This is a genomic window from Pedobacter sp. PF22-3 (assembly GCF_026239555.1).
GTDB lineage: Bacteria > Bacteroidota > Bacteroidia > Sphingobacteriales > Sphingobacteriaceae > Pedobacter.
In genome coordinates this window covers 230,687-288,357 of sequence record NZ_JAPIVP010000004.1, presented here as the reverse complement: position 1 = coordinate 288,357, position 57,671 = coordinate 230,687, and the positions used below count along the sequence as shown (strand labels likewise).

55 protein-coding genes (2 of these 55 running past the window's edge) are annotated in these 57,671 nt (G+C 37.8%); 25 read left to right on the top strand and 30 right to left on the bottom strand.

The window, feature by feature from the left end:
• Positions 1–1,511 carry the 3' portion of a DNA topoisomerase (ATP-hydrolyzing) subunit B gene (gene gyrB, locus OQX63_RS07840; RefSeq protein WP_265850344.1) on the top strand. 448 nt of this gene lie to the left of the window's left edge, so 1,511 of the gene's 1,959 nt are visible here — the last part of the coding sequence; its start codon lies beyond the left edge, outside the window; the stop codon is at positions 1,509–1,511.
• Between the two features lie 586 nt (positions 1,512–2,097).
• Here gyrB and OQX63_RS07835 read toward each other — a convergent pair.
• The 11 genes from OQX63_RS07835 to mdh all read right to left on the bottom strand — a co-directional run bounded on the left by OQX63_RS07835 (position 2,098) and on the right by mdh (position 12,082).
• Complete coding sequence (locus OQX63_RS07835) at positions 2,098–3,024, bottom strand: bestrophin family protein (protein WP_265850343.1); 927 nt, start codon at positions 3,022–3,024, stop codon at positions 2,098–2,100.
• Between the two features lie 24 nt (positions 3,025–3,048).
• Entirely contained in the window at positions 3,049–3,546 is a 498-nt protein-coding gene (locus OQX63_RS07830; RefSeq protein ID WP_265850342.1) for a hypothetical protein, read from the bottom strand.
• Between the two features lie 432 nt (positions 3,547–3,978).
• Complete coding sequence (locus OQX63_RS07825; protein ID WP_265850341.1) at positions 3,979–5,331, bottom strand: HAMP domain-containing sensor histidine kinase; 1,353 nt, start codon at positions 5,329–5,331, stop codon at positions 3,979–3,981.
• Positions 5,332–6,009 carry a response regulator transcription factor gene (locus tag OQX63_RS07820; protein WP_265850340.1) on the bottom strand — a complete coding sequence of 226 codons (678 nt, stop codon included), beginning with the start codon at positions 6,007–6,009 and terminating at the stop codon, positions 5,332–5,334. It lies immediately after the preceding gene.
• 324 nt (positions 6,010–6,333) lie between these two features.
• Positions 6,334–6,867, bottom strand: coding sequence for an SRPBCC family protein (locus OQX63_RS07815; RefSeq protein ID WP_265850339.1), 534 nt, complete (start codon positions 6,865–6,867; stop codon positions 6,334–6,336).
• A 62-nt stretch (positions 6,868–6,929) separates the two neighbouring features.
• Positions 6,930–7,325, bottom strand: a complete 396-nt coding sequence (locus OQX63_RS07810) for a group III truncated hemoglobin (RefSeq protein ID WP_265850338.1) — start codon at positions 7,323–7,325, stop codon at positions 6,930–6,932.
• Entirely contained in the window at positions 7,306–7,749 is a 444-nt protein-coding gene (locus OQX63_RS07805; protein ID WP_265850337.1) for a hypothetical protein, read from the bottom strand. The genes OQX63_RS07810 and OQX63_RS07805 overlap by 20 nt, the downstream gene beginning before the upstream one ends.
• Before the next feature lie 63 nt (positions 7,750–7,812).
• Positions 7,813–8,238, bottom strand: a complete 426-nt coding sequence (locus OQX63_RS07800; protein WP_265850336.1) for an aspartyl protease family protein — start codon at positions 8,236–8,238, stop codon at positions 7,813–7,815.
• 58 nt (positions 8,239–8,296) lie between these two features.
• The gene (locus OQX63_RS07795) at positions 8,297–10,102 is read right to left on the bottom strand and encodes a S41 family peptidase (RefSeq protein ID WP_265850335.1); all 1,806 of its coding nucleotides are present in this window, start codon (positions 10,100–10,102) and stop codon (positions 8,297–8,299) included.
• Between the two features lie 72 nt (positions 10,103–10,174).
• A complete protein-coding gene (locus OQX63_RS07790; RefSeq protein WP_265850334.1) occupies positions 10,175–10,981 on the bottom strand; it encodes an AraC family transcriptional regulator in 807 nt (268 codons plus the stop codon).
• A gap of 162 nt (positions 10,982–11,143) precedes the next feature.
• The gene (gene mdh / locus OQX63_RS07785) at positions 11,144–12,082 is read right to left on the bottom strand and encodes a malate dehydrogenase (RefSeq protein ID WP_265850333.1); all 939 of its coding nucleotides are present in this window, start codon (positions 12,080–12,082) and stop codon (positions 11,144–11,146) included.
• 146 nt (positions 12,083–12,228) lie between these two features.
• On the opposite strand from mdh, the gene OQX63_RS07780 reads away from it, so the two are divergent.
• The 9 genes from OQX63_RS07780 to OQX63_RS07740 all read left to right on the top strand — a co-directional run bounded on the left by OQX63_RS07780 (position 12,229) and on the right by OQX63_RS07740 (position 25,549).
• Positions 12,229–12,681 carry a lipocalin family protein gene (locus OQX63_RS07780; RefSeq protein WP_265850332.1) on the top strand — a complete coding sequence of 151 codons (453 nt, stop codon included), beginning with the start codon at positions 12,229–12,231 and terminating at the stop codon, positions 12,679–12,681.
• 818 nt (positions 12,682–13,499) lie between these two features.
• Positions 13,500–17,933, top strand: a complete 4,434-nt coding sequence (gene dnaE, locus OQX63_RS07775; protein ID WP_265850331.1) for a DNA polymerase III subunit alpha — start codon at positions 13,500–13,502, stop codon at positions 17,931–17,933.
• A 157-nt stretch (positions 17,934–18,090) separates the two neighbouring features.
• Positions 18,091–18,411, top strand: coding sequence for a thioredoxin (gene trxA / locus OQX63_RS07770; RefSeq protein ID WP_039482143.1), 321 nt, complete (start codon positions 18,091–18,093; stop codon positions 18,409–18,411).
• Positions 18,412–18,543: 132 nt separating this feature from the next.
• Positions 18,544–19,761 carry a PQQ-dependent sugar dehydrogenase gene (locus tag OQX63_RS07765; RefSeq protein WP_265850330.1) on the top strand — a complete coding sequence of 406 codons (1,218 nt, stop codon included), beginning with the start codon at positions 18,544–18,546 and terminating at the stop codon, positions 19,759–19,761.
• A 458-nt stretch (positions 19,762–20,219) separates the two neighbouring features.
• Positions 20,220–20,750 carry a hypothetical protein gene (locus OQX63_RS07760; protein ID WP_265850329.1) on the top strand — a complete coding sequence of 177 codons (531 nt, stop codon included), beginning with the start codon at positions 20,220–20,222 and terminating at the stop codon, positions 20,748–20,750.
• A gap of 441 nt (positions 20,751–21,191) precedes the next feature.
• Entirely contained in the window at positions 21,192–22,109 is a 918-nt protein-coding gene (locus OQX63_RS07755) for a DUF58 domain-containing protein (RefSeq protein WP_265850328.1), read from the top strand.
• Between the two features lie 65 nt (positions 22,110–22,174).
• Positions 22,175–22,636 carry a redoxin domain-containing protein gene (locus OQX63_RS07750; RefSeq protein ID WP_265850327.1) on the top strand — a complete coding sequence of 154 codons (462 nt, stop codon included), beginning with the start codon at positions 22,175–22,177 and terminating at the stop codon, positions 22,634–22,636.
• Between the two features lie 4 nt (positions 22,637–22,640).
• The gene (locus OQX63_RS07745) at positions 22,641–23,159 is read left to right on the top strand and encodes a DsbA family protein (RefSeq protein ID WP_265850326.1); all 519 of its coding nucleotides are present in this window, start codon (positions 22,641–22,643) and stop codon (positions 23,157–23,159) included.
• A gap of 653 nt (positions 23,160–23,812) precedes the next feature.
• The gene (locus tag OQX63_RS07740) at positions 23,813–25,549 is read left to right on the top strand and encodes a thiamine pyrophosphate-dependent enzyme (RefSeq protein WP_265850325.1); all 1,737 of its coding nucleotides are present in this window, start codon (positions 23,813–23,815) and stop codon (positions 25,547–25,549) included.
• A 406-nt stretch (positions 25,550–25,955) separates the two neighbouring features.
• On the opposite strand, the gene OQX63_RS07735 is transcribed toward OQX63_RS07740, so the two are convergent.
• The 3 genes from OQX63_RS07735 to OQX63_RS07725 form a co-directional block, all read right to left on the bottom strand.
• Positions 25,956–26,426: a hypothetical protein gene (locus OQX63_RS07735; RefSeq protein ID WP_265850324.1), complete on the bottom strand. Its 471-nt coding sequence runs from the start codon at positions 26,424–26,426 to the stop codon at positions 25,956–25,958.
• A 219-nt stretch (positions 26,427–26,645) separates the two neighbouring features.
• Positions 26,646–27,776 carry a 4-hydroxyphenylpyruvate dioxygenase gene (gene hppD, locus OQX63_RS07730; RefSeq protein ID WP_265850323.1) on the bottom strand — a complete coding sequence of 377 codons (1,131 nt, stop codon included), beginning with the start codon at positions 27,774–27,776 and terminating at the stop codon, positions 26,646–26,648.
• A gap of 151 nt (positions 27,777–27,927) precedes the next feature.
• Complete coding sequence (locus OQX63_RS07725; RefSeq protein WP_265850322.1) at positions 27,928–29,094, bottom strand: homogentisate 1,2-dioxygenase; 1,167 nt, start codon at positions 29,092–29,094, stop codon at positions 27,928–27,930.
• 356 nt (positions 29,095–29,450) lie between these two features.
• Here OQX63_RS07725 and OQX63_RS07720 point away from each other — a divergent pair, with 356 nt between their 5' ends.
• From OQX63_RS07720 to OQX63_RS07710, 3 genes are all read left to right on the top strand, one after another.
• Positions 29,451–30,446, top strand: a complete 996-nt coding sequence (locus OQX63_RS07720; protein ID WP_265850321.1) for a fumarylacetoacetate hydrolase family protein — start codon at positions 29,451–29,453, stop codon at positions 30,444–30,446.
• 333 nt (positions 30,447–30,779) lie between these two features.
• Positions 30,780–31,667, top strand: coding sequence for a flavin reductase family protein (locus tag OQX63_RS07715; RefSeq protein WP_265850320.1), 888 nt, complete (start codon positions 30,780–30,782; stop codon positions 31,665–31,667).
• Between the two features lie 23 nt (positions 31,668–31,690).
• Complete coding sequence (locus OQX63_RS07710) at positions 31,691–32,296, top strand: YdeI/OmpD-associated family protein (RefSeq protein WP_265850319.1); 606 nt, start codon at positions 31,691–31,693, stop codon at positions 32,294–32,296.
• Here the strand turns inward: OQX63_RS07710 and OQX63_RS07705 are convergent, their stop codons facing one another.
• The 12 genes from OQX63_RS07705 to OQX63_RS07650 all read right to left on the bottom strand — a co-directional run bounded on the left by OQX63_RS07705 (position 32,297) and on the right by OQX63_RS07650 (position 42,887).
• The gene (locus OQX63_RS07705; protein ID WP_265850318.1) at positions 32,297–32,842 is read right to left on the bottom strand and encodes a C40 family peptidase; all 546 of its coding nucleotides are present in this window, start codon (positions 32,840–32,842) and stop codon (positions 32,297–32,299) included.
• Between the two features lie 117 nt (positions 32,843–32,959).
• Positions 32,960–33,322, bottom strand: a complete 363-nt coding sequence (locus OQX63_RS07700) for a DUF4870 domain-containing protein (protein ID WP_265850317.1) — start codon at positions 33,320–33,322, stop codon at positions 32,960–32,962.
• 51 nt (positions 33,323–33,373) lie between these two features.
• Complete coding sequence (locus OQX63_RS07695; protein ID WP_265850316.1) at positions 33,374–34,075, bottom strand: SDR family oxidoreductase; 702 nt, start codon at positions 34,073–34,075, stop codon at positions 33,374–33,376.
• A gap of 423 nt (positions 34,076–34,498) precedes the next feature.
• The gene (locus tag OQX63_RS07690) at positions 34,499–34,672 is read right to left on the bottom strand and encodes a hypothetical protein (protein ID WP_265850315.1); all 174 of its coding nucleotides are present in this window, start codon (positions 34,670–34,672) and stop codon (positions 34,499–34,501) included.
• A 31-nt stretch (positions 34,673–34,703) separates the two neighbouring features.
• Positions 34,704–36,485, bottom strand: a complete 1,782-nt coding sequence (locus tag OQX63_RS07685; protein ID WP_265850314.1) for an aromatic amino acid hydroxylase — start codon at positions 36,483–36,485, stop codon at positions 34,704–34,706.
• Between the two features lie 530 nt (positions 36,486–37,015).
• Positions 37,016–37,525 (bottom strand): GtrA family protein, encoded by a 510-nt coding sequence (locus tag OQX63_RS07680; protein WP_265850313.1) that lies wholly within the window; start codon positions 37,523–37,525, stop codon positions 37,016–37,018.
• Positions 37,526–37,608: 83 nt separating this feature from the next.
• Positions 37,609–38,298 carry a CAP domain-containing protein gene (locus OQX63_RS07675; protein WP_265850312.1) on the bottom strand — a complete coding sequence of 230 codons (690 nt, stop codon included), beginning with the start codon at positions 38,296–38,298 and terminating at the stop codon, positions 37,609–37,611.
• Positions 38,299–38,489: 191 nt separating this feature from the next.
• Positions 38,490–39,254, bottom strand: a complete 765-nt coding sequence (locus OQX63_RS07670; RefSeq protein ID WP_265850311.1) for an SDR family NAD(P)-dependent oxidoreductase — start codon at positions 39,252–39,254, stop codon at positions 38,490–38,492.
• Between the two features lie 217 nt (positions 39,255–39,471).
• Positions 39,472–39,747 carry a hypothetical protein gene (locus OQX63_RS07665; protein ID WP_265850310.1) on the bottom strand — a complete coding sequence of 92 codons (276 nt, stop codon included), beginning with the start codon at positions 39,745–39,747 and terminating at the stop codon, positions 39,472–39,474.
• A gap of 132 nt (positions 39,748–39,879) precedes the next feature.
• On the bottom strand, positions 39,880–40,362 hold the full coding sequence (locus tag OQX63_RS07660) for a DUF6252 family protein (RefSeq protein WP_265850309.1): 483 nt from the start codon (positions 40,360–40,362) through the stop codon (positions 39,880–39,882).
• Positions 40,363–40,409: 47 nt separating this feature from the next.
• Entirely contained in the window at positions 40,410–41,093 is a 684-nt protein-coding gene (locus OQX63_RS07655; RefSeq protein ID WP_265850308.1) for a 2'-5' RNA ligase family protein, read from the bottom strand.
• 150 nt (positions 41,094–41,243) lie between these two features.
• A complete protein-coding gene (locus tag OQX63_RS07650) occupies positions 41,244–42,887 on the bottom strand; it encodes a glycine--tRNA ligase (RefSeq protein WP_265850307.1) in 1,644 nt (547 codons plus the stop codon).
• A 424-nt stretch (positions 42,888–43,311) separates the two neighbouring features.
• On the opposite strand from OQX63_RS07650, the gene OQX63_RS07645 reads away from it, so the two are divergent.
• From OQX63_RS07645 to OQX63_RS07595, 11 genes are all read left to right on the top strand, one after another.
• Positions 43,312–44,232: a glycerophosphodiester phosphodiesterase family protein gene (locus OQX63_RS07645; protein ID WP_265850306.1), complete on the top strand. Its 921-nt coding sequence runs from the start codon at positions 43,312–43,314 to the stop codon at positions 44,230–44,232.
• An 82-nt stretch (positions 44,233–44,314) separates the two neighbouring features.
• On the top strand, positions 44,315–45,022 hold the full coding sequence (locus tag OQX63_RS07640; protein ID WP_265850305.1) for an ATP-binding cassette domain-containing protein: 708 nt from the start codon (positions 44,315–44,317) through the stop codon (positions 45,020–45,022).
• Positions 45,023–45,026: 4 nt separating this feature from the next.
• Positions 45,027–45,569, top strand: coding sequence for a hypothetical protein (locus tag OQX63_RS07635; protein ID WP_265850304.1), 543 nt, complete (start codon positions 45,027–45,029; stop codon positions 45,567–45,569).
• A gap of 227 nt (positions 45,570–45,796) precedes the next feature.
• Positions 45,797–46,327 carry a hypothetical protein gene (locus OQX63_RS07630; protein WP_265850303.1) on the top strand — a complete coding sequence of 177 codons (531 nt, stop codon included), beginning with the start codon at positions 45,797–45,799 and terminating at the stop codon, positions 46,325–46,327.
• Between the two features lie 189 nt (positions 46,328–46,516).
• On the top strand, positions 46,517–47,173 hold the full coding sequence (locus OQX63_RS07625; protein WP_265850302.1) for a porin family protein: 657 nt from the start codon (positions 46,517–46,519) through the stop codon (positions 47,171–47,173).
• Between the two features lie 175 nt (positions 47,174–47,348).
• Entirely contained in the window at positions 47,349–48,074 is a 726-nt protein-coding gene (gene gldF / locus OQX63_RS07620; protein WP_265850301.1) for a gliding motility-associated ABC transporter permease subunit GldF, read from the top strand.
• A 41-nt stretch (positions 48,075–48,115) separates the two neighbouring features.
• Positions 48,116–49,759, top strand: a complete 1,644-nt coding sequence (gene gldG / locus OQX63_RS07615) for a gliding motility-associated ABC transporter substrate-binding protein GldG (RefSeq protein ID WP_265850300.1) — start codon at positions 48,116–48,118, stop codon at positions 49,757–49,759.
• A 33-nt stretch (positions 49,760–49,792) separates the two neighbouring features.
• Complete coding sequence (gene dnaN, locus OQX63_RS07610; RefSeq protein WP_086545224.1) at positions 49,793–50,917, top strand: DNA polymerase III subunit beta; 1,125 nt, start codon at positions 49,793–49,795, stop codon at positions 50,915–50,917.
• 93 nt (positions 50,918–51,010) lie between these two features.
• The gene (locus OQX63_RS07605; protein WP_265850299.1) at positions 51,011–51,688 is read left to right on the top strand and encodes a DUF4397 domain-containing protein; all 678 of its coding nucleotides are present in this window, start codon (positions 51,011–51,013) and stop codon (positions 51,686–51,688) included.
• Between the two features lie 58 nt (positions 51,689–51,746).
• Positions 51,747–52,448: a DUF4397 domain-containing protein gene (locus OQX63_RS07600; protein ID WP_265850298.1), complete on the top strand. Its 702-nt coding sequence runs from the start codon at positions 51,747–51,749 to the stop codon at positions 52,446–52,448.
• A 65-nt stretch (positions 52,449–52,513) separates the two neighbouring features.
• Entirely contained in the window at positions 52,514–53,200 is a 687-nt protein-coding gene (locus OQX63_RS07595) for a DedA family protein (RefSeq protein WP_265850297.1), read from the top strand.
• Here the strand turns inward: OQX63_RS07595 and OQX63_RS07590 are convergent, their stop codons facing one another.
• The 3 genes from OQX63_RS07590 to OQX63_RS07580 all read right to left on the bottom strand — a co-directional run bounded on the left by OQX63_RS07590 (position 53,201) and on the right by OQX63_RS07580 (position 56,164).
• Positions 53,201–54,157: a zinc dependent phospholipase C family protein gene (locus tag OQX63_RS07590; RefSeq protein WP_265850296.1), complete on the bottom strand. Its 957-nt coding sequence runs from the start codon at positions 54,155–54,157 to the stop codon at positions 53,201–53,203.
• Between the two features lie 38 nt (positions 54,158–54,195).
• Positions 54,196–55,317 carry a suppressor of fused domain protein gene (locus tag OQX63_RS07585; RefSeq protein WP_265850295.1) on the bottom strand — a complete coding sequence of 374 codons (1,122 nt, stop codon included), beginning with the start codon at positions 55,315–55,317 and terminating at the stop codon, positions 54,196–54,198.
• 487 nt (positions 55,318–55,804) lie between these two features.
• Positions 55,805–56,164, bottom strand: coding sequence for an endonuclease domain-containing protein (locus tag OQX63_RS07580; RefSeq protein WP_265850294.1), 360 nt, complete (start codon positions 56,162–56,164; stop codon positions 55,805–55,807).
• 329 nt (positions 56,165–56,493) lie between these two features.
• Between OQX63_RS07580 and OQX63_RS07575 the strand changes: the two genes are divergently transcribed.
• Positions 56,494–56,937, top strand: a complete 444-nt coding sequence (locus tag OQX63_RS07575) for a DUF4395 domain-containing protein (protein WP_265850293.1) — start codon at positions 56,494–56,496, stop codon at positions 56,935–56,937.
• Here OQX63_RS07575 and OQX63_RS07570 read toward each other — a convergent pair whose 3' ends face one another.
• On the bottom strand, positions 56,938–57,671 hold the 3' portion of the coding sequence (locus tag OQX63_RS07570) for an Atu2307/SP_0267 family LLM class monooxygenase (protein WP_265850292.1). Its footprint extends 298 nt past the window's final position; only the last 734 of its 1,032 coding nucleotides appear in the window; the start codon falls outside the window, past its right edge; it ends in the stop codon at positions 56,938–56,940.

The following is a 57,671-nucleotide window of genomic DNA, read 5'->3' as shown; positions in this document are numbered from 1 at the left end:
ATAAAATTGGCGTTCCACAGTATGATGTTAAAGAGGTTGGAACTACTGATAAACGTGGTACGATTGTAACGTTCACTCCGGATGCTACCATTTTTACCCAAACTACCGAATACAAATACGATACTTTAGCTGGCCGTTTGCGTGAGTTATCTTTCTTAAATAAAGGAATTAAATTAACCCTAACTGATGAGCGTGAGAAACTGGAGGATGGTACTTTCTTTTCAGAAACATTCCATTCTGAAGGTGGTTTAAAAGAGTTTGTCGCTTTTTTAGATGATACCCGTACTTCGATTTTGGCTGAGCCAATTTACATTGAAGGGATTAAAAATGGTGTTCCGGTTGAGCTGGCTTTCCAGTATAATGACAGTTATGCAGAAAATGTTCACTCTTATGTAAATAATATCAATACCCACGAGGGCGGTACACACATTGCTGGTTTCCGCAGGGGTTTAACCCGTACTTTAAAAAACTATGCCGATAAGGAAGGTTTATTGAAGAACGTAAAAATGGAAATTACTGGTGATGACTTTAGGGAAGGTTTAACCGCAGTAGTTTCGGTAAAAGTACAGGAACCTCAATTTGAAGGGCAAACCAAAACCAAACTGGGTAACAGTGAGGTAATGGGATCTGTTGATATTGCAGTAGGAGAGGCTTTAGGTAATTACTTAGAAGAGAATCCGAAGGAAGCTAAGATGATTATCAATAAAGTAATCTTAGCAGCTACAGCCCGTGCAGCGGCTCGTAAAGCCCGCGAAATGGTACAGCGTAAGAGTGTAATGGGCGGTTCGGGTTTACCTGGTAAACTTGCTGATTGCTCTGATAGTGATCCTGAAAGATGTGAGATTTACCTGGTAGAGGGTGACTCGGCAGGTGGTACTGCTAAACAAGGTCGAGATCGTAATATTCAAGCAATTTTACCCCTAAAAGGTAAGATTTTGAACGTAGAAAAGGCGATGGAGCACAAAATTTACGAGAATGATGAGATCAAAAACATGTTTACTGCTATTGGGGTAAGTATTGGTACGCCAGAGGATAACAAAGCATTAAACATGACCAAACTGCGTTACCACAAGATTGTAATCATGACGGATGCGGATATCGACGGTTCGCACATTACTACGTTGATCTTAACTTTCTTCTACCGTTACATGCGGGCATTAATCGAAGCAGGTTATGTTTATATTGCTTCGCCGCCACTTTATCAGGTTAAAAAAGGTAAAGAATTTGAATATTGCTGGAATGATGTTCAACGCGATGCTGCTGTACAACGTTTAAAAGGTGCAGGTAAAGAAGACAGTGTGCATATTCAACGTTATAAAGGTTTGGGTGAGATGAATGCAGAACAATTGTGGGAAACTACTTTAAATCCTGCAACACGTACTTTATTACAGGCTACTATCGAAAGTGCAGCAGAATGTGATCATACTTTCTCGATGTTAATGGGCGATGAAGTTGCTCCGCGTAGAGAATTTATTGAGCGTAATGCAAAATATGCTAAAATTGATGCTTAAGCATTAGATTCTTTAAGAGAAATTTAATATACGAACCCTCTTCAAGTTAAACTTGGGGAGGGTTTTTTGTTCCTGGCGGCGTCAGTTGTATCTAACTGATGTTAGAGGCGATAGAGGTTTAAGATTTTACATTTTGAACTGCATGGAATTTTTCATATTATCTAATAACCTGAGTTCGATTAATAATGTGCTTTAATTCGGGTCATTTGCGCTTTGCATGAACGGTCGTTACCCTGAACTTGTTTCAGGGTCTTTATAACAAGTCGGTTTAACAGGGAAAGATGCTGACCACGTAGTAGCTACAAGACAATTAAAAATACTACTTCCACTTGTAAAATAAATCCGATACCTATCGGATCATCATGACGAAACGGCTAGCCAATTCGTACTAATAAAGTACATTAAATTTTAAACATTAATCGAACTCAGGTTAATCGTACGTCAGATGGTAACAAAAAAAGCCATTCACGTTTGAATGGCTTTATATTATACACTATGGCAAATGGTCACACTTTATCCAAAGAGCAAGCCATTGCGCTTAACTAACCATCTCAGTAAAGAGACTTATCTTTAGGCTTTGTGGCGGTTACAAAATGTAATACGATCCCACTTGGGCCAATTCGGTTTGAGGCTTGTCCTCGTAAATTTTATTATCGTCTAACATCTGGCAAAGATCGCGTTCAATAGTTCTGCAGATGGTTGTAGTTGGGGTATCTGTAGGCTTATTCTCAAAAGGATCCTGAAGATGAACCGCCATTTTCTCTACCAGTAAAAAGAATGCTGCTATAGCAACCACCAACGGAATTTCCATGTAACCGAAGTATTCGATCAACCCAAAAGGCAACAATACAATGAATAAATGGATAGACATGTTGATATACTTGCTATAGGTTACCGGGAAAACGGTATTTTTAATTCTTTCCGATCCGCCCATATGGTTACATAAGCCCGTTATCGTTTTGTCTATTTCTATCTGTTGGTATTTATTGATCCAACCTTCCAGTAATGCCTTTTTTAAATCCATAGCGTGTAATTCCAATATGGTTGCCGTTACATTCTTACGTTTCTTGATGAACTCGAATTCTTCTGCTGAAAGGTATTCTTCCAAGCCTTTTCGTGGATTAAAACCCCGCAATGCCTGACTCAAGGCATAACACCAGGCAATTTGCCTTTTAATAAATCTGGCCTTAAATGCCTCAATTTCGTCTAATCCATATGGGTTTTCTACGAAGGATAAGATCTGGCGCGACACAGTTCTCGAATCGTTAACGATGGCACCCCACAGAATCCTTGCTTCCCACCATCTATCATAGGCCTGGTTAGAGCGAAATGCCAATAGAAGGGAAATGATTGTTCCTAATAAGGCGGGTACTGCAACTGGAATAGAAATACGGGTAACGTGAAAGTTCTCGTACAATATCACAATACCTATAGAGTAACCAATAACAAACAGGAGTTCTTTTTTGATCTTTCCGAATATATAAGTGAGCGGAATATTATTTCGTAATAGCATAATATGAAATTTAAAAGGTGGTAATTAAGAATTTGCTTCTTGCAGCTGCGTTTCGTGTATTTTTGTGTCGATTAAATTTTCATTGGTATGAATGGTCAGGGTGTTTAGCAAAATCACTTCACAACCTGCGCGTTCTGTCAATATTTTAGGATCGATACTATATTTGTTGATAGGAGTAAAGTTATATCCCTTTAGGTAAGCAATACATTCTACATCAAAAGCTTCAATAAAATTTTTAAAAGCCGCTACTGTACTTCCATAAAAATATTCAATCCCAATGGCATTGATCTGTGTAGGATACTTTTCCTTGGCTTGATTGATTTGCTGGTAAAATTCGTCGCTAACATTTTCGTAATCACGGCTGCGGCGACTCAACATTAACATGTCAGTTATGGAATCAGATAATTTAAAGGCATGTACAAAAATGATATTTAATATTTCATTTTTCTGATGTTGAACAAGCGCATCAATAATTTTAATACTTTCTAATTTAAAGTCCGTTGGAATTAATACTGTTTTCATCTCTATATCTTGTTTAAATGAATGAAATATTATTTATACAAGTTTAGCCTGATGTTATTATAGTGAAATAAGAGCGAGATTAGAATGAGATTAGAATGTACTCCTTTTTGGAATTTTTTTTTGGTTGACTATTTAAATCGGTTAATTGTTGTTGGCAATGTTAAATTGTTTTATTGGTGGGAGGTCTAAATACTTTTCTTTTAACAAGCTGTCATACTGAATGCAATGAGCATCTTTTTTAACGGGACGCTAAGGGGATTATCTAAATTAGATCCTGAAGCAAGTTCAGGAGGACGTTGCGCAGGAATTACTGTTGACGATTAATTCCATGGATTAATCAACCAATGACGAAGACCAATGAACCAATTTAAAGTTTGCCATTAGCGGTTTGTATTTGCCGATGAACTAATGGCTAATGAACCAATGATCAAATTAAAGTTTCGTAGGTAACAAAACTTTAATTTCTGTTCCAACTCCTTCTTGCGATTTAATGGCAATACTACCCCTGTGCAAACGGATAATATTTAAGGATAGTGGTAAACCAACCCCATATCCTTTAAAGTCATTAGTATTCGATGCCCTGTAGAAAGGCTCAAATATGTGCTGGATATCGGTTTGTGGGATGCCAATACCTCTATCGGTTACTGAGATAGATAGCATATTGGCATTACTTTCTATACTAATGCTTACCAAATTTTCATTAGAATATTTGCAGGCATTGTTTACAATGTTACTAATGGCCAGTTTAATTAGATTTTTATTTACCCGAAGTGAAAGTAGTTCATCATCATCTGGAAGTTTACTGAAATCGATCTCTATTTTACTGTTGGGATGTACCTGGTTTACCGAATCTTTAATTTCCCATAACAATTCGTCCATCCGCACTTCTTCCCAAGGTTGATTTTTCCCATTGAAACCCGATTGCGCCAAACCCAATAAACTGGTTAAGATATGTTCTAATCTTTCTGCTTCATCTTTAATCTTTGATAATGCTTTTTCCTGTTTGGCCGTATCTGCTATGTCTTTCATGGCCAGCTCAACCTCCCCGCTAATAATGGTTAAAGGTGTTCTCAGTTCATGTGAGGCATTGCTGATAAAATTATTCTGCGTCTCGAAAGCCGTTTCCAAGCGGTTGAGCATGTTGTTAAAGGTTTGGGCCAATTGCGACATTTCATCATTTCCTTTTTTAACATCTAACCTTAAGTGTAAATTTTCGGCTTTTATTCTTTTTACACTTTTAATGATATTTCGAAGTGGCATTAACATGTAATTGGAAAATTTCCACCCCACCACAAATGACAATATTACAGAAAGAAAAAAGCCTATAACCAAAATTCTTTGCAGGTCTTTTAACTCGCGGAAGCCAACAGGATCGTTTGCAGAAACGATGACAATGTATCCTGCATTTGAATTTTTAAAGAATTTGCCGGCATAAAAGTGATTCTCTGTACGATAGCGGGCTACGTAACCGGCACGTATCCGATTAAAGAAACTTTCGGGTAATTCACGGTCTAATTTATTGGTTGGTTTGCCTGCTTCAATGATGTATTCTTTTTCAGATGGGAGGCGCTCCAGGTATCTGTTGCGCATTTTCGCATAAACCATATTGTTATCATCTTCGTAAAGTTTAATCTGAGCAGCAATATTAACCCTTGCTTCTAAACGTTTATAAAAATCTTCGAAGGCGAATTCGTTAGAGAAATACCAAACAAAACCACTTAATAAGGAGATAATAACTGCCGATAAAATGGCAAAGAGTAAAGTGATTTTCTTGGCTATCTCCATTTATTTTTCCTTCAATATATAACCTAAGCCTACTGCAGTATGGATAAGCTTTTGATCGGCATTTTTATCTATTTTTTTGCGAAGATAGTTAACGTAAACATCAACCACATTGGTGCCCAGGTTAAAATCAATGTCCCAAACGTTTTCTAAAATGTCTATCCGCGATAAAATTTTAGATTTGTTTTTGGCCATGTATTCCAGTAGCCGATACTCTGTTGCCGTAAGTACGATTTCCTGTTGATTTCGTTTTACGGTTTTTGCACTTAAATTAATTTGCAGGTCGCCTATAGAAATAATCTGATCTTGAGAAACTGCCCCATGATATCGCCTCAGGAGCATTCTGATCCTTGCAAAAAGTTCAGCAAATTTAAACGGCTTTATTAAATAATCATCTGCGCCATTATCCAACCCGTTTACCACATTTTCGGTGGTGCCCAAAGCCGTAAGCATAATAATAGGCGTATTTGGCTTTTGTTCCTTAATGATTTTGCAGAGTTCCAATCCGTTTATTCCAGGTAGCATGATATCAAGAATAATCAGGTCGAACTGATTTTCTAATGCCATCTGTTTTCCGATTAAACCATCAGGAGAAATACTTACGGTAAATCCCTCATCTGCTAAACCTCTCGAAATTACAGATACAACACTTGGTTCATCTTCTACAAGTAATAAATTCATTTGCTGGCAAGTAATCTAAAAAGTAGGAAATTACAAAATATTAATTGATGCTTAGACGACTTTTAATAGTTTTTTAACCCAAAGCCGACATAATTGTTTGATGAGTTTCATTGAAATAACAAAAAGCCTCTCTTTGAGAGTTTAGGAATATTATTATTCTTTTTTTAACCCAAAGATAAGAGAGTGAAGATACAGAGTGCGCAAAGTTTTTACAATACGGACGTTCATCTGAACCGAAGCATAACGGAGAGATCTATCAAAGCAGATTTAGCTTTGCTGAGCTTCAAAAATACGCCGTGTTTTCTGTACTTCCGTGGCAAATTTCTAATTCCCTTTCTCTGATTTTTCTTTCAAGGATTTTAATCCGTCTTCAAAATCTTTGCCAATCATTTTATCCATAAATAAGCCAAACCACTTATTGATTATTCCTTTGCTTTCTCCGCTCATGGTCCAGGTTACTTTATTTCCGTTTCCGGCTTTTTCTATGTCGAAACGGGTATCTGCTATACTTTCCATAGGTTTGATGAACTTTAGCTCCATATCAACCATCTTATTTACCTCTACCTTATTGATCAGCATTTGTCCGGTACCACTTTTTTCTCCATTCCATTGGTACAAGTGACCAGGCTGAGCAACAGTACCGGTAATGGTTATTTTGGCCTTTGGATCCATTTTAGACCAGGCATTCCACTTGTAGAATTCATGATAATCGGCAATGTTTTTATAAATGGTACTGTCTGGGCCAAGAATGGTTATAGTCCGATTTACGGAGTAGCTTTTTGGCAGAAAAAAACTACCTGCAATAATGATTACTACGAGTGCGGCAATAATGCTTAAAAAGATTTTGAGAAATTTCATACATAAATTTAGTTGGTTAACTAAATTTATAAAGAAAGCAATTGAATTCAAAGCAATTAAAATTAAACAATTTTAATCTTCGATGAGGGAGAATTGATTTTAAAATGCATTAAATCGGCAATAGATTGAGCTTTTTGTTTAATGAGTGTTGCATTTGGGCCTGTAAACAAATCGTCAACGTTTTGAAAAAAGAGATTTTTCCATATCTCAAATTGTTCGTGCTGTAATGGCGTTTGTTCGTTAAGCGCAAAATGGGTAAGCATGGGGTTCCCCTTATAAATGGCTTTCCCGAAAAGAATACTTTCCCAAAAATCATACATTTTGGGTAGGTGGTGGGTCCAATCTATCTTGGCAACATCGGTAAAAATGGGTCCAATCTGAGGGTTAAGTGCAACATTTTTGTAAAAAGTATCCACTAAAACGATTATATCTGTTCTATTATGAATGTCTTTTTTCATGATACAGTGATTTTAAATTTAAGAAACCTAATGCAATCAATAACAGGAATTTTATGGTATCGATAATGATATACAATATATGATGATAACTTTTGGCCGGAGCATGACCAGCCAAAACCAGATTTGCCCTTTCATCTAGTAAAGGCAATAACAAAAAAGTATCTGCCATTAACAAGATGGTCACCGAGAAAAGTAAAACACTGCATATGTTTTTTAAAGGTGCCGGTAAGGAGCAGGCTAAAATGATAAGCAGCAGTACAATCTCTATTTTATTAAGTGCCTGAAAAACCAATTGGCCTATACCTAAGCCCAGTGGGATGGTAATTCCCGGTGCCTGGAATTTTAATGGGGCTTCCAAAAAACTAATCCCGGCCAGAAGGCCAGCCCAAAAAATAATACAGAAAATTCCAATTAACTTTTTCATGGATTGCAAATATCAGCTAAAGTGATAATTCAAAAATGACTAGTATCACAAAATGATGATTTTTTACCTGTAAAGCCGCAGTTGAAGTTTATTATAATCTATAATTGCTTTGTATTGCATTAAAATATCGCCACCAATAATGCCCATAATGGGTGGGTGACCAAACTGTTGGTAGGTGTCGGTAACCGATTGCAGATCAAAAGCTACTGTTTCATAATTATTGATTTTTAAGGCGCCGATTTTTAGTTGAGGAATAGTAGCCTGGATAGTAGTTGTCGTGGTAAAAAGGGTAGCGGCATTAATTTCGTCAGATACCTGGAGCGTTCCTGATACATGTTTTTCGATCAATGACTTATCGAAAACACTCCGCGATGCGCCTGTATCTAATACGGCAAAATATTTTTCCTTAAAAACAACAACTTCCACCAAAAGGTGGAAGCCATCGTCTTGTAAATTTATTAATTTTAAAGGGACGGAAATGGCTTTCATAACAAATGTTTAGAAGCCTAAATTAGGCTAATTAGCCGAAAACGATGTCAGGAGTTCGTTATTTGTTTTTGATCTGTTTTTTTACAAATTCCATTTCTGCATCATAGCCCCTAAAATATTCTTCAATTGTCGGCTGTATTTCGTGATCAGGCATTACACCGTGACCAAAAGGAATACCATTTTGTTTTTCTTCAACAACAAATTTAATTAATGGGATCCGGCCTGTTAATTTAGAATTCGGAAGGGTATAATTGATAAAGAAGCCGCTGGTATTGCCATAATAGCCACCACCTGTTTCTTCGCCGATAAAACGGGCGCTGGTATAGTTTTTAGCTAAAGCGGCAAATTCAGAGCCTCCTGAAAAAGATAAACCACTGATGAGGATATACAAATCGCCTTTAAAATGGTTGGTTTGAGGCGTATCGCTTTTATATTTTCCAGGGAGATCGAGATAGCGGCCATCGTTGCTACGGTAAAATTCAGCTTTTAAATCTTTTTCAAAATCATCGCGCGATTCTTTTTCCCGATAGGCTGTATAATCCAAAAACGAATAAGTAAAGGATGGAATTTCGGCATATTTATATTTTGGATATTCTTTGTCGACCAGGTACGACATCAGGTGGTCTTCCATGGCTTGCGCACCGCCCTCATTTTTCCTGATATCAATAATCAGATGTTTTATTTTACGATCGGCAATGTTCTGAAAACTCTTTGCTAAAAATTCTTTAAAACCTTTTCTGCCACCTGTGTAACTGTTGGTAGAAAAGGTATTAACGGTTAGTGTTGCTGTGCTGTTCAGCGTGTCTATCTTTAATGCAGCAGGTTCTTTATAATTGTAATTTGGGATAGATTTTATTTCTTTTGATACGAATTTTTCGTATTGCTTAAAACTTAAAGCTGGTATACCCTTATAGTTAATCTTTTCACTGGTTTTTGGGTTAATCAATTCAATATCAAAAAAATTGGGCTGTTGTTCGAAAAAACGCAGGTAATATTTGGAGAAGGCCGTTTCTATCCAGCGGTATTTGCTTGTGGTATTGTAACCATCAGCTGGTTCTATGGTTAGAAACTGTTGCATGATGGTTTCAATGCTATTTCCGTTAATTTTGGAAATCATCATTCCTTTGGTTTTATAATTATCCAGATCATTCAGGATATAAACCCTTTTGTCTAGAATCTTTACTAAAAAAGGAAAGTACCTGCCGTTTTGCCTGATGTAGTTATTCGTTTCCTCAGCAGGCTGGATCGCGCTATGTCCTTCTTTGGTATAAGTAACCACAGGAGTAACGAGTTGATAAAAATCCAAAGCAGTCATCTTATCCCTTATCTTGCTTTTTTGCACGTTGCAGAGACTGTCGAATTGGGTATAGGTATTGTACCACAGGCCAACATGTGTTTCAATAAAAGCATTTTTCAGGGTATTAAAATCTTGCTCGAGGGCTTTGTAACTTAACTGTGTTAACTTTTTGGGCGGACTTTGCACTAAAACGGAATAATTGCCTTCCTTTGCATTGGTTGTTTCTGCTAAAGGTTTAACCGTGAGAGTAAAATTAGCAGTGCTATCGGGCGAGAAAACGATTTTTTCGCTTCCGAACCTTCCATTTGGCGAATCTACATCCTGTATAGTTTTTCCGTTATAATCTTTCAAACGGATGGTAACATCAATCCCTTTTTGTTCAACAGTTATCGAATAATAAAAGTCTTTCTTTAGCAGGAAGCTGAATGAGGTTTCTTCACCCTGTTTTAATGTTAAATCGGCTGTTACTTTGTCTACTTTAAGCGGAATCTGGTTTTTGCCAACCTGCGCATTTGCGGAAAGACTAAAAAATAAAAAAACAAGGATGGCGATGCTATCTTTTTTCATTTGTGTTTGATTGTGATAGCAAAAATAAAGCTTAAATGCCTGACGCTGTTGTACGATATTGCAATTGCTGGTTTAAGCCTTTTTATACTCGGAAGGTGTTACACCGGTAAAGCGTTTGAAGTGCCTTGATAGGTGTGCCACATCATAAAAGCCCGTTTCGATGGCGACATCCATCAAATCTGTTTCTTTAGTGATGAGTTTTTTGCATTTTTCTATCCGCTGTAGCAGGATGTAATTGTTGGGGGTTAAACCTGTTTCGTGTTTAAATAAGCGCAGGAATTTATATTTATCCAATCCAAAACGTTTTGCGGTATCTGTTAGAGAAAATTTTTCCATCAGGTTTTCGCTGATAAAACTTTGAAACAGCGCTGTTTTTTTATACTCGAAATGCAAGTTTATAGCATAACGCGCAACCAGTTTCTCTAAAACGCTAAGCAGTTCCTTTTCGAAGTTAACTTCCGGATTGTTAAAATGGTTGGATAAGTAATAAAAACTGCTGAAAATGTCATGATCGTAGATGATCTTATCTTCAAAAAAAACATCACGGCCCTTGTTTAAGGTTTTGAGTACATCGGGCGAAACGTAGAAAGTGAAGAAAGAATTGCCCAGTTTATTATCGCAGGGAGTTGCATGCACTTCGTGGGGATTGGTGATCGACAGTGTACCAATAGGTGCTTGTAAAAATTTATCGTTAAGTTTTGTGTAGAAAGTCTGATTTAAAATCAGTGCAATATTAAAGGTATCGTGTGTGTGGAAAGGGAAATCGATGGTGTGCTTTTTGGCGTTTAACAATTCCAGACCATCTAAAATGGGTATTTTATGGTAGGTGCTGATGTTGTGGGTATCAGCCAATATATTATCTACACCTTTGATATTCAATTTTAAATTGTTTAAAATGAAGGAGCTTAACATAGAATCGTCATCTCGATCCGATAGCTATCGGATGAAACGTAATGGAATGGAGAGATCTATCTAGACGGATTTCTCTAGTTAGATTTCCCGACTTCGTTGCACTCCGCTCGAAAAGACGATTTAATAATTTTAAACCAGTTTCATTTCGGCCAGTACGCTGTTCATATTTCTTACCGCATCAGCGCTTTTCTTAAATGCTGCTTGTTCATCTTCATTTAATTTAAAATCGATGATTTTTTCCCAACCATTACGGCCTATAATTACTGGTACACCTAAACAGATATCTTCCTGTCCGTATTCTCCTTCAAGCGAAACACAGCAGGTAAACAGTTTTTTCTCATCGCGTAAAATGGCTTCAACCAAGGCCGCACCTGCAGCACCTGGTGCATACCAGGCTGATGTCCCGATTAAACCTGTTAAGGTAGCACCACCAACCATGGTATCTGAAGCAACCTGATCAAGCGTAGCCTGATCTAACAAATTGCTTACTGGTAAACTTTGGTAAGTGGCTAAACGGGTTAGTGGAATCATGGTGGTATCGCCATGGCCACCAATTACAAATCCTTGTAAATCATTCGGGTTACAATTTAATGCCTGTGATAAATAGAATTTGAAACGTGAGCTGTCTAAAGTTCCACCCATACCAATAATGCGGTTTTTAGGTAAGCCCAACGATTTTAAAGCCAGGTAGGTCATCGTATCCATCGGATTACTGATCACGATGAAAATGGCTTCTGGAGAGAATTTTAAAATATTTTCGGCAACACCTTTAACAATACCTGCATTAATGCCAATTAGTTCTTCGCGGGTCATTCCAGGCTTACGTGGGAGTCCGGATGTGATCACCACTACATCTGATCCAGCAGTTTTACTATAATCGTTCGTTACCCCTTCAATTTTGGTATCGAAGCCTAAAAGGGTTGCAGTTTGCATCATGTCAATTGCCTTACCTTCGGCAAAACCTTCTTTAATATCCAATAATACAAGTTCGTTCGCCAATTCTTTGCGGGCAATATGATCTGCACAAGTGGCACCAACTGCGCCTGCGCCAACAACCGTTACTTTCATATATTTATATTTTAGTGGTTCGCTTTCGTTAAATACCTATCGAAGGTAGAAATAAATATAAGGTTTAAAAATGCATTTCAAAACTTTATAATTTAATATGGGTTTACTTAGTAAGTAATAAACAGCAATTTTTGTTCTAATAAATTATGGAAAACAAACCCATTTCAAATATCGATTATAAAGCCTTTGAGGGTAAATGGTATTCCCTATATTCTATCCCAACTTTAATGGATAAACATTGGAAGCAAACTACAGAGACTTATACTTTGGTGGACGATGATCATTTTGATGTATATACCACCTACCATAAGGATGGGAAACCCGAAGAAAAATCGATCACCTCGAAACTGTTTTTTGACGAAGAGAAAGCTGATGGCGATATGAAGGCCCAGTTTTTATGGCCTTTTAAAATAGGTTATTGGATTATAGAGCTGGCTGATGATTATAGTTATGTAGTGGTTGGGCATCCCGATGAAAAATACCTCTTTATCATGGCTCGTGAACCTAGAATGGAAGCCGATTTATTGGTGCATATCATAGAAAGGTGCAGGCAGAAAGGATACGAGGTGAGTGAGTTGGTGAGTCAGGAGCACTTTTAAACAGTTTTCAGTTGGCGGTTTTCAGTGTCGCATTAATAAAATGTTTTTCATTCTGGGCGCAGCGAAAGAATCTTATCATTGTTTTAAGTTCTAAAGATTTATCAATTCGGTATGGAAAGCAATTGCAGCAGCATTTAGGTTAATTCAGTCCCGCCCCCGCTTCTGCCGATTGAAAAAATCGGCATCCCGTTACGGTGGGGTTTAGGTTGCGCCGACTGGGCTACTTCCATCGTAAATAAACCTAAGGTAAAGGATACGAAGTTAATGAGTTGGTGAGCCAGGAGTATTTTAAACAGTTTTCAGTTTTCAGTTTTCAGTTGCGCATTATTAAAATGTTTGTCATTCTGAGCACAGCGAAGAATCTTATCATGATCTAAGTTCTAAAGATTTATCAAATCCGTATGGAAAGCAGTTGCCGCAGTATTTAGGTTAATTCAGTCCCGCCCCCGCTTCTGCTGATTGAAAAAATCAGCATCCCGCTACGGTGGGGTTTAGGTTGCGCTGACTGTGCTACTATCTGTTGTAAATAAACCCGATAGGAGCGGACATCCCGATTTTCATCGGGATAAAGCGCATAGCGGGACTAAAGACCGCTATGAAAAACCTAACCACTCATTTCCAAAAAATAAAAGGATCAAAAAAGCTCAAAATGATAATGAGTTCGGTACTAATGATTTGAAAAGTCCTATCAGATTTTAAGACCCGATGGGTTTGTCAACCGTATTTTGTTGATAAAATCCTGACAACTTCAACCCTCAAATTCCCTATTTTTGAAGAACCGTTATTATTTTACATCGGTTAATTCTTTGCCGCACAATATGTACTTAATTTTTGATACTGAAACCACGGGTTTGCCCCGCAATTACAATGCACCCATTACCGATACGGATAACTGGCCACGTTGTATACAGATTGCCTGGCAGCTGCACGATGAGATGGGGAGATTGGTTGAACATCAGGATTATCTGGTTAAACCAGAGGGATTTAATATACCTTACGATGCCGAACGCATCCATGGAATCTCAACCGAACTGGCTGTAGAACAAGGTATCGGTTTCGACGAAATGTTGGTCAAGTTTAACGAAGTTTTAAACAAAGCCAAATTTATTGTAGGGCAAAATGTTGGTTTCGATGTGAACATTATGGGCTGCGAGTTTCACCGTTTCGGTGTAGCCAACCGCCTGGCCGAAATGCCTGTTTTAGATACCTGTACCGAAGTTACGGCACAACTTTTACAATTGCCTGGAGGTAGAGGTGGTAAATTTAAATTGCCAACCTTAACCGAATTGCATTCCTATTTATTTGGTGAACCATTTAATGAAGCCCACAATGCTACTGCCGATGTGGAGGCAACTACGCGTTGTTTTCTGGAGCTGATCAAGAGAGAGGTTTTCAAAAAAGAAGAACTGCTTGTTGATGTAGAATATTTCCCTCGTTTTAGGGAGGTAAATCCTGGCCTAATTGAAGGCATTGGATTAAAACACGTCAATTTAAAGGCTGCATCCGATGAAATCCGAAAACGCCAGCAGAAAACTGAAGGCAGCGGAATTTCTAAACAAACACTGGCAGATAATAAACAAGAGCTTGCTGCGGCAACTTTTGTGCATTTGCATAATCATACGCAGTTTTCGGTACTACAGAGTACCATTAGCATTCCTGATCTGGTAAAAGCCGCTGCCGCACAGAAAATGCCCGCGGTAGCCATGACCGATCATGCCAACATGATGGGTGCTTTCCATTTTGTTAACAACGTACTTAATCATAATAAAGCTGCCGAAGCCAAAAACGCTGCGGCAATAGAAGCTGGCGAACGCCCTACCGAAGTGGTCATGACACCCATAGTAGGGGTAGAGTTTTTCGTATGTGCAAACCATTTAGACCGTACGGCAAAAGACAACGGCTACCAGATGGTATTGCTGGCTAAAAACAAAAAGGGCTATCATAACCTCGCCAAAATGTCGTCGATAGCTTATACCAAGGGTTTTTATTATGTACCTCGTATCGATAGGCAGATTATTGAGCAATACAAGGAAGATATCATTGTTTTATCAGGTAACCTGGGCGGTGAGATTTCCAGTAAGATCTTAAACATGGGCGAAAGCCAGGCAGAAGAAGCATTGATCTGGTGGAAGGAAATGTTTGGCGACGATTTCTATTTAGAGGTGATGCGCCATAAACAGGAAGATGAAGACCGTGTAAACGAAACATTAATTGCTTTTGCCCGTAAACATGCCGTTAAACTGGTGGCAACCAACAATACTTATTATGTAAATAATAAAGATGCGAACGCGCACGATATTTTACTCTGTGTAAAAGATGGCGAAAAGCAAGCCACACCAATAGGCCGCGGCCGTGGTTATCGTTATGGTTTACCTAACCAGGAATACTATTTCAAATCGGCTGATGAAATGAAGGCACTTTTTGCTGATCTGCCGGAAGCGATTTTAAATATTCAGGAAATCCTTGATAAAATTGAAATTTATAAACTTGCCCGCGAAGTACTCTTACCAAAATTCGATATTCCTGAAGAATTTTTGGTTGCCGAAGATGAAGCCGATGGTGGAAAACGTGGGGAGAATAAGTTTTTAAGACATTTAACGTACGAAGGTGCGAAACGCCGTTATGGAACCTTAACCGATGATATTACCGAACGTTTGGATTTCGAGCTGGCAACGATAGAAAAAACGGGTTATCCGGGTTATTTCCTGATTGTACAGGATTTTATTGCCGAGGCTCGTAACCTTGATGTATCGGTAGGGCCGGGCAGGGGTTCAGCTGCAGGTTCAGCAGTAGCTTATTGCCTCGGGATTACCAATATCGACCCGATTAAATACGACCTCCTTTTTGAGCGTTTCCTAAATCCCGACCGTGTATCCATGCCCGATATCGATATCGACTTTGATGATGAGGGGCGTGGCCGTGTAATGGATTATGTAATTAATAAGTATGGTGCCAACCAGGTAGCGCAGATTATTACTTATGGTACCATGGCCGCCAAATCGTCTATCCGCGATACGGCGCGCGTATTAGATTTGCCGCTGTTTGAGGCCGATAAAATTGCCAAGCTGATTCCGAATATGAAGCTGGCCAAAATCTTTAACCTCGACGAAAAAAGTTTAAAAGATGCTTTACGGCCCGATGAATATGAGAAAGTTGTAGAACTGAAAAACCTGGGCAGTCAGAAAGATTTAAGTGCCGAAACCATTCAGCAGGCACAGATTTTAGAAGGATCGCTGCGGAATACGGGTATTCATGCCTGCGGCGTGATTATTACACCGAGCGATATTACCAATTTCGTTCCTGTATCTGTAGCTAAAGATTCTGATTTATATGTTACCCAGTTTGATAACTCGGTTGTAGAAAGCGCCGGTTTATTAAAAATGGACTTCCTGGGGTTAAAAACCTTAACCCTGATTAAGGATACGGTGAAACTGGTTAAGAAAAGGCACGGCATCGACCTCAATCCCGATAATTTCCCGATTGATGATGTATTAACCTATGAGCTTTTCCAGCGTGGTGAAACTATCGGTATTTTCCAGTATGAGAGTCCGGGTATGCAGAAATACATGAAAGAGCTTAAACCAACGGTTTTCGACGATTTAATTGCCATGAATGCCTTATACCGCCCTGGACCAATGGAGTATATTCCAAGTTTCGTTCGTCGTAAAAATGGCGAGGAAGAAATTAAGTACGATCTGGATGCCTGCGAGGAATATTTAAAGGAAACATACGGAATTACGGTTTACCAGGAACAGGTAATGCTTTTATCGCAAAAGCTGGCTGGCTTTACCAAAGGTGAGGCCGACGTTCTGCGTAAGGCCATGGGTAAGAAACAGAAAGACGTTTTGGATAAAATGAAACCAAAGTTTGTGAAACAAGCTTCGGAAAAGGGGCATGATGCGACCGTTTTAGAGAAAATCTGGAAGGATTGGGAAGCATTTGCATCCTATGCCTTCAATAAATCACACTCTACCTGTTATGCATGGATTGCTTATCAAACGGCTTATTTGAAAGCACATTATCCGGCCGAATATATGGCTGCGGTACTATCCAATAACATGAGTGATATTAAGCAGGTGGCGTTCTTTATGGAAGAGTGTCGCCAGATGAGTGTTACCGTATTAGGCCCGGATGTAAACGAATCTGATCTTAAATTCTCGGTAAATGCCAAAGGCGAAGTCCGCTTCGGGATGTCTGCAGTAAAAGGTGTAGGTGAGAAGGCGGTAGAGAGTATTATCGAAGAACGCTCAGCCAATGGACCTTATGCCAGTGTGTACGATTTTGCCAAGCGTTCCAATACGCGTATTGTAAATAAAAAAGCTTACGAGAGTTTTGTGTACAGTGGTGCTTTCGATGCATTTGGTGGACACAGGGCACAGTATTTTTATATTGGTCCAAATGATAAAATGAATGGCATTGAAAAAATTATTAAATATGCCAATGATTTTCAGAATAATGAAAGCACGTCGCAGGCTTCGCTCTTTGGCGGCTCAAAAGCCGATTTGATTTTAGAGCCGAGTTTACCTGTTTCACCAGAGTGGGCCTTAATGGACAGGTTGAAATATGAAAAAGATGCGATCGGGATTTTCCTTTCCGGTCACCCTTTGGATAACTATAAACTCGAACTTGATAAATTTTGTACCAATAGTGTCCGGCAGCTCAGTATCATCAACAAAGTGCGTATGGGCGATAGCAATGAAGAGGTTTTGGCCGAATTCGAAAAACTGAAAAACCGCGAGCTTTGTGTAGGTGGCCTGGTGGTAACGGCATCGCAACGGATTACGAAAACAGGTAAACCTTTCGGAACATTTGTTTTTGAAGATTACGACGATGCCTGCGAAATGGCTTTGTTTGGTGAAGATTTTTTAAAGTTTAAATCATTTTTAACTGAAGGATATTTCTTGCAGATTAGGGGAAGGGTAGGCGAACGTTTCGGAAAAGCTGGCGATTGGGAATTTAAAATCACAGCAATTAACCTCATGTCTGAACTGCGTGATAAATTAGCGAAAAGTTTAACTATTCAGGTACCTATAGAGCGGGTTAACGATCAGTTAATGAGAGAAATTGAGGCCATATTAGCAGACAATAAGGCAAATTCCGAGCAGCAAAACTGCCAACTTAATTTTGCGGTTTTTGATAGCGAAAAACAGATTATGCTTGATTTGCCTTCGAAGAATTTAAAAATAAACCCCAACAACAAGTTCTTAGAACAATTAATGGGAATGAATGTTGTAAACTATAAATTGAATTAGCGTTCTGCGTTTGGCGCCAAGCGTTTTCGAATGATCTTTACGCTTAACGCTAGCCACTAAGCGCTCAGCACATTTACCAAAATAATGTCAAATTGGCATTACAGAATTGGTGGCATTACAATTGAATACATATATTTGAACATAAAAAAAATTAATTATGGCATTAGAAATCACAGATGCAAACTTCGAGGAGCTTGTATTAAAATCAGATAAACCCGTATTAGTAGATTTTTGGGCAGAATGGTGTGGCCCTTGTCGCATGGTTGGTCCAGTTGTAGAAGAGATCGCTAAAGAATATGATGGTAAAGCGGTAGTTGGAAAAGTAAACGTTGATAACAACCCTCAAATTTCAATGCAGTTTGGTATCCGTAATATTCCTGCCCTATTATACTTTAAAGGTGGCGAAGTGGTTGACAAACAAGTTGGCGCTGTTCCAAAATCGGTATTAGCAGAAAAATTAAACAAGCAATTGGCTTAAATAAAGGTTGAAGGTAAAAGCAAAATCTTCAAAACTTCACTAATAATATTACAAAAACCCAAGTTCATTTAATGGATTTGGGTTTTTTATTGCGAGCATAATTTTGTTTCTTTAATCAAAAAACTAACCATCATGTCTATTCAATTATTTAATAATAAAACTTTAGGGATTTTATTGGGAGGCCTCGCCCTAAACTGTGCAAATATTGCTTGTGTATCGGCGCAAAATCCGGTTGAAACTAACCCTCCATCTGCTGATTATAAGCCAGCTTTTGCCGGGCAGACCAGAATTGCAGGCGTAAAAACCAAAACCCCTTTGGATATTACAGTCATCAATGAAAAATTGGAAAATCCATGGGCAATTTCGGTACTTCCTGATGGACGGTTTTTAATTACCCAAAAACAAGGTACTATGGTAATTTTAAATGCCAATGGGGAATCAAGTAAAAAAATCACAGGTTTACCAAAAGTAGATCCATCTGGTCAGGGTGGTTTACTGGATGTAACCTTAGACCCGAACTTTGCAAAAAACAGAATGATTTACTGGGCGTATTCAGAGCCACAGGATAAAGGCGTTTTATTAGCCATAGCCAAAGGTAAACTGGCTGCAAATGAAACATCGATAGAAAACCAGACCATTATTTACCGTGCTACACCAGCTTATACAGGCAAACTTCAGTACGGATCGAGAATTGTTTTTGATAAAAACGGAAATTTATTTGTAAGTACAGGCGAACGTTCTGGTAACGATATCAGGATACAGGCACAATATTTAAATTCTTCATTGGGTAAAATTTTGCACCTTACCCCAGACGGAAAAGCGGTTGCAAACGGCCCGTTTGCAGGTAAAGCCGATGCCCGACCTGAAATTTATGCCTATGGTCTCCGTAATCCGGATGGTTTAGCCATTAACCCTCAAACGGGCGATTTATGGGAAGCCGAATTTGGCCCTAAAGGTGGTGATGAAGTAAACATTATTAAGCCAGGCAAAAATTATGGCTGGCCTATTATTACCTACGGAACAGAATACAGCGGTAAAAAAGTGGGTGATGGTATTCAGCAGAAAGAAGGAATGGAACAACCGGTTTATTACTGGAATCCAAGTATTTCGCCTGGTTGTATTGCGTTTTACAACAGTAATAGTATAGCCGAGTGGAAAGGCAATTTATTTGTAGGCGGTTTGGGCGGTTCGCACATTATCCGTTTGTTGATCAAAGATAATAAAATTGTTGGCGAAGAGCGGCTACTGGAAGGTAAGGGCGAACGTTTCCGCGATATGGCAGAAGGTAAAGACGGAGCGCTTTATTCAGTAACCGATAATGGGCATTTGTACAGGATTGCGAAGAAGTAATATTTGATAAAACTGTTTGGTGAGCCACCAAACAAGGAATAGGGATTATTTTAAGACCTAGCAGGTTTCACAAACCTGCTAGGTCTTTTTTATTATATTTCGAAAGAAAGGTTTTTTGTTAGGTGTTCAAACGATTTTTTGGTTTTAGGAAATGTGGGGTTCAGTTTTTTATCGCATTTTCGGTCCCGCTGTCCGTTTGTAGTGCCCGCGCGAGGCCGGCAGCTACCACTGCCATCGGGTTTATTTACCACAGGTAGTAGCACAATCTTTGCCACCTAAACCCGACCGTAGCGAGATGCCGATTTCTCAATCGGCAGATATTGCGTTTTGAGTTGGTTTCATTATAATCGTTTGTACTTTAAATTGCTAAAGATTTGAAGCGGCGAGAATTTTGATTATTTTAAGCCTATTGAGCATATTAATTTTCCTGTCGACTTTGGTAATCAAAGATTTAAAAAATGAAAAATAGCTTAAAAGGACTTCTAATATTATTAACCGCCGTTATTAGTAGCAGCCATAACACATTTTCAGCTGATAAAAATCCAATTAATAATGCTATAGATAGCGTGGCTATTATAAAGAAAATCAAATCTGATTTTGCATCGATCAACAAAAAACTGAAGTTTTATAAAAAGAAAAAAAGAGATGCTTTCGGCATGTCGGCAGAGGGTGGTGTGGTGACCGGCTATTACAGTAAAGCTGCACTTAAAAAAATACATTGTGTTTTTTATGGTGAAACCGGAAAGGCTGAAATCGATTACTACTTTAACAACAAAAACTTATTTTTCCTTTATAAAAAAGAAACGGTTTACGATAAGCCGATTTATTTGAAAGATTTTAAAATTAAAAATAGTATAGAAACCCGTTATTACTTATTTGGAAATAAGGTGATTAAAGCCATAATAAAGCCCAACACATCTTTAGTATTATCCTTTGCAGAAATAAAGGCAGGACTTGAACCAATTTTAGGCATTTTAAATGAAAAATAGATCTTTGTATTTTAGGTTTTAGACGTAGCAGGTTTCACAAACCTGCTACGTCTTTTTTATTATATTTCGAAAGAAAGGTTTTTTGTTAGATGTTCAAACGATTTTTTGATTTTAGGAAATGTGGGGTTCAGTTTTTCATCGCATTTTCGGTCCCGCTGTCCGTTTGTAGTGCCCGCGCGAGGCCGGCAGCTACCACTGCCATCGGGTTTATTTACCACGGATAGTAGCACAATCTTTGCCACCTAAACCCGACCGTAGCGAGATGCCGATTTTTCAATCGGCAGAAGCGGGGGCGGGGCTGCATGAGCCTCTAAGTACTGCAATTGCTTTCCAAATCACTTAAAAAATATTCATGTACCTCAGAGCTATGCTGATTAATAAAACATATTTTTGCCATCCAAAACTGATTAGTTTTTACAAGTATTTTACTAGCTTTACGATATGCAGGTTGTAAACTACGAGAACGAAACAAGTTATGGTAATTTAGAATTGCTCGCCCAGAAAGTGGTTGAGGGTTTTATCACAGGCCTGCATAAAAGTCCTTTTCATGGCTTTTCGGTTGAGTTTGCCGAACACCGTCAATATAATAACGGAGATAACGTTAAAAATATTGATTGGAAATTGTACGCTAAAACTGATAAACTTTATAGCAAACGTTTTGAAGAAGAAACCAATTTGCGTTGTCAATTTGTGATTGATGTTTCTTCATCCATGTACTTTCCGGAATCGAAAAATAACAAACTGATTTTCTCCATACAGGCTGCAGCATCTTTAATGTACCTGCTAAAGAAACAACGTGATGCTTTCGGACTAAGCTTATTTACCGATGAAATATTGTTCAATTCTCCCGCAAAATCCACTACGGTACATCAGAAATTTTTATTTGCCCAACTGGAAGAATTACTACAGCAACCAAAGGTAAATGCACAGACCAATTTAAGTGAGGCGCTGCACCAGGTAGCAGAACTGATCCACAAACGTTCTTTGGTTATTATCTTCAGTGACCTGTTTAATACCCAAATCAATACCGATAAAACCGATCAGTTTTTTGATGCGCTGCAACACCTTAAGTTTAACAAACACGAGGTTGTGGTTTTTAATGTGGTTGATAAAACAAAAGAGGTAGATTTTAATTTTGAAAACCGCCCTTACCAGTTTATTGATATGGAGACCGGAGAAACGATTAAAGTCCATACCAATCAGGTAAAGGAGAATTATATAACAGCGGTTTCTACTAACCGGCAGCAGATTATGCTAAAATGTGCTCAATATAAAATTGACTTAATCGATGCCGATATGAAAGAGGGTTTTTATCCAATCCTGCAGTCTTATTTAATCAAACGGCAAAAATTGGGTTAAATTTTTTACAAACAAGACGGTTTAAGCACTGTTTTACTAATGATTTACATTTTAAGCTTCCTAATATGTTACAAAAAGGCGATACAGCACCAGATTTCGAATTAAATGCTACCCCCGATCAGAAAATAAAACTTAAGGATTTTAAAGGCAAAAATGTTATTCTGGCTTTTTACCCTGCGGATTGGAGCCCGGTATGCAGCGACCAAATGGCACTTTATAACGAAATGCTCAAATATTTTAATAAATATGATGCACAGATTTTTGGTGTGTCTGTTGATAGTGTTTGGTGCCACCTGGCCTTTGAAGAAAATAGAAAACTACATTTTCCGCTATTGGCTGATTTTGAACCAAAAGGCGCTGTGTCTAAAGCTTATGGTGTGTATGATGAAGAAGTTGGCGAAAGTAAACGGGCACTTTTTGTAATTGATAAAGAAGGTAAAATTGCATGGAGTTATTTGTCACCTGTAGCGGTTAACCCTGGTGCGGATGGTATCTTGGATGCATTGGAAGAATTAAACAAGAAATAAAGCGATGAGTGTATTAAAACCCGAAATAAATAGTCAGGATCATATTCAAGGTGATGATTCGGCAAGTATTACCATTGTTGAGTTTGGCGATTATCAGTGTCCATACTGTGGAGATGCTTATCCCATCATGAAAGAAATTGAAGAAACTTTTGGTCATCAGATCAGATTTGTTTTCCGCCATTTTCCTTTGGCCAATGCACACGAATTTGCTTTCCCGGCAGCGATTGCTGCAGAAGCTGCAGGTTTACAAAATAAGTTTTGGGAAATGCATGATGCACTCTACGAAAACCAGTACCGCTTAAATGCTGAGCTATTTGACGAACTTGCCGAAACCATTGGGTTGGATTTAGAGCAATTTCAGAAAGATAGTGCTTCAGAAGAGATCAAAACTATTATAGAAGACAATTTTGACAGCGGTATGCGTAGTGGCGTAAATGGAACACCATCATTTTATGTAAACGGAACCAAGTTTGATGGAGGTGCAACCGATTTGTACCAGATCCTTAAAGAAAGTACGGAGTGATTTTTTTTAGAATCAACCCTTACTTTTTTTAAAAAAAGCTGGAGACACCTGATTTTCAGTTGTAAAACCAAATGTAACAAGTAACATTAAAATTAGCATGCAGCTTAATTCGCTTTTCATAAAGACTCGATAGTAGGAATTTACTTAGGCTCGAGTAATATTTATCATATTAACTAACTCTTGAACTTCTGGCCTTGATGCGATCGTCATGCTGAACTTGTTTCAGCATCTTTCCTTTAGATATACCCTGAAATAAATTCAGGGTGACGATTACAATTAAATATATATAGAAAACCTTCAAAATGTTTCACTAATTCGATCTGAGATTATTGGCTAATTTAAACAAAAAACCTCATGTATTTTGCAATACATGAGGTATCAGATAAGGGTAACCGGAAAACTAAAAAACTAATTATGAGTTTTTAGAATTTAACAAAATTGAAATCGCTTCGTGTTTTGTTATATCAAAGGTGCACTTCATTTATGAAGTTTTAGTGAAGAAACTTTATTCAGCTATTACAGCTTTATTGATGTTACATTTGATCCAAAGTCTTTTCAAGGTCAGATTGGTTCTTTTTGCTTTTAGCCTAAAACAATACATCAGTTTCTGCTATTTATTAGCTATATAAAATCCATCATTTAAAAATATTTTCATGGGTAAAAATGTTGCAGAACAACTGGTTGAAATGCTGGTTGAGGTTGGTGTAAAAAGAGTTTATGCCGTTACAGGAGATAGTTTAAATTATTTTAACGACGCAGTAAGAAGAAATGGCAAGATAAAGTGGATCCACGTACGCAATGAAGAGGCTGGTGCCTTTGCAGCGGCAGCCGAAGCAGAACTTGACGGGATTGCTTGTTGTGCGGGTAGTTGTGGGCCAGGCCATGTACACCTGATTAACGGCCTCTATGATGCACACCGAAGCCATGTTCCGGTGATTGCCATTGCATCAACCATTCCGACAGGCGAATTTGGAATGGACTTTTTTCAGGAAACAAACACCATAAAATTATTTGATGATTGTAGTTACTATAACCAGGTAGCTACCACTGCCGAGCAGGTGCCAAGGATGTTTCAAACGGCCGTTCAGCACGCCATTCATAAAAAAGGTGTTGCCGTTTTTGGTTTGCCTGGCGATGTTGCACAACTGGATGCAGTGGAAAGTGTAACTTCTATGCAATTATTCACCAATAAGCCAGTGATCCGTCCTTCCGACCAGGAGTTGAAAGATTTGTCAGACCTGCTTAATGGTGAAAAGAAAATTATGATTTACTGTGGCATAGGTGCTGCCGAAGCGCATGATGAGGTGGTAGAATTAGCAGCTAAATTAAAAGCACCTGTAGGGTTTTCTTTCAGAGGAAAAATGGGCATACAATATAATAATCCATATGAAGTGGGAATGACTGGCCTTTTAGGACAACCGTCGGGCTATCATGCCATGCACGAGGCTGATGTAGTGCTTTTACTGGGGACCGATTTTCCTTACGTAAATTTTATGCCTGTTAAGAATAAAATTGTGCAGATTGATGAAAAACCCGAACGTTTGGGCAGGAGGGCTAAACTTACCATGGGTTTATGTGGCAACATCAGCGATTCGATAAAAGCATTATTGCCACTACTTACTGAAAAGAAAGATGATGGTTTCTTAAAATCTCAATTGGAGTTTTATCAGAAAGTGAAAGAAAGACAGCAGGTTTATGTTAAAGATCAGGGTGAGGAAAATAAAATACAACCTGAATTTGTAGCCGAAACCATAAACCGTTTAGCGGCTGATGATGCCATTTTTACGGTAGACACCGGAATGTGCTGCGTTTGGGGGGCACGTTTTATAGATGGAACGGGTAAACGCAAAATGCTGGGTTCTTTTAACCATGGCTCAATGGCGAATGCGATGCCGATGGCCATTGGTGCGGCATTGGCACATCCGGAACAACAAGTAATTGCGTTATGTGGTGATGGTGGTCTATCAATGCTCCTAGGTGATTTGGCTACCATTAAACAATATAACCTACCAATAAAACTGATTGTATTTAACAACAGGGCCCTGGGAATGGTAAAGTTGGAAATGGAAGTTGATGGTTTGCCTGACAATGAAACAGATATGATTAATCCTGATTTTGCATTGGTAGCACAGGCTATGGGTTTTAAAGGAATAACCATAGCTAAACCAGAAGAAGTAGAAACCGCGATCAGTCATGCATTAAATGAAGACGGACCAGTTTTGTTAAATATCATGACGAATCCAAATGCTTTAGCCATGCCACCAAAAATAGAATGGGCACAAATCAAAGGCATGACAGAATCGATGACAAAATTAATGCTGGGTGGGAAAATGAGCGAGGTGCTGGATACGATAAAATCGAATTATAAACATTTGGGGGAAGTGTTGTAGTTTAGAAAAGTTTCGTCATTCCCAACTTGGTTGGGAATCTTAATGCATGTTATGTTTCATAAGCATTAAGATTCCCGCCTGAGCGGGAATGACGAGCTAAATAAAAAAGACGTCATCTCGACTGAAGCGCAGCGAAATGGAGAAATCTATTAGAAAGATTTAGCTTCACCGGGCTTTCGAGTTCTTAGCGAAGCGATCATCTAAAGATTCTGATAGACCGGCCATCATCTCGACCGGAGTAACGCGAAGTGGATGCCCGTACAGGTGGGGAGAAATTTATTAAAATAAAATCTTCGCAGAATCCCTAGGTTGTCGGCTTCGCTGAAGAAATCTTTGGTTTTATAGCACTTTAAAAGATTTCTCGACTGCGTTGCACTTCGCTCGAAATGACGGTATTAATCGAAAACTATTTTCTCTTATAAAGTCCTTGCAGCTGTGTTAACGCAACTATCAATTTCTCTTCATCACCAGTTAAACAATAATATTTAATTCCGTTTTTATCATGATCAGGCTCAGCCTCTAGTTTATTAATAACCGGATAAACTGATTTAATTTTTGGGTTATTCTGTTCAGGACTGACCTTGAACCCATTCCAGGTCTGTATTTGAGATTTGGTGCTGGTTTCTTCCGTGGCACGATCTGAACTGGCAAATGTTTTTCCCATTGTAAAAACCCCGAAATTCATTTCCTCATCAATTGAAAATGAATTTGCTGTAATGGTAAATGCTGTTTCCGTACCATTATGCAAAGTAATATTGGTTCCGCCGATGGCTTTTGCCAATAGTTGATTGATGTTTTTAACAATTTCGGCCTTTGTTTGTGCGAAGCCACTGAATGATGCAGCCAGTAATAAAACCAGCGTTAATTTTGTTCTCATAATAATTAAGGTTTAAATGTTTGTGTGTAACTAAATTTAAATAATTATTTGATTAAAACTAAAAAAGAGCAGGTTTGAACCTGCTCTTTTTTGTGCTTGATTTTGGATCGTCGTCATGCTGAACTTGTTTCAGTATCTTTTGTCTGAGACCCTGAAATAAATCCGATAGCTATCGGATCAGGGTGACGCCTTAAATTAAATACATCACTTAATTCGCTATTACAAATTACCTCTTAATTCCTGTTCGCGCTCTAACGATTCAAACAATGCTTTAAAATTACCGGCACCAAAACTCTGTGCACCTTTACGTTGAATAATCTCGAAGAAAAGAGTAGGACGGTCTTCAACTGGTTTGGTAAAAATCTGTAAAAGATAACCCTCTTCATCACAATCAACTAAAATACCCAGGCTCTCCAATAAGGCTATTTCTTCATCAATTTTGCCTACACGTTGAGGCATCATATCATAATAGGCTTCTGGTGGAGCACTTAAAAATTCAACGCCGCGCGATTTTAATTCTTTAACTGTTTTAACAATGTCTTTTGTAGCTACGGCAATATGCTGAACGCCTTCGCCCTCATAATATTCCAGGTATTCTTCAATCTGTGATTTCTTTTTGCCTTCTGCAGGCTCATTGATCGGGAATTTTGAAAAACCGTTGCCATTACTCATCACTTTACTCATCAAAGCCGAATATTCTGTGTTGATCTGCTTATCATCAAAAGATAGAATATTTACAAAACCCATTACATCCTCATACCATTGTACGGCTTCGTTCATGCGGTTCCAACCTACATTGCCCACGCAATGATCAATGTATAACAGACCAGCATCGGCAGGTTGATAATCGCTTTCCCACACACGGTAACCTGGCATAAAAGTTCCATTATAATTTTTACGCTCAATAAACATGTGTATTGTTTCGCCATAAGTGTAAATTCCGCTCATTTTAACTTCGCCATGTTCATCTGTTAAGGTTTTAGGCTCCATGTATGGTTTAGCACCACGTTTTGTAGTTTCTTCATAGGCACTATATGCATCATCTACCCAAAGCGCCAATACTTTTACGCCATCGCCATGTTTTTTAACATGTTCTGATATTGGATGATCAGATTTTAATGCTGTGGTTAAGATCAGCCTGATTTTACCCTGTTGCAATACATAAGATGAACGATCGCGCACGCCAGTTTCTGGCCCGGCGTAGGCTAAACTTTGAAAACCAAATGCCGTTTTATAATAATGAGCAGCCTGCTTGGCGTTGCCCACGTAAAATTCGATATAATCTGTTCCGTTAATAGGCAGAAAATCTGGTGCTTTTGATATTTTTTCTGCGAATGTTTGTGTTTCCATTTGTTTGTTGTTAATTAAGTCCGAGTTCGGAGGTACGAAGTCGGATGTGATATTGTTAAATATGTTGTTATTAAAATGTTGAATAATTGCTCGTCATATATTTCATCTGCACGTTATCTTCGGACCTCGGACTACCGACTTCCTACTAATTTTATTCTACATTAATCTGCCAGCTTTTGTGATAATTTTCGTCTTCGATATCCACGGCGTCCTGTGTAAGCTTTAAAGGCTTAAAAGGATCGATCATTACTGCCAGCTCATCTGTTTTTTCTTTTCCAATCGATTTTTCTACAGTACCCGGATGTGGCCCATGTGGAATACCTCCAGGATGCAGGGTAATCTGTCCTTTCACCACGCTTTTGCGGCTCATAAAATCACCATCTACATAATAAAGCACTTCGTCGCTATCTACATTGCTGTGGTTATATGGTGCAGGAATCGAATCGGGATGATAATCGTATTTTCGGGGAACAAATGAGCAAACCACAAAATTGTGTCCTTCGAAAGTTTGGTGAACCGGAGGTGGTTGGTGTAATCGGCCTGTTATCGGCTCAAAATCGTGGATAGAGAAAGCATAGGGATAATGATAACCGTCCCAGCCTACATAATCAAAAGGATGTGTACCATAAGTGTAGGGATAAATTAAACCCTGTTTTTTAATGAGAACTTTAAAATCGCCATACTCATCATGTGTTTGCAGGTTCTCTGGTAATCTTAAGTCGCGCTCACAATAAGGCGCATGCTCCATTAACTGTCCATATTGATTTAAATATCTTTTTGGCGCCCTTAATGGACTAAAACTTTCTACAATGAACAACCTGTTCTGTTCAGTATCAAATTCCATCTGATAAATGGTGCCCCTTGGAATAATCAGATAATCGCCATAAGCAAACTTAATTTCTCCGAATCCCGTTTTTAGCTTTCCAGAGCCTTCATGTACGAAGATCATCTCGTCCGCCTGACTATTTTTGTAGAAATAATCGGTCATCGATTTTCTTGGTGCAGCTAAAACGATATGCAGATCGCTATTTACCAGAATGGCTTTTCTACTTTTTAGAAAATCATCTTCCGGTTTAATGTTGAAACCAATTAAACTAGTGTGTTTCAGGTGCTTTTCGCGCGCTATTTTGGGTTCAACGTTGTAAGGCTCACCTAAATGTTTTACAATGGTTGGCGGGTGGCAGTGATAAACCAATGAATATAAACTGGAAAAACCTTCGGTTGATACCAATTCTTCGGCATAAAGATTTCCATCAGGTTTACGAAAAACCGTGTGTCGCTTAGCTGGAATCTGCCCCAATTTATGATAAACAGGCATAATTAAATGGTGTTATGGTTAGAAAGAAAAAATCCTAATGAATTAACAATTAAAACGACGATGCGTTTAAATTTAAAAAGAAAGGTGAATGAAATTACAGTGAATACTGAGCCATGATCAGCTTGGATAGCATCTTATAGCGACGGGCTGCAATAGCGTCGTTTACCAGATTAATATGTAATGCTTTTAAGATCATGGTTTTAATGGTACCAAGATAAGTATTTTATTTAAAAGTTAAAATTTTAATTATCTTTAATTACCTCTTCAAAAGTTTAATGCATTAAAATAATAACGCTCAAGTTTTATTTTGAATGGGCTAATTTCTTAGCTTTACCGCGTATTTAACCAAATCATATATGAAACTAGTATCTTATAAGACCGAAGACAGGGAGCATCTTGGCATATTTATCGACGGACATATTTATAACTTAAATAGTTGCGATAAATTGCTTCCAGATAATATGAGTATGTTTTTGCAGGGTGGCGAAGTGTTAATGGAAAGAGCAAAAAGGATAGACGATCAAATAAAAGAGGGTAGTTTAGCTGCTAAAGAAGAAATTTTTTACGAAATTTTGGCTCCTGTTCCACATCCTACCAGTTGTCGTGATGGTTACGCTTTCAGGCAACATGTTGCTGCGGCACGTAGAAACAGAAAGGTAGATATGATTCCTCAATTTGATGAATACCCGATCTTTTATTTCACTAATCATAATGCTATTCAGGGAACAGGAGAAATTGAATGCATGCCAGATCATTTTGATAAGCTGGATTTCGAACTGGAGCTCGCCATTGTTATTGGTAAAAAAGGTAGAAATATTAAAGCTGCCGAAGCTGATGAATATATTGCAGGTTATATGGTCATGAATGATATGAGCGCACGTACTTTGCAGATGGAAGAGATGTTGTTGAATTTAGGTCCTGCAAAAGGAAAAGATTTTTCTACCGTAATTGGCCCATGGCTGGTAACACCTGATGAGTTATTGCAGTATAAGGTTGCGCCGAAAGAAGGACACGTTGGTAATGCTTACGACCTAAAGATGACTTGCCGCGTAAATGGCATAGAAGTTTCTAAAGGAAACGCCGCTGATATGGACTGGACTTTCGCCGAAATTATTGAACGTTGTGCCTACGGTGTAGATATTCTCCCTGGTGATGTAATCGGTTCCGGAACCATTGGAACAGGCTGTTTTTTAGAGCTGAACGGTACCGGTTTGTTAAACGATCCTAACTATAAAGTACAGTGGTTACAGCCGGGCGATGTTGTGGAAATGGAGATAACAGGCTTAGGTGCATTGACCAATACCATTACGAAAGCTGATACGGATTTTTCGATCCTGGCGTTGAAGAAGTAAGAAGGTTTCTTAAATTAATTGTAATTATTTAGCAGTTAATATTTTTAATGCTGGATTATTATGCAATCGTCATCCTGAATTTATTTCAGGATCTACAGGTTAGATGCTGAAACAAGCTCAGCATGACGATCGTTGCTGAAAAAATAAAGAACTATATAATTAGAACGAATTCAGGTTTAGATTACTTTATTCAATTTTGTTAGATAAAGCATACAGCAGTTTTCATTCCGATGTTTCCATCAGAATAATAGCGTATGGAAATTCAGCTATTTCCTGATAACTATTGCTTTTGCGCTTCAAAAAGAATCATTATCAAATTAATCATTTCAAGTTTTGGTATCACTTAAGACCTCAAATTTAACGCCAGTAGAACTACAAAACTACCTGCAATACGCTATCGCTCCGCGTCCGATCTGCTTTGCCTCCACTATTGATACTGAAGGAAATATAAATTTAAGTCCTTTCAGTTTCTTTAATATGTTCAGCACCAATCCACCTATTTGTATTTTTTCGCCATCGAGGAGAGTGCGCGATAATACCACTAAACATAGCTTGGAAAATGTACTGCAGGTTAAAGAATGTGTGATTAATATTGTAAACTACGATATGGTGCAGCAGATGAGTTTGGCCAGTACTGAATATGCTAAAGGTGTAAATGAGTTTGAGAAAGCAGGATTTACCATGTTAAAGTCTGACCTGGTTCAACCACCAAGAGTTGCAGAAGCGCCGGTGCAGTTTGAGTGTGTGGTGAATGAAGTAATTTCTTTAGGTGAGAACCATGGTGCCGGAAACCTGGTACTGGCTGAAATAAAAGTGATTCATATTAATGAAGCGGTTTTAGATGAAAATGGCAGGATAGATCAGCATAAAATGGATCTTGTTGCACGTTTGGGAGGAGATTGGTATTGCAGAGTTACCAGTGATAATTTATTTAAGGTAGCAAAACCTTTGGCTAAATTAGGTATTGGTGTAGACCGTTTACCACAATCAGTCCGCTTTTCGAAAGTGTTAACAGGAAACGATTTAGGTATGCTCGGTAATGTTGAGCAAATACCTACTGATGAAGAAATTGATCTGATCAGCACAAATTCAGAAGTAAAAGAAATACTCGATGCTACTATTGGCGACAGCACCAACCGCGAAAGGGAATTACATGAACTGGCAAAGAAATTTCTGAATAGCGGAGAGGTAGAACTTGCTTTAAAGGTTGTTTTGCTGTAGCTTTATGAACTAAATTTTCAGCTATGCATACCAGTGTTCAAGTTGACCAATACATTATCAATTCTGCGGAATTTGCCATTCCCATTTTAGATCATTTAAGGAATTTGGTACATAAGGCAGATGCCCGGATTGAAGAGAAAATTAAGTGGGGGATGCCGTTCTTTGATTATAAAGGTACAGTTTGTCACATAGCTTCATTTAAGCATCATTGTGCCTTTGGTTTCTGGAAAGGAGCGTTAATAAGTGACGAATATGGTATTTTTAAAGAACAGTCCGAATCCATGGGCTTATTAGGCAAAATAAAATCTTTTGATGATTTGCCTTCAGATGAAATCCTGATTGCCTACATTCAACAGGCTATTCAATTAAATGAGGATAATATAAAACTGCCGTCAAAGCCAAAATCTACAGAGAAAAAAGAAATTATTGTACCTGAATATTTTATGGAGGCTTTACAAGAAGATCCTGCAGCGCTATCGGTATTCCAGAATTTCAGCCCTTCCAATAAAAAAGATTATATTTTATGGCTCGAAGAAGCCAAAACAGAAGCTACCAGATTAAAAAGATTGGAAACTACTTTGTTATGGCTTGCAGAAGGTAAAACAAGGATGTGGAAGTATAAAAAGTAATTAAAGGATACTTACAATTTTCATGAAACGGTCTTTGTAATGGCCGTTAAGATCCGTAATGGTTACCTGGTGAGTTTTACCAGAGGAGGCATGAATAAATTTGATCCCGTTTTCATCGATGGAATAAACGATTCCTACATGACCGATCTTTCTTATTCTGGAATTAGTACCTGTAAAAATCAACACATCACCCACTTTTGCATTTTCTAAACTGGTTTCTTTACCCGCAGAACTAAACTCTCTAGAAGAACGTGGAACTTTGAAACCGAAATTACTAAATACATAACTCACAAAGCCAGAACAATCAAAACCAACTTTTGGGTTGCTAGTAGCGTAACGATAGGGGATACCTAACATACTTTTGGCAAAATCGATAAGAGTTGTGGAATTTGTGGAAGAACTGTTTTCTGTAATCGTAGCATTTTTGGGAAGATTGGCCACTAATTTCTTTACCAGTTCCTGGTATTGCGCGGGTAAGATTGTTTGGGCTTTTCCTGCCGTGGCAGACAAAATGAAAAACAAAATCGGGACTATTATTTTCTTCATATGTTGGGGTTAAAGATATGAAAAATATATAAAGTGTATTAAAATGTTGAAAACCAATTAAAACAAAAAAAAAGTCCGGGTAACTACCCAGACTTAAATTAGAATATTTAGCTTCGATTAAATACTTGGAAACATGGTTTGAGCTTTGTCGCCAATTAACGGAAGCGGTTTTAGTTCGCTGTTATTCGCACTTACAGCACCTAAAATAATCAAAATTAGGTAAGCAATATAAACCACATAACTCAAGTAACCAAATATTGCAGTTGGTATAATCATAACTAATATGGTTACTGCCACATTTAGTACGATTATAAAAAGATGAAGCAATAAAGATTGCCTCAAGTGATAACTGGATAGTGCTGTTTTATTATCTTTGTACATTGCAAAGTACGATATTAGCCAACCAATTAGAAAGATGTAACTTACAACAGCAGCATTTTTTCCACTGTCGACTGTTTTAAAAGGAGAATTTGTTTCCATAGATTTTTTTAGTTTTTCAATTACTGCCGTAAATTACTAAAAATTATCATATTATGGTGTAGTAACTGCTACTGGTAAAATTTTTCCATTAAAAAATTTATGTCCGGTTTTAGCAAAATCAGCAACATATTTTCCCATTTCAAAAGCCATCACCGGACTTTGGTATCCCGGAAAAGCTGCTTCCAGCATTTCTGTCTGTGCCGATCCTAAAGCAAGGCAGTTGATTTTTATTCCTGTTTCTGCTAATTCAAAAGCCAAACATTCTGTTAGCGTGTGCAAAGCCGCTTTACTTGCTGAATAAGCAGAAAGTCCGGGGAATTTAACACTTCCCTGAAAGCCACCCATGCTGCCAATGTTAATGATGTGGCTTCCGCTTTGCATTAATGGCAATAGGTTCTGGATCATTCTGAAATGTGAAATCACATTGCTCTGTAACATCTCTCCCAGATCCATTTCTGTAGTTTCTAAAAATGGTTTGTTAATTAAAGCACCTGCATTGTTGATCAGGATATCTATTGTACCTAAACGTTCTTTTAAAAAAGGGATCAGCGCGGCATAATCATCATTTACGATGTCAAATTCTACCGGTAAAAGTGTACAATCGGGATTGATGCCACGGGCAATTTCCAGCAGTTTACGCAATTTATCTGCCGAACGGGCAATGGCAACAATTTTATTTTCTTTATGTAAGCAAAACTCTAAAGCGGTTTCGAAACCGATTCCGCTACTGGCACCTGTAATTATAATATTCATTAAAAGGAATTAAAAATTGTTGTAAAGTTAAAAGGTTGAAATGTTCCGAACCTGTTGAAATCAAAGTTAGGAAAAAAAGAGTAAGTCGACTAAAACCTTATTTGCGACAAGGATTAGAAATAGGGATTACATCACTTAATTTACACATTATGCTGTAAATGTAGTTGTCCTCGTTATAAATGAGGAAGATTGGAATTAATAAGAAATTTAAGCTATTTGAACGATAAGTTCGTCATGCTGAATTTATTTCAGCATCTATTTTGCGTTAAGACCCTGAAATAAATCCGATAGCTATCGGATCAGGGTGACGACTGACTTTTGAACCCTTCCTAATTTGCAACCTATCAGTTAATTCCCAGTTCATCTCTTAAATCACTTTGCCATTTAGATGGGTCTTTAATATCCTTAAACATTAAATTTCCTTCAGTATTTGTCAATTGCTTTTTTTAATTTCTGATAAGATTCCTTAGGTTCCTCAACCATATTGGGTTGATGGGCTTTGATATCAACATCTTCTACAAAAGATAATGCCTTAAGCATCTTTTCAAGAAGCGCAGCATTTTGTTCGTTATCTACTTGTACTGTGATAGTTGTCATAATGTAAAGTTAATGAAATTAAAGCGATTAATCAATCTTCCACAAGGAGCTGGCTGACCGGGTTTTTTATCACATGTAAACCATCATTGATTAATTTGGTATGGTCTAATTCTTTACTTGCCTTTATTTCAAGATAGACCTGGATTTCCTTTTCCAACTGATGATAAACCTCATTATGGTAAATAATTTCGAGAATTTCTAAGGCACAAAGCCAGTCTTGCCTGTGGTTTGTTTTTAGTTGAAAGAAGATTTCGCCAAGCTGATCCAGATTCTCGCCACTTTCCCTAATCGCTCTAACTTTTTGATATAAACCATGGAGTTTTAAAGTTTTATCATCATAAGTAATCTGATGCGTTTTCTCCTTGCTAATTAACGTAATCTCTTCGTAAGCATCTTTATCAGCGGCTCCGTTAAAAACCGAAACTATGGTTTCGCCTATAGCCATGTCGTAAATACCCCATTCAGGTTTAAACAATATATTTCCGTTACTTTCGCTAACTGTACAATTGTTAAAGGCAATTAAAAGGAGTTTACCGTTTTCTATAATCATATCTTTAACTTCACCTGTCATGCTAATACCGCTTTCAAACGTTATTACGGTTTTCTCTCCTTGGATGATGTTCAAAGATTGGAGTTCTGATAGACTGTAATCCTCAAATGGTTTATCTCCTCCCTTTAAGCGTCCTACAGGAGACGAAAAGCCATCAGCGTGGTAATCTTTACCATGTGCAGCTAGTTGTTTATTGTTAAAGGCTAGGGCAGACGGTCCTGTAGTTTTAATAAATGTAACTTCATCATTAGTATTAATGCCCATATCGGTAAAAATACCGCTGACCTGCAAGCCAGAGCTATAAACAGCGGTGGCTACATTTTTACAGGCAATTGCTTTCATTATACTTTCGGCTCCACCTTTTCTAAAGGCCATGGTATTGGCAAAGGTTTCCAAAACATCAATTAGGTTTTGAAATGTTTCGGTTACAAAAAGCTGAGGTTGTGGCTTGGTAATATCGTAGGCATAGTTAATGGTATCCATGTTGTACCAAAGTTTCTCTACATCTTTTTGCATGCAGGTTGCACTTTCGCCAATAGAAGAAAGTAAGCCGGCACCATAAATTTTCGGGTTTTCTAAAGTGCCAATCAGGCCATATTCAACGGTCCACCAATGTAAACGGCCAAGTAATGCCATTTCAGAAGGCTCGCCCATATTCTCACTGATGTAGCGCAGATCCTTTTCTGCCTGGGCAATCTGTAACTCGTCAGCATCTACAGCTTCTTTCAGAATCGATAATTTTCTGATGGCCTCGTAAAGCTCAAAATCTTTTGCCGAAAACATGGCTTTTGCACCGATTGAGCCAAAATAACTTAAATATTTATTGTAATCGGTATCTGCTATAATTGGTGCATGGCCGGCACTTTCGTGTATAATATCTGGTGCAGGGGTGTATTCAATGTGGTTAATCTGGCGGATATCAGCAGCAATTACCAATACACGATAAGCCTGATATTCCATAAAAGCTGCAGGCGGAATAAAGCCATCAACGGTTACGGCGCCCCAACCAATCTTACCCAGGTTATCATTCATGGTTTGCAGGTCTGGAATGTATTCTATACTCAAACCAGCCCGCCGTAAGCCCTTTATGTAAGGGTAATAAGCAACATTTTTAAGATAGCTGTAATTTTGGCGCATTACATACCGCCATACTGCCTGGTCTATAGGTGTGTACTTCTCGTAATTTTGCGCAACAATAAATTGCTTTAAATGGTTGGGCAATTTAGCTACCTGCGCATTATTAAAATCATTAAAATGGCTCATGGTTATTTATGAAATAAGTTGGTCGGCAGCTAAGTTAGGGTGTTGTTTTTATCTTAACAAGAAAGCAGCTGCATAAATTAACAGGTTAACGTAATAAAGGTTTAGGATGGTTAAAATGATAGGTTAATAAGGAAAGGTACTGTAGCATTCATCGGGAGGCTCCGGTCGGGCTGTTTGCTATAGCTGTTGCTGCCCTTCGACTCCGCTCAGGCCGACAGCAAAAGGATACCGCTTCCATCACGTTTAGGTACAAAGGTTGTGCTGATGAACCCGGTTTTTAATCCACTCGCTATTAAAATGCGAATAGTCGCAGTACCGTGGCCACCTAAACCCGACTGGTGCATAAAGCCCGTAGCGAGGCACGAGTGAGGCCTTGAAGCGAAGGCGGGACTGAAGAAACCCAAATGCTTGTGGAACTGCTTTCCAAAAAAATAACTTGATGGTATGAAGCTAATAATTAGGAAAGGTACTTTAGCATTTCATCGGGAGGCTCCGGTCGGGCTGTTCGCTATATCCGTGGAAAATAATTATTAATCCTTCTTCACATTTTTATCCCCAATTTTTTTTACACTAAATGTAAAGTAATGCTGGTAGAGGTAGCTGAAAAGTGCCATTAAGACTGAAACAAGTATTCTCGAAAGCATTGCCAAAGTTGGGTAATCTCTCAAAAGTTCGAGCAAAAATTTCAATAAAACATAGTTTGCCAGTATGTTTATAAACTGGAGGTTTAAAAACCTGAAAAGCTGAACCCTTCCCTTTAATTCACTATGTGTAAATATAACATATTTGTTAAGTAAAAAACTGGTTGGAATAGCAATGATATAATCTATTAATAAAGAGGCCGTTTCCCTTTGTAGTACAATTACACCAAAGTTTACCTCCTCAGTTTTAAAAATGAAAAAGTAAGCAAAATAATAACTTAAAATTCCTAATAATAAAGTGCCACCACCAGTAGCCAGATACCTGAAATTATGTAAAGAAATAAATTTTTTAAATGGAGGATAAAAAAAATCTATTATGGCTAAAATTGCTTTGCGCATTACTTAAACTATTCGTTTTGGTTATTTTTGGGCGCAATTTACAATTAAATTTTTATTGCTCATTAATAAGATCATTTATGTGTTTACTCCTCATAAACATTAGCAGCAGGTAAGGCTACAAAATCGATTACTGCACACCAGCTGTAAGATGGATGGGGTTGAATGCTTACGCCAACTGTGTTTAATTTAAATTTTTGGTCTAATAAGTTAAACCGGTGACCAAGGGAAGGTACGCCACAATCTAACAATAGATGGCATACAATATCTAAGCTGTTCGAAAAACCAAAGTCGATATTTTCGCTCATGGCTTTATTCGGGAAATATTTGGATAAACGTTTCGAAAACTTATCACCGTTGCTGCTTTCATGTGTGTCGAGGTTGTTTCGGTTAAGATCTTGGGCATGGCTACGGCTTAAGGCTGATAATTCGTCATTAGGATAAAATACCGGTAAATTTTTTATGCCTCTTAAATGTTTTAATAAAGAAATATAATAACTGTTGTTACGGGCAATCCGCAGTTCATTGTAATTTCTATATTGCTTTACTTTAGCGTTATAGTTATTAATGTAATCTTCTAAAAATGTGTAATAAAACTTTTCCCCGTCAATGCGGATCAGGTTCATGTACATCACCACATTTTTCTCTTCATTAGTTAAATAATTAGCATTTGCTGCAGTATTCGCCCTACGGAACTCCGCATCTGTCCACTTTTGAGCATTTACGCTGCTAACAAAAGTTAAGAATAAAAGGGTAGGTAGAAATAGTTTAGGCATCTGATGCTTTTCATGGATAACGCCATTTGATGCAGATTATTTTCTGGTTGTAGATTTGGATGGTGTTTAGCGCATGGCGTTTAGTGGTTAACGTTGACGGGTTACCAAAAAAGATAACCACCAAGGCACTAAGAACACAAAAAAATAATCTTTCTGCCTTCGTGTCCTGGTGGTTAAAAAGCACGAATGATTTATAAGAACATACCGCCAGATGCTTCAATGCGCTGTGCATTAATCCATCTCGCATCTTCAGTGCATAAAAATGCTACTACGCCACCAATATCATCTGGTAAGCCCACCCGACCTAAAGCGGTATTAGCAGCAATTCCGGCGTTGAGCTGATCATTATCTCTTACTACTCCACCGCCAAAATCGGTTTCAATTGCACCTGGAGCAACAATATTGGATCTGATTCCTCTTGAACCTAATTCTTTTGCCTGGTATTTAGTTAGGGTTTCCATGGCACCTTTCATAGAAGCATAAGCCGCATAACCTGGAGTTGCAAAACGGGCCAATCCGGATGAAACATTAATGATTCCGCTACCATCATTTAACAAGGGCAAGGCTTTCTGAGTTAAAAAGAAAGCCCCTTTGTAGTGGATGTTTACCAGGGCATCAAATTGTTCCTCCGTAGTATCAGCAAATGAAGCATGGATGCCAATGCCTGCATTATTGATCAGGAAGTCGAATTTTTCTGCATTGAAAACAGATTTTAGCACACTTTTAACTTCTGTAAAAAAGGCATCAAAAGTTTTAGCATCGCCAACATTTAACTGTAGTGCTGCTGCTGGTACACCCAGCGCTTTTATATCATTAACTGTATCTTCTGCTTCCTCTTTTTTAGATTGATAGGTAACCATTACACCAATTCCTTTTGCGGCAATTTTTAAGGCAGCGTTTTTTCCCAGTCCGCGGCTACCACCGGTTACCAGGGCAATTTTATTTTGTGTTTCCATTTTCTTTTTATTTGTTAAACAAAATTAGATGGAAATCGGCTGTTAAAATGGTGAGTGTTTAAGTAAAAATGGTGATTGTTTAAGTTTTATGTGTTGACAATTTTTTTCTTCGCAGCTAAAGACTCGAAATAAGCCTCGCGATACTGTTTTGGTGTTTGGCCAGAGAAGTGTTTAAAGAACTTGGTAAAGTTAGATGGATCGTAGGTTAAAATTCTGGCTATTTCTCTATTGGCATGTTCACATGCTGTAACATCGATTTCGAAATCTCCATTAAACGCTCTTCAAAAAAATAACATGGCGAATGTCCTGTAGCAGCCTTAATAGTATTGCTTAGATGTGTAGGATGAACGTGAATAAGCCCGGCAAAATCTCTTACTTCAAACATCTCGGTTGTCCGGCCTGATACCACATCGTCCAGGTGTTTGTCTAATTCCCTTAAAAAATCTGCCGCAATTTCATGTCGGCGGGCAAAAAACTTCTGTGGAATTTTCATGTCAATAACTTTTGATGACTAAACAAATATAACATTCAGTTAAATGAATATGAAATAAGGTTGCTGGCAGCAGTTTTTATGATGGAAGGATGATATGCCATGCGATTTATCGATGTTGTGCATGTGCGTGGTTTATTGCTTATCTATGCCTAGGTAAAAAATTCCATCGATTGTTTTTGCTATCGTTTTGCTATAATCTGTTGCAATAAAATGGAAAGTGCCTTTAATCTTTTGATCAGTTACGCTGAGAATCTGTACCTTTCCATCACTTAAGACATAATTTTCTTCATTTTCGCCACTTTGTGCCTTTTTAACATAAGCACCGGCTACCTGTATCTGGTTGAGATTTAAAATATATTCTCCCACTCCGTTGTAACCGATAATGTTCAGGTTGATCATCCGGTTTGAACCGTTACCTATTATCCTGAGCATTTTATCGCTTGGGCTGATTGTAAAATTGCTACTAATTACAGCATTGTCAGTGAATTCTATTAAAGTATCATCTATTTTTATGCTAAAAATATCTTTTTCGGGTAAAGGTGTTTCTTTTTTGCAGGATGAAATAAAGAGGAGGCAGGTAAATGCCAAGGCGATTAATTTGAAAGATAGTTTCAAGAGTGTTAAGTTGTTTTTTGGTTAATAATGCCGCGAAGATATGGGATTTATTGATCGAGTGAAAAGATATGCAATTTCTTAACGTATTGTTCTCGCTGGTACCAATCGTTATAAACCAATTCGATTTGCTTCACTTCGAAAGTGCCGAAGTCAAAATTTCTATATTTCTCTAGCAGATGGAATAGTGCGTCCGGGGCTTGAAGCTGTTTTCTTAATCGCACGATAGTTGAATGTGCCGTTTGAATGGCATATCTCTTGTCGATGCTTTGCTGTAAATCAGTATTTTTAAAAGCAAACCTCAGATCATTACGTATCTGGTTTAGTGTTTCAGTTAAAAATCCCTGAATCAAAATGCAGGAAGGTGAAGCCGTAAGCCCTTTAAAATGAATTCTGAAACTCCGATAGGCGTTTAAAACCTGCTGAATCACCTGGACATAATCATGAATGTTAATTGCGTTCAGATCAAAGCCGTCATAGCAGGAAATGACCGACATTAAGGTAATATGGATATCTGCATTTTGATAATAATACTGATCAGGCTCAATGGCTTTTACTTCAGCCAAAAATTGCTGGATTTTATGATTCGTTTCGGCATCAGGCCTGATGACCAAAGTAATGCCAAAACGATTATCGGCGTCAGAATCGATTAAGCGATCTATTTCGTAGTTACCATTAGCTATTTTGGCAATCGAATCCCTGTAAAGTTTGTTATAATGTTCGGCTAAATTCATTTTTCTTACACAAAAAAGTCGCAGGGGTAAAACCTGCGACTTGATAAAACGGTCGTCATCTCGATCGAAGCATCGCGGAGTGGAGAGATCTATTTTGAAGCAGATCTCTTGGCTTCGTTGCTCTCCGATGGAGATGACGGATTTATACTTTTATGCCAACAATGTCTTCCAGCTTACCGCCGAGCCGATAATATTTCCTAAATCGGCAATGGCTACACGTTCCTGCTCCATGCTATCCCTGTGGCGAATCGTAACCGTATTGTCTTCTAAACTTTGGTGGTCTACAGTGATACAGAAAGGCGTACCTACAGCATCCTGACGGCGGTAACGTTTACCAATTGCATCTTTCTCTTCGTAAATACAGTTGAAATCGAATTTCAGCTCGTCCATAATTTCGCGCGCTTTTTCCGGTAAACCATCTTTTTTGGTCAATGGGAAAATGGCTACTTTATATGGTGCCAAAGCAGGGTGTAAGCGCAATAAGGTACGGCTGTCCTGTTTGTCTTCGGTGCTTAAATCCTGCTCTTCAAAAGCATTAATCATGGTTAAGAGGAACATGCGGTCTAAACCAATAGAAGTTTCGATTACATAAGGAATGTAATTACCATAAGGTTTGCCTACTTCATTTAAATCATTATCAAAATATTGCATTTTCTTGCCAGAAAACTCCTGGTGCTGCTTTAAATCGAAATCGGTACGGCTGTGGATTCCTTCAACTTCTTTAAACCCGAACGGAAATTCGAACTCGATATCGGTTGCTGCATTGGCATAATGCGCCAGTTTAACATGGTCGTGGTAACGGTATTTTTCAGGGTTGGTACCTAAAGCTTTATGCCATTTTAAACGTGCTTCTTTCCAGTATTCGAACCATTTTGTGTCTTCGCCCGGGCGAACAAAAAATTGCATTTCCATTTGCTCAAACTCACGCATACGCATAATAAACTGGCGGGCAATTACCTCGTTTCTGAAAGCTTTACCAATCTGCGCAATACCGAAAGGAATTTTCATCCTGCCTGACTTTTGAACATTTAAAAAGTTAACAAAAATACCCTGAGCAGTTTCCGGACGAAGATAAACTTCATCACTGCCCTCAGCCATTGCACCAAATTGTGTGCTAAACATCAGGTTAAACTGACGTACATCTGTCCAGTTAGAAGTTTTAGAAATTGGGCAGATTACTTTATAATTTACGATTAAATCTTTTAGCTGTGCTAAGTTTTCAGATTTAAGTGCAAGGTTCATCTCTACTTCAAGCGCTAAACCTTTTCTTACAAATCTCCAGCTGGCCTCATCAACAAATGGATATTTTGCATTGTCTAAAATCGTTTCCTCATCTTTAAAACCAGGAATCCATGCAGCCTGTCCTTCATCGCTTAAACCTAGTATTTCTGTTTGAAAAGATTCAAATTTGGCTTTGTTTTCTGCACTAAAATTAGCTAATTCCGAATACAGTTCATCAATTTTATTTTCCAGTAACTGGTCGGCGCGGTAACGTTTTTTCGAATCCTTATTGTCAATCATCGGGTCGTTAAAACCATCTACGTGTCCGCTGGCTTTCCAAACCTTAGGGTGCATAAAAATTGCAGAGTCAATCCCTACAATGTTTTCGTGCATTTGCACCATGGCTTTCCACCAATAGGTTTTAATATTGTTTTTTAACTCGGCACCCAATTGGCCATAATCGTAAACAGCACTTAAGCCATCATATATTTCGCTGCTCTGAAATACGAAACCGTATTCTTTAGCGTGTGATATTACATTTTTAAATTGTTCGTCGTTATTCTTTTGAGCCATAATGCAGCAAATATAATAAATAAGGTAAAAGGTAAGCGGTTTTGATCAACATAAAAGCCAATGCTATCGTCATACTGTTTAGATAGCTATTAGAATTATTGCAGCATCTTTTTAAAGAATCAAATGCCTGACCAATCAGGATATTGTCTTAAATCACTTATATGTTTTAAAGGTTTAGGAAAGCAAGGTCAGTGCTAATCGGTTCCAGAGTTCCTGCTTTCTGCTTTACTTCGTTACACTAGTGCCCGCTGCAATCAGGTTTAAGTGGCCAAAGTATAGCATTATTAATGGTTCAAACCCGTTTAGCTTTAGAAGTGCTTAATAGACCTAATGGTGCTATTCATCGATTTCAGCAATTAAACCTCTAAACATTTAACATTCCATTTTACCACTTCCATCTTCCATTTTTTTCTACTTTTGAAGTATGAAATTCCATCATTTGTTATTCCTGGTTATTGTTATCGTTTTTGCCTCATGCAAACCTAAGGAGAAAAAACATCGTTATATTAAATTCAATACAGTTAAGGAATTATATCAATTCTTAAAATGGGCACCAGAGAACCGTTTTCCATTAATTAGTGCCCATCGCGGAGGCCCAATGCCCGGTTATCCTGAAAACTGTATTGAAACATTCGATAATGCCACTACTTATAATCCGGTCGTAATCGAATTTGATGTCGCTTACAGTAAAGATTCCGTTATGGTGATTATGCACGATGATCAACTCGACCGTACATCTACAGGGAAAGGGCCAATTGGAAATTATACCTATGAGGAGTTGAAAGCTTTTAACCTCAAAGATGATGAAGGGAAAGAAACAAAGTTTAAAATCCCTACTTTAGATAGTGTGCTGAGCTGGAGCAAAGGAAAAGTTTTATTGACCATCGATTTGAAAAAAGGTGTTTCGTATGCAAAAGTGATCGAAAAAGTAAGGCAATATAAAGTAGAGTGTAACTCGATTATCATTACCTATACTGCAGATCAGGCCAAAGAGGTGCATCAATTGGCACCTGATTTAATGATTTCTGCATCTATTCAAAAGAAAGCAGAATTGAAACGGTTAAACAACATGGGAATACCGAATAACCGAATTGTCGCTTTTGTTGGTGTTTCAGCCCCAGGTAAAGAATTTTATCAATACCTACATCATAAAGGTATTACCACTATTTTAGGAACGATGGGAAATATTGATAAAAGTGCGATAACCAGTCCGGCGAAGAATGTTTATTATCATTTGGTTAATAACGGTGCAGATATTTTGTCTGGCGATAATTTACAACAGGCATCAGAAGAGTTGGATAAATTTAGGTATAACAAAAAATTAAGTTCACCGCATATTAATTAAGCACAGATGGAAAGGATGCACACGGGTCTGGTAGTTTTAAAGTCTGTGTTTATATGTGCAAATCTGTGATAAAAAATACAAAATGAGTATTTCAGTTAAAAATCTTTCTAAACATTACGATAAGCAAAAAGCGGTTGATTCCATCAGTTTTGAAGTCAACCCAGGGCGCATTCTGGGTTTTTTAGGCCCAAATGGAGCTGGTAAATCGACAACTATGCGGATGCTTACCGGTTATCTGGCACCTACATCGGGTGAAGCTGAAATTTATGGTAAAAGTATTCTTAGCAATGCCATTGAAGCGAAAAAGCATATTGGTTACCTGCCCGAAAACACGCCATTATATGCTGATATGTATGTGAAGGAATTTTTAAGTTTTGTTGGTCAAACCTATAAAATTATCAATTTACCTGCACGGATTGATGAAGTTATCAAAATGGTAGGCTTAACCCCAGAGCAACATAAAAAAATTGGTATGTTATCTAAAGGCTATCGGCAAAGGGTGGGCCTGGCCCAGGCGATCATCCATAATCCAGTGGTTTTAATTTTAGATGAGCCTACTTCCGGCCTCGATCCAAACCAGCTGGTTGACATTAGGCAGCTCATCAAAACATTAGGTGCAGCTAAAACGGTTGTTATTTCTACCCATATTATGCAGGAGGTTGAAGCCATTTGTGACGACATCATTATTATTAATAAAGGTAAAATTGTGGCAAACGATTCGCTGGAGGGACTAAAAAAAGTGTACCAGCAGCAATCTTTAGAAGATATTTTCAGAAAACTAACCGCTTAAATTCATGCGTAGCATAAAGATCAAAATTATACTTATAGTCTTTTTATTTTTGAGCCCGGTACTTTTAAAAGCTCAAAATAGCGCTAGCATTGGTGTTGCGGCAGAAATTGGTTTACCATCAGGCAATTTCACTAACCTGTCGGGAATTGGCTTGGGCGCTTCAGTAAAAGCTGATCTTCCTGTTGCGGAAAATTTAGCAATCACTTTGAACGCGGGTTTTATGAATTTTTTTGGCAAGAGAAACCAATTGTTTAATGTAAAGGATTTAACCTATATTCCTGTAAAAGCCGGATTAAAATACCAGTTAAGCGAGAGCTTTTATGCTGAAGGTCAATTGGGAACTGCTCTACCCTTAAATAAAGGCCAAAAAACCTTATTTGCTTGGTCACCAGGTGTCGGAAACCAGTTTAAATTATCTGGTGGGAACAAACTCGATCTGGGAATCAGATACGAAGGCTGGACGGGTAAAAATGATGTTGCTATCCTTAATAAAACCAACACCAAAGGATTTGTTGGAGTGAGGTTTGCTTACGTGTTTGGGCTGTGAAACAAATATTGTGTCTAATTGTTTGATCTATTTTCATCAAAAAGCTACAATTTTTAATTTCAAATAACTTAATACAACGTTTAAGAATAAAATATTTTTAATATAATATTCAGTTAATCAACTATTTATAGTAATTGTTGTCTTTTTTTTATCTTGTTTGTAACGTTTTTGGCATCATGCTTGTCTAAAAACACAAAATAATTAACGAACAATAATTTAAAAAAACAATGAAAAAAGTATTACTATCTTTATTAATGGTTGCAGGCTTAGGCTTTGCAGCTTCAGCTCAAACAGAAGGAGCGGTTCAAAAACTAAGCATCGGTGCTGAGTTTGGTTTACCGACAGAAAAAAATTCAAATACCTTAATCGTAGGTGGTTCATTACAGTACGAACATCCGGTAGCCAAATCTTTAAGTCTAACTGGTTCAGCCGGTTATTTATCATTAATGGCTACGGGAGATGCCAAAGATTTACTGAAAGCTCTTGGGCAAAAAACCAGTTATGGCGTTGTTCCATTAAAAGCCGGTGCCAAATATTATTTTGGTGGTAATTTTTATGGTGCTGGTGAACTAGGTGCAGCAATTAGCACTGAAACAGGTGGTAGCACTTTATTTGCTGTTGCACCAACTTTAGGTGCGTCATTTTCTGTTGCCGATAAATCTAGTTTAGATTTCGGTTTACGTTACGAAAACTGGTCAGGTAATGGCGGTTCCACTGGTTTTATCGGTCTTCGCGCTGCATTTGCATTCGGTTTATAATATAATATTAAACCATAATTCATTCAAAAGCCTTCAAGAAATTGGGGGCTTTTTTGTTTACATAAATTTATTCCTTCAAATATTTTAACTATCAAATTAGTTTATCTATCATTGCGGCGCTTGTTTGTAAATCAGGCGCGTAAACGGAAAATTAAAAACAATTCTAACCAACAATCTCAAAAAAATCAGATGAAAAAATTAGTATTATCTTTATTAACAGTTGCAGCGCTGAGTACTGCAGCTTTAGCTCAAAGTAGTAAGCCGGTTAAATTTGGATTAAAAGCAGGCGTTGCTTTTCCAAATATGACTTTCTCAGCAGGTAATGCATCATTTAGTTATGGCACAAAAACCTCTTATTACGTAGGTGGAACGGTAGAATTTGAATTATCTGATCTGGTTTCTATTCAACCTGGATTAACCTTTATTGATAAAGGAACAAAAATTAACAGCAGTGGCTTTGGTTTTGATAACGATGATTTTTTTGCTGATGTTGATGCCACTCTAAATTTCAAATACCTTGAATTACCAGTTAATGCACTTGTAAATTTTAAAATGGCCAATGCAGGTAAATTATTTGTAGGCGCAGGTCCTTACTTTGCTTATGCCTTAAGTGCCAATGCTAAAATGGGCTCAGAAAAAGAGAAAATCGAATTCAAAGATTCGGGTCTTAACCGTAGCGATTACGGGTTAAATTTTTTAGCTGGCTTTCAGTTAAATAATGGCTTAAATATTCATGCTGGCTATGGCTTGGGCTTAGGCAATCTGGCAAACAATGAAGAAGCACAAGATTTTGATCCTTCAATCAAAAACAAAGTGTTTACAGTTGGATTGGGCTTTTCTTTTTAACGAATCTAAAATAAACCTAAGCCTCTGATGAAAATCGGGGGCTTTTTTGTATACTGCTTTTAACAATCAGCCCATTAACTTTAAAACTATCAAACACCAGCCATCTTCAATTTTACTGTTAACTGGGTAAAGCCAACGAAAAAATAATTCTTAACTTCGGCATTTAAATTTAACTATGTACGCAGTTTTTAAACGCGAGTTATTCAGTTTCTTAAGTTCGATGGTAGCTTATATTACCATTGGCATTTTTCTATTGGTTTCTGGCCTGTTACTTTGGTTTTTTCCTGATACATCGATACTTGATTATGGTTATGCCGAACTCGATGGCTTTTTTAGTTTAGTGCCCTATCTTTTTATGTTTCTTATTCCAGCCGTTACGATGCGTTCTTTTGCCGAAGAAAGGAGAGAGGGGACCTTCGAACTTTTAATTACCCGGCCCATCCAGATCTGGCAGATTATTGTTGCAAAATATTTAGCAAGCCTGGTTTTGGTGTTATTTGCTTTGATCCCAACCTTAGTTTATTATTACAGCATCTCAAAATTGGGTTTTCCTGAAGGAAATATCGATTCAGGAGCAGTTATTGGCTCTTATATCGGTTTATTTTTGTTAGGGGCTGCCTTTACATCCATTGGTATCTTCTCCTCTGCATTAACTAAAAATCAGGTTATTGCCTTTGTCGTTAGTGCGGCCCTGTGTGCATTTGCTTTTTTAGGTTTCGATTACAGCAGTCAGATTGCTGTATTTCAAAGCATTGAAAATATCATCCGTAATTTAGGTATTAATCAACATTACACTTCCATAAGCCGTGGTGTGTTGGACACCAGAGATTTGATTTACTTTATTTCCTTTTCAGTATTTTTTTTATTGCTCACCAAATTAATAATAGGAGGGAAACGATAATGAAGCTGAAGCACAAATGGATTAATTTTATCATCTTCATAATGGCACTGGTTATTATAAATATTTTAGGCCGGTACGTTTTTTATCGTTTTGATTTTACGGCCGATAAACGTTTCACGCTGAGCGAGAAAACAAAAGCTTTGCTGCAGCAAAATGAAAAACCGGTAATGATTACTGTATTTTTAGCTGGAGAGTTGCCGCCTGCATTTAAGCGTCTGCAGGCTGCTGTGTCTGATATTTTATCAGATTATAAAGCTTATGCTAAAACGGAAGTTAAGGTGGTTTTTGTCGATCCTTTGGCAGGGCTTAACCAGGCCGACCAGGATACGGTGATCAATAATTTATACGAAAGAGGAATAGAAGCAACCAATTTAAGCGTTAAAACAGAAAGTGGGTTAACGCAGAAACTTGTATTTCCGATGGCCATGATGGAAAGCGAAGGAAAGGAATTTCCCATTAAACTTTTTCAGAATTTAGATACCCGCGGAAATTACGAAGACAATATCAACCGCGCGATTGAGAATCTGGAGTATATTTTTACCTCAGGGTTAAAAAAGGTAATTTCAGGGGACAACCCCCGGATTGGCTTTTCGGAATCAAATGGCGAACTTTCTGATCTGCAACTGGCTGATGCCATCCACACCCTATCAAACAGTTATTTGGTTGGCCGTATTGATTTAAATAGCATTGATAAAGCAGGGCTTGATAAATTAAAAATGCTCATCATAGCCAAGCCCAAAAAACCTTTTACAGAAGCTGAGAAATACAAAATCAACTATTTTGTGATGAATGGTGGTAGGGTACTCTGGAGTATCGATCAGGTAAATGCAGAATTGGATAGTTTGCGTGGAAAAAGTGGACAAATGGCCATTAATAGCAATCTGAACCTGGATGATATGCTTTTTATGTATGGTGCAAGGGTTAATTATAATATCATTGCCGATCCGGCAAACAATGCCGAGATTCCGGTTTCAACAGGAGTTGTAGGCGGACAAAACCAAATGCAGTTGGTTCCCTGGATTTATTACCCGATTTTATTGCCTGATACAGCCGAGAGTGTGGTGAAAAAACTGGATGGTGTAAAATCTGAATTTCCAAGTACAGTAGACACGATTGGAGTTAAAAATGTAAAGAAATCTTATATTTTAAGTACGTCTCCTTATAACAAAGTATATAATGTGCCAAAATTGTTCAGTTTACAAATGGTAAGCGAACAGTTGGATCCACGTTCTTTTCAAAGTAAACCGCAATATGTGGGTTTGATGTTGGAAGGTAAGTTTCCATCGGTTTTTGCGGGGCGTCCCTTACCGTCTACCATTACGCAGCCTTATACTTTAGAAGACATCAGCAAACCGGCTAAAATGATCGTGATAGGAGATGGTGATATTTTTAAAAACCAGGTATCTGAGCAAAACGGAACGCCATTTCCACTAGGTTTCGACCGTTATTCGCAGCGTACTTTTGGCAACAAAGCCTTATTGCTTAATATTGTTGATTATTTTACGGATAACGATAATTTAATTGCGCTGCGCAATAAAGAAGTAAAAATTAGATTGCTGGATAAAGCCAAAATTAAGCTCGAAAAAACAAAGTGGCAATTTATAAATGTTGTAGCGCCCTTGCTATTGTTAATATTCTTTGCGATTTTTCAACATTATTACCGCAAATACAAGTACGCTAAATAATTTTTATATTTTTGAAGAAGACTAAATAATATCATGAGATTTATTGTATCCACATCAACGCTGTTAAAACACTTACAAACTGTAAATGGTGCATCAAGCAGCAGTACGGTTTTGCCTATATTAGAAAATTTTCTCTTCGAAATTAAAGATGGAAACTTAACTATCTCTGCTACCGATCTGCAAACCAGCATGACAACTGCTTTGGCTGTAGAATCAAAGGAAGAAGGTAAAGTGGCTGTTCCATCCAAAATTTTATTAGATACGCTTAAAACATTACCAGACCAACCAATTGCATTTAATATTGATGATAGTACTTTTGCGATTGAGATTAGCGCCGGTGATGGTAAATATAAATTAAGTGGTGAAAATGGTGATGATTTTCCAAAGATTCCAGTAGTAGAAAATGCTTCTTCAGTAAATTTGCCAGCATCAGTTTTAACCGAAGCCATTACGAAAACTATTTTCGCGGTAAGTAATGATGAGTTACGCCCGGCGATGACAGGTGTATTCTGTCAGTTATCGCCTCAGCACATCACCTTTGTAGCTACCGATGCACATAAATTGGTGAGATATCGCCGTATGGATAGCAAAGCAGATAAAGCAACCTCATTCATTCTTCCCAAAAAAGCCTTAACACTTTTAAAAGCTGCTTTACCTTCAACAGATATTAATGTATCAGTAGATTATAATGCAACTAGTGCTTTCTTTAAGTTCGAAAATATCAACTTAGTGTGTCGTTTAATAGACGAGCGCTATCCAGATTATGAGGCCGTAATTCCAACCAATAATCCGAACAAGTTAATTATTGATAGGAGTTTGTTTTTAAATACCCTTCGCAGGGTTGTAATTTTTGCCAATAAAACAACGCACCAGGTAAGGTTGAAAATTAGCGGAAGTGAATTGAATATCTCATCTGAGGATTTGGATTTCGCTAACGAGGCCCATGAGCGTTTAAGTTGCCAATATGATGGTGAAGACCTTGAAATAGGCTTCAATGCACGTTTTTTAATCGAAATGTTAAGTAATTTAAGTGGCGATGAAGTTACTTTAGAACTTTCCACACCGAATAGGGCCGGGCTTTTAATTCCGCAAACCAATGATGAAAACGAAGATGTTTTGATGTTGGTGATGCCTGTAATGCTGAACAATAGTTATTAATAAAAAACTAATTTGTTAGTTTTTATGTGAAAATGGCTTGGTTTTTGATCAAGCTATTTTTGTTTTTAACCAACTATTAATCAGCACAGGCAAATGAAACTCTATAACTACCGCTCTAAATTATTTTTTTTGCTGATTACCTTATTTAGTATAGGTTTTTCATCTTGTAAAAAGAATAATCCAGATGAGGTAGTAAAAGGGCAGGCCAGGTTAAAAATCGTTAATGCTTCGCCAGCTGATGTGAATCAGGATGTTTATCTGGATGATGAAAAACTAACCACTTCGGCTTTAGCTTTTGGCGAAACGAGCGAATATGTGAAAATTCCTTCAGGCAATAGAAATGTTTCTTATACCAGCGCTAATAATAGAAGTATAGATACTTCGCTAAACTTTACACCATCTATTACCTATACAGCCTTTTTGGTTACCAATAAAAAAGGCGAACTGGAAATTGTTAATTACGAAGATAATCTAAGCAATACAGAATCAACCAAGGCAAAGATTAAATTGATTAATCTTACGCCCACTTTTTCTACTGGTATAAATGTTATGGTGCAGGGAGGTACGCAATTTGTTAATGGCTTAGCCTTTAAAGATGCATCAAATTATTTTACAGTTGATCCTGACGTAAACTTAAGGTATTCTGTAGTAGGTTCTGGTAGTATCAAAACCATCGATGCCAAAAGCTTAGAGGGGGGTAAAATTTATACCATTTGGTTTAGTGGTACTACCGCTGCAACTTTAACTGCGCATATCATTACCGATAATTAATTTCTCAGTTTAATGCGCTTTCTGCTATCTTTACGTTTTATTAGCATTCGTAATTTATATGAAAAATACAGTATTGTTTTCCAAAATATTCTTTCTTTTTGCATGTGCTATTTTAATCAGCTCATGCATCAAAAACAATAATTTCATTAAAGGCGATGCCAAAATCCGCTTTTTTCAGGTGGCTTCTACAGATACAACCCAAAATTTTTATTTAAATGGAATACAGATCGGTGCTTCGGTAGCTTATAATACCAATACAAGTTATGTGGTTATACCTGGCGACTCTGTTATTAACATCACTAGCAAAAATATTGGCACTGGTATAGACGTTGCTTCTTTGACTGGTCAGAAATTTGACATCGGTAAAAATTATTCTGTTTTTTATCTAAAAGAAGGAATTGATAAGTCCGCTAAGTTAAAGGTATATCAAGACGATGTAAAACCAGATCTGGATTCTGCTAAGCTAACTTTTTTGAACCTGGGTTATACACTTGGATCTAAAGTTGTGATTACAGATAGTACAAATACAGCTAAACCAACAGAATCTTTACTGGGTTATGGAGAGATCAAAACTTTTAAAGTTAAGGTTAATACAAGCACGAAATATGCGTTTAAATTGTCTACCCCCACAGCAACAAACCCGCCACCTGTAGTAACGCGCTTAGATTCAGTGACGATTAATAAGGGAAGAGTTTATCTCATATTATTTGATGGTGATAAAAAAGGTGAGCTTAAAAATAGGATCATCCCTGCAAACTAATTATTTATAAAATTTAAAGCATATAATTCTTTTACTATGCTTACTTTTGCCCAAAATCAGATAAATTGGAATTACTACAGCAGCTTTTAGATTTTATTCTTCATATAGATGTTCATTTAGCCCAAATTGTTAACGAATATCGTACCTGGACCTATCTTATTTTATTCCTGATCATTTTTGCCGAAACAGGTTTTGTGGTAACACCTTTCCTTCCTGGCGATTCGTTACTTTTTGCAATGGGTGCTTTAATTGCAGGCGAACATGAAACAGGCTTGAATGTTTGGATTATGCTCCTGATATTAATTGTAGCAGCGATTTTGGGAAATACTGTTAATTATAAATTAGGAAGTGTTTTGGGCGCTGGGGTATTTAAAGAGAAAAACAAAATCTTAAAACTCAAATATTATCATCAATCTCACGAGTTTTTCGAAAAACATGGCGGTAAAGCCATCATGCTGAGCCGATTTTTACCGATTTTCAGAACAATAGCCCCTTTTGTTGCCGGTATTGCTAAAATGCCTTTCGGCCGTTTTACCTACTATAATATTATTGGTGGGGTAGCATGGATTTTTGCCTTATTAATTGGTGGTTACCTGTTAGGCCAGATTCCTGCAATTAAAAATAATTTCGAACTCGTCATCCTTTTTATTGCCGTTGTAACGTTTGTTCCTGCCGTTTGGGCTGCCATTAGAAGCCGCCTACAACCTAAAAAGGTGGAGAAAATTATTGAAGGAGAGGATCCTAACGCGTAACTAAAGCTCCCTGCCGAGAAGTATGCCTTTTTGGTATTTCTTCTCGATCTCTTTTGCTTCTTTTTGTTCGTCTGGCAATATTTCGGTTTTAACCAGGTTTTTAAGCACAGGTTGTCCGGCATCCACCCAGGCTGAATACCAGAACGAGCCAGTGGTTAATATGGCAGCACGCATTTGTTTTTCGACCATATTGTTCATCTTATCGTGATAGGCTTTTGCATATTCCCGAGCGTATTGTTTAAGTACGGTATTGTTCCGTTCTGAGAAACTATATTTTTCGCTGGAAGGAAATGATGCATTTAACTGCGCTTCAAAGCTTAGAACAGTATCAACCAAACTATGGGTATGTTTAAGTACTTTCCAGATTTCTTGCAATGGGTTTTCAATATAATGAGCCTGGCCTACAACAAAATTGTATTGAGTTGAAAACAATTCGGGCAAACGGCTTTCCCAAAAGGCATGGATACCAACCTGATTGGTGAGCTGTCCGTTGTGATTGGCAGTAGTGTGCAAAGGAACATGCGCATCGCCGATGTAATGACCCAGATCTGCAGAATATTTTAGGATTTTTACCGAATCACGCATTTTAAAGGCTTTCACTAAACCATAATAGCTACGCTGTATTTGCCAGGGGACGATACCATCAGTATTCAGCTTTTTAAGGCCATATTTTGCAAGGGCATCGTCCCATTTTTCAGGAATGCTATCGATACTTTGCTCATAGTTCTCCACATCGAGGTAATGCCTTGGCGCTTCAAGAGTATCCGCATATCTGCGTTTATCTGCATCCACGGCATGTTCGGTAATGTATTTGATATTCCTTTTATAGAAACCAATCATGTTTGCAGGCAAAGTGAAGACAGCAAGGTTGTTTATCCTTTGATGTGCAAAGAAACCCCAAGAGGTACAAAGAAATATAGGGATGATTAACGCAGCTAAAATCGTTAATCTTTTCATATACCCTAAGATAAAAAATATTTATTATTTGTCCGATTTTAACTTAAGATAATTTCATCACGGTGAATATTAAAAATTTCTGATCCGATTTTGTTTAACTTTTCACTAAAAAGCTCAAATCCATGATCTATAATATAATTCCTTTCCTTTTCAGTAATGGGTACCATCCATAATATATTCACCTGGCTATCACGATAGTTTTCAAGCTTTATATCAGGTAAGTTATTCGAGTGTTTCACCAGTACTACCGATGTCATTTTGGTGTATTCAAGAATATTAAAAGTAATGGTGTGCCCGTTCCCAAGCCAGGAAACTCTTTTCCACGGAATACCTGCCTGCCCACTAATCCAGCTGCCAATAAGCTTAAGTTCCGTCTTAGACAAGCCTTTATTTAAAATTATGCCTAATTCTATTCTGTTTACCTCATTTGGGTCTTCGCTATACATTTCAGCCACAGGCATAGGTAGTAATGATAGTCCAACGGTCACAAATACATCCTTAATCTCCCCTTCCTTCAGAAATAAGCCTCTGGGCGGCCATTCGTTTCCATCTATCGCAAAATATTGATCACTTTTACCTAAATTATCTTCATATTGTTGAAGCAACTGAGGTTGAATCATTTGAAATGGATTAATTTCCTGATCCCATAATTTCCAGTATTCTTTTGCTTTTCCAACCCTTTTTAACAAGATATTAGAAGAGTTAAGTTCCCAGCAATATTCTCCTTCTCCAACACAGTCTCTGGCATAGCCTGAGAAACCATTCATGCCAGCCCATGATGGGATGATGGCAATAACTTCTCCGTTTTCTATTAAAGCAGCGCCATCACCTTCCTCAAACCAGACAATTTCTAAATCATCTGCCTGTAGCGGTATCTGTCCTTTGGGAAACCTGCAGTATGCTTTTGTTAACATTGGCGGGATTCCTTCTTCCATTTGTTTTAAATCTGCATTTACAGGAGCTTCATCCAGGTTTCTGATCCAACAGGCTTTAACCCCGAAATCAGAATCTTCATCACCCCATAAATAAAAATAAGCAACTTGATTATCCTGTTCCACAATAGCGGTAATCGGACAAGCTGGACTTCTCAATTCTAGGACTACTTCTGGTGTTTCCCTTTTAGGAGCATCTGAACCAAATAACTTTTTTAATAAACCCATCTTTTTTATAAATCTTAAATTTTTAACATTTTTAATGAGAACCAGCCTAATAATGCAATAATCAAGGCCATTAGTGCCCAAAGCCAGGTTTTGTTTTCGAATAATGGTTTTTCTGTTTTAATCGAATAAACCGGGTTTTCCGCTTCGGTGCCGATAGTTACACTGGTTAAAGTCCTTATCTTTTAGTTAATAAATATAAGAATGTATTTTTATAAGCGTGGCTAAAATCTGATGAATGAGTCACAGGAGCACTTTTTACCACCACTTTCCTCTCCTAAAATAGGAGTGGAGTAAAAATTGCGGAGGCATAATCAGTTCCTGATACGAGGCTTGTGGTTTGATTCTCTTTGGTTAAACATTTTTATAAGATGAAATAGCGGTACTATTTATTCTAGAATTGTGTTTCAGCTTTTGGTATACATCTTTTGCTGCATATAATTTGAAAGAAGAGTTAGCTCCCTCCTTATCAAGGCGAGGCTGGGGGTGGTTATTTGTTTTTAAAGTGGTTTCTAATAGATTCACATACCAATTCTTCAGATTCAAAAACTTCAAGATTATCAAATCTGATTACCGTAATCCCTTTGCTGTTTAAAAAATCAGTTCGTACTTTATCATACATTTCTGCTGAATAATCATCGTGACTACTTCCATCAACTTCAATAGCTAATTTTTCAGATGGGCAGTAAAAATCTAAGATATAATTTCCAACGCTATGCTGTCGTCTGAATTTTTTGCCATCAAGTTTTGAGTTTTGGAGATACATCCACATGGTAGCCTCAGCTGGTGTGAGGTTGTTCCTCAGCGCCTTTTTTTTATCTTTCAGATATTTAAGGTTATGGATTGCCATGATTCAATATAACTATTTTTAAGTTAACTTCAGTTTACCACCCCCTTACCCCTCCTAAAACAGGAGGGGAGTTGGAACCGCTGAGGCAAATAAGTTCTTAATATTAATGGGTACGGTTTAAGCCCTTCGGCTAAATATTTTATATCTAAGATAGCGCTACTTATTTACTAAACAGGATAAAAAGGTTTAATTGTTGATCTAATCTTTTGATACAAATAATTTACTAGATGGATTAGCTCCCCTCCTTGTCGAGGAGGGGCTGGGGGTGGTTATTTGTTAGATTGCAGACAAATTAAATTAATTCCCTAATTTTACTGGAAATATATCCAATGGAATTATCTTGCCCAATATCAGCAGAAAGAATAAATGAAAATGTAGTTAGGGTTATTGCATTTATGGTTGCAATGATTGCCACTGCTTGTGTGGTGTTTTCTAATTATTGGGCAATTGTCTTTTTATTAATTGATTTTGCTTTAAGGGCATTTACAAAAGGCAAATTTAGTGTCCTGAAATTTATGGCCATTAAAATAGCTGACGGACTCTCGCTCACGCCAAAAATGAAAGATCTGGCGCCAAAAAAGTTCGCGGCAACCATGGGCTTTGGGCTCTGCCTTTTGATTACCGCTGTATCCCTATTCGAATTTTACAAGGCAGCAATGATTTTAACCTTGTTAATGATCATTTTTGCCCTTTTGGAGAGCATATTTGCCATTTGCGTGGGCTGTTATGTCTATTCTTTTTTACAGATTTTCGTAAAAAAGAATGACGCTTAGTTATTTTTTTAAAGCTTTGCGTACTTGAGGTGCAATCTTGCTTCCAAATAACTCTATAGATTTCATCATTGCGGCATGAGACGGTCCACCAACATCCATATGAGCAGAAAAACGGGTTAAACCAAAAGTTTCTTCCATGGCCAAAATTTTATCTACGGATTCGTTTACATCGCCAATAATTAATGCTCCGCTACTGCTTCTGCCGCCATCAAACTGATTGCGTTGGTAAGGTGCCCATCCACGCGATCGGCCAATGCGGTTCATCTGCGCCGAATAAAGGGGATAATAATAGTCGGCAACTTCTTTGCTGTTTTCGCCAAATAAGGAATGCATGTGAACACCTACTTCGAACCTATTCATATCATGGCCATAGGCTTGGTAAACCTTTTTATAATAATCAAACAATGGTTTAAATTGTATAGGCTGACCTCCAATAATGGCAAACATTACGGGTAATCCTAATCTGCCGGCACGTTCTACTGATTCTGGTGTTCCACCAACGGCTACCCAAATTTTTAAATTATTGTTTACTGCTCTGGGCAAAACCTCCTGGTTATTCAATTCTGGCCTGAATTTACCTTTCCAGCTAATTTTGGGTTCTTTATTTATTTTAAGAAGTAATTCCAGCTTTTCTTCATAAAGTTCATCATAATCCTGTAGGTTATAGCCGAACAGGGGAAAAGATTCGATAAAACTTCCACGACCAGCCATTAATTCAGCTCGTCCATTAGAAA

Coding starts and splice junctions, on each gene's coding strand:
- OQX63_RS07685 (WP_265850314.1), bottom strand. CDS start 36,485: ATGAGCCATTTTAATGATTTTAATAATGCGCAGGTAGCTAAATTGCCC.
- dnaN (WP_086545224.1), top strand. CDS start 49,793: ATGAGATTTATTGTATCCACATCAACGCTGTTAAAACACTTACAAACT.
- OQX63_RS07640 (WP_265850305.1), top strand. CDS start 44,315: ATGAGTATTTCAGTTAAAAATCTTTCTAAACATTACGATAAGCAAAAA.
- OQX63_RS07700 (WP_265850317.1), bottom strand. CDS start 33,322: ATGGAAACAAATTCTCCTTTTAAAACAGTCGACAGTGGAAAAAATGCT.
- OQX63_RS07760 (WP_265850329.1), top strand. CDS start 20,220: ATGAAAAATAGCTTAAAAGGACTTCTAATATTATTAACCGCCGTTATT.
- OQX63_RS07805 (WP_265850337.1), bottom strand. CDS start 7,749: ATGAAAAAGTTAATTGGAATTTTCTGTATTATTTTTTGGGCTGGCCTT.
- OQX63_RS07745 (WP_265850326.1), top strand. CDS start 22,641: ATGAGTGTATTAAAACCCGAAATAAATAGTCAGGATCATATTCAAGGT.
- OQX63_RS07755 (WP_265850328.1), top strand. CDS start 21,192: ATGCAGGTTGTAAACTACGAGAACGAAACAAGTTATGGTAATTTAGAA.
- dnaE (WP_265850331.1), top strand. CDS start 13,500: ATGTACTTAATTTTTGATACTGAAACCACGGGTTTGCCCCGCAATTAC.
- gldG (WP_265850300.1), top strand. CDS start 48,116: ATGGCACTGGTTATTATAAATATTTTAGGCCGGTACGTTTTTTATCGT.
- OQX63_RS07710 (WP_265850319.1), top strand. CDS start 31,691: ATGCATACCAGTGTTCAAGTTGACCAATACATTATCAATTCTGCGGAA.
- OQX63_RS07635 (WP_265850304.1), top strand. CDS start 45,027: ATGCGTAGCATAAAGATCAAAATTATACTTATAGTCTTTTTATTTTTG.
- OQX63_RS07605 (WP_265850299.1), top strand. CDS start 51,011: ATGAAACTCTATAACTACCGCTCTAAATTATTTTTTTTGCTGATTACC.
- trxA (WP_039482143.1), top strand. CDS start 18,091: ATGGCATTAGAAATCACAGATGCAAACTTCGAGGAGCTTGTATTAAAA.
- OQX63_RS07720 (WP_265850321.1), top strand. CDS start 29,451: ATGAAACTAGTATCTTATAAGACCGAAGACAGGGAGCATCTTGGCATA.
- OQX63_RS07690 (WP_265850315.1), bottom strand. CDS start 34,672: ATGACAACTATCACAGTACAAGTAGATAACGAACAAAATGCTGCGCTT.
- OQX63_RS07680 (WP_265850313.1), bottom strand. CDS start 37,525: ATGCGCAAAGCAATTTTAGCCATAATAGATTTTTTTTATCCTCCATTT.
- hppD (WP_265850323.1), bottom strand. CDS start 27,776: ATGGAAACACAAACATTCGCAGAAAAAATATCAAAAGCACCAGATTTT.
- OQX63_RS07630 (WP_265850303.1), top strand. CDS start 45,797: ATGAAAAAAGTATTACTATCTTTATTAATGGTTGCAGGCTTAGGCTTT.
- OQX63_RS07670 (WP_265850311.1), bottom strand. CDS start 39,254: ATGGAAACACAAAATAAAATTGCCCTGGTAACCGGTGGTAGCCGCGGA.
- OQX63_RS07765 (WP_265850330.1), top strand. CDS start 18,544: ATGTCTATTCAATTATTTAATAATAAAACTTTAGGGATTTTATTGGGA.
- OQX63_RS07675 (WP_265850312.1), bottom strand. CDS start 38,298: ATGCCTAAACTATTTCTACCTACCCTTTTATTCTTAACTTTTGTTAGC.
- OQX63_RS07705 (WP_265850318.1), bottom strand. CDS start 32,842: ATGAAGAAAATAATAGTCCCGATTTTGTTTTTCATTTTGTCTGCCACG.
- OQX63_RS07820 (WP_265850340.1), bottom strand. CDS start 6,009: ATGAATTTATTACTTGTAGAAGATGAACCAAGTGTTGTATCTGTAATT.
- OQX63_RS07830 (WP_265850342.1), bottom strand. CDS start 3,546: ATGAAAACAGTATTAATTCCAACGGACTTTAAATTAGAAAGTATTAAA.
- OQX63_RS07750 (WP_265850327.1), top strand. CDS start 22,175: ATGTTACAAAAAGGCGATACAGCACCAGATTTCGAATTAAATGCTACC.
- OQX63_RS07740 (WP_265850325.1), top strand. CDS start 23,813: ATGGGTAAAAATGTTGCAGAACAACTGGTTGAAATGCTGGTTGAGGTT.
- OQX63_RS07735 (WP_265850324.1), bottom strand. CDS start 26,426: ATGAGAACAAAATTAACGCTGGTTTTATTACTGGCTGCATCATTCAGT.
- OQX63_RS07725 (WP_265850322.1), bottom strand. CDS start 29,094: ATGCCTGTTTATCATAAATTGGGGCAGATTCCAGCTAAGCGACACACG.
- OQX63_RS07780 (WP_265850332.1), top strand. CDS start 12,229: ATGGAAAACAAACCCATTTCAAATATCGATTATAAAGCCTTTGAGGGT.
- OQX63_RS07645 (WP_265850306.1), top strand. CDS start 43,312: ATGAAATTCCATCATTTGTTATTCCTGGTTATTGTTATCGTTTTTGCC.
- OQX63_RS07695 (WP_265850316.1), bottom strand. CDS start 34,075: ATGAATATTATAATTACAGGTGCCAGTAGCGGAATCGGTTTCGAAACC.
- OQX63_RS07800 (WP_265850336.1), bottom strand. CDS start 8,238: ATGAAAGCCATTTCCGTCCCTTTAAAATTAATAAATTTACAAGACGAT.
- OQX63_RS07625 (WP_265850302.1), top strand. CDS start 46,517: ATGAAAAAATTAGTATTATCTTTATTAACAGTTGCAGCGCTGAGTACT.
- OQX63_RS07590 (WP_265850296.1), bottom strand. CDS start 54,157: ATGAAAAGATTAACGATTTTAGCTGCGTTAATCATCCCTATATTTCTT.
- OQX63_RS07795 (WP_265850335.1), bottom strand. CDS start 10,102: ATGAAAAAAGATAGCATCGCCATCCTTGTTTTTTTATTTTTTAGTCTT.
- OQX63_RS07815 (WP_265850339.1), bottom strand. CDS start 6,867: ATGAAATTTCTCAAAATCTTTTTAAGCATTATTGCCGCACTCGTAGTA.
- mdh (WP_265850333.1), bottom strand. CDS start 12,082: ATGAAAGTAACGGTTGTTGGCGCAGGCGCAGTTGGTGCCACTTGTGCA.
- gldF (WP_265850301.1), top strand. CDS start 47,349: ATGTACGCAGTTTTTAAACGCGAGTTATTCAGTTTCTTAAGTTCGATG.
- OQX63_RS07650 (WP_265850307.1), bottom strand. CDS start 42,887: ATGGCTCAAAAGAATAACGACGAACAATTTAAAAATGTAATATCACAC.
- OQX63_RS07665 (WP_265850310.1), bottom strand. CDS start 39,747: ATGAAAATTCCACAGAAGTTTTTTGCCCGCCGACATGAAATTGCGGCA.
- OQX63_RS07810 (WP_265850338.1), bottom strand. CDS start 7,325: ATGAAAAAAGACATTCATAATAGAACAGATATAATCGTTTTAGTGGAT.
- OQX63_RS07585 (WP_265850295.1), bottom strand. CDS start 55,317: ATGGGTTTATTAAAAAAGTTATTTGGTTCAGATGCTCCTAAAAGGGAA.
- OQX63_RS07825 (WP_265850341.1), bottom strand. CDS start 5,331: ATGGAGATAGCCAAGAAAATCACTTTACTCTTTGCCATTTTATCGGCA.
- OQX63_RS07580 (WP_265850294.1), bottom strand. CDS start 56,164: ATGGCAATCCATAACCTTAAATATCTGAAAGATAAAAAAAAGGCGCTG.
- OQX63_RS07835 (WP_265850343.1), bottom strand. CDS start 3,024: ATGCTATTACGAAATAATATTCCGCTCACTTATATATTCGGAAAGATC.
- OQX63_RS07600 (WP_265850298.1), top strand. CDS start 51,747: ATGAAAAATACAGTATTGTTTTCCAAAATATTCTTTCTTTTTGCATGT.
- OQX63_RS07655 (WP_265850308.1), bottom strand. CDS start 41,093: ATGAATTTAGCCGAACATTATAACAAACTTTACAGGGATTCGATTGCC.
- OQX63_RS07575 (WP_265850293.1), top strand. CDS start 56,494: ATGGAATTATCTTGCCCAATATCAGCAGAAAGAATAAATGAAAATGTA.